The 57,671-nt window shown below is 28.7% G+C and carries 54 protein-coding genes and 2 tRNA genes (2 of these 56 cut by a window edge); 5 read left to right on the top strand and 51 right to left on the bottom strand.

Features of this window, described 5'->3' with window-relative positions; all coding sequences use genetic code 11:
* The 36 genes from GOQ27_RS01770 to GOQ27_RS01945 all read right to left on the bottom strand — a co-directional run.
* Window positions 1–656, bottom strand: partial view of a site-2 protease family protein gene (locus GOQ27_RS01770; RefSeq protein WP_203365099.1) — the 5' portion only. The gene continues 163 nt to the left of window position 1, outside the view; only the first 656 of its 819 coding nucleotides appear in the window; it begins with the start codon at window positions 654–656; its stop codon lies off the left edge, out of view.
* Window positions 657–737: 81 nt separating this feature from the next.
* Window positions 738–1,421 carry a murein hydrolase activator EnvC family protein gene (locus GOQ27_RS17410; RefSeq protein WP_203365100.1) on the bottom strand — a complete coding sequence of 228 codons (684 nt, stop codon included), beginning with the start codon at window positions 1,419–1,421 and terminating at the stop codon, window positions 738–740.
* 104 nt (window positions 1,422–1,525) lie between these two features.
* A complete protein-coding gene (gene mgsA / locus GOQ27_RS01780; protein WP_203365101.1) occupies window positions 1,526–1,930 on the bottom strand; it encodes a methylglyoxal synthase in 405 nt (134 codons plus the stop codon).
* Between the two features lie 11 nt (window positions 1,931–1,941).
* Window positions 1,942–2,226: a cell division topological specificity factor MinE gene (gene minE / locus GOQ27_RS01785; RefSeq protein WP_203365102.1), complete on the bottom strand. Its 285-nt coding sequence runs from the start codon at window positions 2,224–2,226 to the stop codon at window positions 1,942–1,944.
* Between the two features lie 18 nt (window positions 2,227–2,244).
* On the bottom strand, window positions 2,245–3,039 hold the full coding sequence (minD, locus tag GOQ27_RS01790; protein WP_203365103.1) for a septum site-determining protein MinD: 795 nt from the start codon (window positions 3,037–3,039) through the stop codon (window positions 2,245–2,247).
* A gap of 22 nt (window positions 3,040–3,061) precedes the next feature.
* Window positions 3,062–3,688, bottom strand: a complete 627-nt coding sequence (minC, locus tag GOQ27_RS01795) for a septum site-determining protein MinC (RefSeq protein ID WP_203365104.1) — start codon at window positions 3,686–3,688, stop codon at window positions 3,062–3,064.
* A gap of 100 nt (window positions 3,689–3,788) precedes the next feature.
* Window positions 3,789–7,259, bottom strand: coding sequence for a penicillin-binding transpeptidase domain-containing protein (locus GOQ27_RS01800; protein WP_203365105.1), 3,471 nt, complete (start codon window positions 7,257–7,259; stop codon window positions 3,789–3,791).
* A gap of 5 nt (window positions 7,260–7,264) precedes the next feature.
* On the bottom strand, window positions 7,265–7,768 hold the full coding sequence (mreD, locus tag GOQ27_RS01805; protein WP_203365106.1) for a rod shape-determining protein MreD: 504 nt from the start codon (window positions 7,766–7,768) through the stop codon (window positions 7,265–7,267).
* 19 nt (window positions 7,769–7,787) lie between these two features.
* Entirely contained in the window at window positions 7,788–8,624 is an 837-nt protein-coding gene (mreC, locus tag GOQ27_RS01810; protein ID WP_203365107.1) for a rod shape-determining protein MreC, read from the bottom strand.
* Window positions 8,625–8,637: 13 nt separating this feature from the next.
* Entirely contained in the window at window positions 8,638–9,690 is a 1,053-nt protein-coding gene (locus tag GOQ27_RS01815; protein ID WP_203365108.1) for a rod shape-determining protein, read from the bottom strand.
* A gap of 26 nt (window positions 9,691–9,716) precedes the next feature.
* The gene (radC, locus tag GOQ27_RS01820; protein ID WP_203365109.1) at window positions 9,717–10,412 is read right to left on the bottom strand and encodes a RadC family protein; all 696 of its coding nucleotides are present in this window, start codon (window positions 10,410–10,412) and stop codon (window positions 9,717–9,719) included.
* Between the two features lie 11 nt (window positions 10,413–10,423).
* On the bottom strand, window positions 10,424–11,005 hold the full coding sequence (locus GOQ27_RS01825) for a nucleoside triphosphate pyrophosphatase (protein WP_203365110.1): 582 nt from the start codon (window positions 11,003–11,005) through the stop codon (window positions 10,424–10,426).
* Window positions 11,006–11,014: 9 nt separating this feature from the next.
* Window positions 11,015–11,266, bottom strand: coding sequence for a DUF4321 domain-containing protein (locus GOQ27_RS01830; protein ID WP_203365111.1), 252 nt, complete (start codon window positions 11,264–11,266; stop codon window positions 11,015–11,017).
* Window positions 11,267–11,407: 141 nt separating this feature from the next.
* Window positions 11,408–12,385, bottom strand: coding sequence for an RnfABCDGE type electron transport complex subunit B (rnfB, locus tag GOQ27_RS01835; RefSeq protein ID WP_203365112.1), 978 nt, complete (start codon window positions 12,383–12,385; stop codon window positions 11,408–11,410).
* Window positions 12,386–12,397: 12 nt separating this feature from the next.
* Window positions 12,398–12,970, bottom strand: coding sequence for an electron transport complex subunit RsxA (gene rsxA / locus GOQ27_RS01840; protein ID WP_203365113.1), 573 nt, complete (start codon window positions 12,968–12,970; stop codon window positions 12,398–12,400).
* Window positions 12,971–12,982: 12 nt separating this feature from the next.
* Window positions 12,983–13,615, bottom strand: a complete 633-nt coding sequence (gene rsxE / locus GOQ27_RS01845; RefSeq protein ID WP_203365114.1) for an electron transport complex subunit RsxE — start codon at window positions 13,613–13,615, stop codon at window positions 12,983–12,985.
* 18 nt (window positions 13,616–13,633) lie between these two features.
* Entirely contained in the window at window positions 13,634–14,212 is a 579-nt protein-coding gene (locus GOQ27_RS01850; RefSeq protein WP_203365115.1) for an RnfABCDGE type electron transport complex subunit G, read from the bottom strand.
* Window positions 14,205–15,209, bottom strand: a complete 1,005-nt coding sequence (locus GOQ27_RS01855; protein ID WP_203365116.1) for an RnfABCDGE type electron transport complex subunit D — start codon at window positions 15,207–15,209, stop codon at window positions 14,205–14,207. The genes GOQ27_RS01850 and GOQ27_RS01855 overlap by 8 nt, the downstream gene beginning before the upstream one ends.
* Window positions 15,210–15,228: 19 nt before the next feature.
* Window positions 15,229–16,554, bottom strand: coding sequence for an electron transport complex subunit RsxC (gene rsxC / locus GOQ27_RS01860; RefSeq protein WP_203365117.1), 1,326 nt, complete (start codon window positions 16,552–16,554; stop codon window positions 15,229–15,231).
* A 314-nt stretch (window positions 16,555–16,868) separates the two neighbouring features.
* A complete protein-coding gene (locus GOQ27_RS01865) occupies window positions 16,869–17,411 on the bottom strand; it encodes an ATP-binding protein (RefSeq protein ID WP_203365118.1) in 543 nt (180 codons plus the stop codon).
* Window positions 17,408–18,112, bottom strand: a complete 705-nt coding sequence (locus tag GOQ27_RS01870) for a PHP domain-containing protein (protein WP_203365119.1) — start codon at window positions 18,110–18,112, stop codon at window positions 17,408–17,410. Before GOQ27_RS01870 ends, GOQ27_RS01865 begins: the two co-directional genes overlap by 4 nt.
* A 2-nt stretch (window positions 18,113–18,114) precedes the next feature.
* Window positions 18,115–18,450, bottom strand: a complete 336-nt coding sequence (locus tag GOQ27_RS01875) for a DRTGG domain-containing protein (protein WP_203365120.1) — start codon at window positions 18,448–18,450, stop codon at window positions 18,115–18,117.
* Between the two features lie 50 nt (window positions 18,451–18,500).
* Window positions 18,501–19,748 carry a [Fe-Fe] hydrogenase large subunit C-terminal domain-containing protein gene (locus GOQ27_RS01880; RefSeq protein WP_203365121.1) on the bottom strand — a complete coding sequence of 416 codons (1,248 nt, stop codon included), beginning with the start codon at window positions 19,746–19,748 and terminating at the stop codon, window positions 18,501–18,503.
* A gap of 63 nt (window positions 19,749–19,811) precedes the next feature.
* Entirely contained in the window at window positions 19,812–20,246 is a 435-nt protein-coding gene (locus tag GOQ27_RS01885) for an ATP-binding protein (RefSeq protein ID WP_203365122.1), read from the bottom strand.
* A complete protein-coding gene (locus GOQ27_RS01890) occupies window positions 20,239–20,592 on the bottom strand; it encodes a DRTGG domain-containing protein (protein WP_203365123.1) in 354 nt (117 codons plus the stop codon). The genes GOQ27_RS01885 and GOQ27_RS01890 overlap by 8 nt, the downstream gene beginning before the upstream one ends.
* A gap of 1 nt (window position 20,593) precedes the next feature.
* Window positions 20,594–21,415 (bottom strand): SPOR domain-containing protein, encoded by an 822-nt coding sequence (locus GOQ27_RS01895; protein WP_203365124.1) that lies wholly within the window; start codon window positions 21,413–21,415, stop codon window positions 20,594–20,596.
* A gap of 14 nt (window positions 21,416–21,429) precedes the next feature.
* Entirely contained in the window at window positions 21,430–22,488 is a 1,059-nt protein-coding gene (gene dinB, locus GOQ27_RS01900; RefSeq protein ID WP_252187712.1) for a DNA polymerase IV, read from the bottom strand.
* A gap of 97 nt (window positions 22,489–22,585) precedes the next feature.
* Window positions 22,586–24,298 (bottom strand): sensor domain-containing diguanylate cyclase, encoded by a 1,713-nt coding sequence (locus tag GOQ27_RS01905; RefSeq protein ID WP_203365125.1) that lies wholly within the window; start codon window positions 24,296–24,298, stop codon window positions 22,586–22,588.
* Window positions 24,299–24,376: 78 nt separating this feature from the next.
* Window positions 24,377–25,315, bottom strand: coding sequence for an aminoglycoside phosphotransferase family protein (locus GOQ27_RS01910; protein ID WP_203365126.1), 939 nt, complete (start codon window positions 25,313–25,315; stop codon window positions 24,377–24,379).
* Window positions 25,316–25,408: 93 nt separating this feature from the next.
* A tRNA-Leu gene (locus GOQ27_RS01915) sits at window positions 25,409–25,495 on the bottom strand.
* Between the two features lie 56 nt (window positions 25,496–25,551).
* Window positions 25,552–27,321 carry a peptide ABC transporter substrate-binding protein gene (locus tag GOQ27_RS01920; RefSeq protein WP_203365127.1) on the bottom strand — a complete coding sequence of 590 codons (1,770 nt, stop codon included), beginning with the start codon at window positions 27,319–27,321 and terminating at the stop codon, window positions 25,552–25,554.
* 87 nt (window positions 27,322–27,408) lie between these two features.
* Window positions 27,409–27,966, bottom strand: coding sequence for a lytic transglycosylase domain-containing protein (locus GOQ27_RS01925; RefSeq protein ID WP_203365128.1), 558 nt, complete (start codon window positions 27,964–27,966; stop codon window positions 27,409–27,411).
* A 19-nt stretch (window positions 27,967–27,985) separates the two neighbouring features.
* Entirely contained in the window at window positions 27,986–28,603 is a 618-nt protein-coding gene (gene coaE / locus GOQ27_RS01930) for a dephospho-CoA kinase (protein WP_203365129.1), read from the bottom strand.
* On the bottom strand, window positions 28,590–31,268 hold the full coding sequence (gene polA / locus GOQ27_RS01935; RefSeq protein ID WP_203365130.1) for a DNA polymerase I: 2,679 nt from the start codon (window positions 31,266–31,268) through the stop codon (window positions 28,590–28,592). The genes coaE and polA overlap by 14 nt, the downstream gene beginning before the upstream one ends.
* A 150-nt stretch (window positions 31,269–31,418) precedes the next feature.
* A complete protein-coding gene (locus tag GOQ27_RS01940) occupies window positions 31,419–32,600 on the bottom strand; it encodes a DUF4349 domain-containing protein (RefSeq protein WP_203365172.1) in 1,182 nt (393 codons plus the stop codon).
* A gap of 22 nt (window positions 32,601–32,622) precedes the next feature.
* The gene (locus GOQ27_RS01945; RefSeq protein ID WP_203365131.1) at window positions 32,623–33,216 is read right to left on the bottom strand and encodes an RNA polymerase sigma factor; all 594 of its coding nucleotides are present in this window, start codon (window positions 33,214–33,216) and stop codon (window positions 32,623–32,625) included.
* Between the two features lie 166 nt (window positions 33,217–33,382).
* Between GOQ27_RS01945 and GOQ27_RS01950 the strand changes: the two genes are divergently transcribed.
* A tRNA-Leu gene (locus tag GOQ27_RS01950) sits at window positions 33,383–33,469 on the top strand.
* Window positions 33,470–33,504: 35 nt separating this feature from the next.
* Here the strand turns inward: GOQ27_RS01950 and GOQ27_RS01955 are convergent.
* Window positions 33,505–34,920, bottom strand: a complete 1,416-nt coding sequence (locus tag GOQ27_RS01955) for a hypothetical protein (RefSeq protein WP_203365132.1) — start codon at window positions 34,918–34,920, stop codon at window positions 33,505–33,507.
* Between the two features lie 179 nt (window positions 34,921–35,099).
* Here GOQ27_RS01955 and GOQ27_RS01960 point away from each other — a divergent pair, with 179 nt between their 5' ends.
* Window positions 35,100–36,044 (top strand): selenium metabolism-associated LysR family transcriptional regulator, encoded by a 945-nt coding sequence (locus GOQ27_RS01960; RefSeq protein WP_252187713.1) that lies wholly within the window; start codon window positions 35,100–35,102, stop codon window positions 36,042–36,044.
* A 19-nt stretch (window positions 36,045–36,063) separates the two neighbouring features.
* Here the strand turns inward: GOQ27_RS01960 and GOQ27_RS01965 are convergent, their stop codons facing one another.
* From GOQ27_RS01965 to GOQ27_RS02025, 13 genes are all read right to left on the bottom strand, one after another.
* Window positions 36,064–37,491 (bottom strand): aminopeptidase, encoded by a 1,428-nt coding sequence (locus tag GOQ27_RS01965; protein WP_203365133.1) that lies wholly within the window; start codon window positions 37,489–37,491, stop codon window positions 36,064–36,066.
* A gap of 126 nt (window positions 37,492–37,617) precedes the next feature.
* Window positions 37,618–38,268: a response regulator gene (locus GOQ27_RS01970; RefSeq protein WP_203365134.1), complete on the bottom strand. Its 651-nt coding sequence runs from the start codon at window positions 38,266–38,268 to the stop codon at window positions 37,618–37,620.
* A complete protein-coding gene (locus GOQ27_RS01975) occupies window positions 38,261–39,460 on the bottom strand; it encodes a sensor histidine kinase (RefSeq protein ID WP_203365174.1) in 1,200 nt (399 codons plus the stop codon). The genes GOQ27_RS01970 and GOQ27_RS01975 overlap by 8 nt, the downstream gene beginning before the upstream one ends.
* 140 nt (window positions 39,461–39,600) lie before the next feature.
* Window positions 39,601–40,068, bottom strand: a complete 468-nt coding sequence (locus GOQ27_RS01980) for a chemotaxis protein CheW (RefSeq protein ID WP_203365135.1) — start codon at window positions 40,066–40,068, stop codon at window positions 39,601–39,603.
* A 119-nt stretch (window positions 40,069–40,187) separates the two neighbouring features.
* Window positions 40,188–40,358, bottom strand: coding sequence for a DUF896 domain-containing protein (locus GOQ27_RS01985; protein ID WP_203365136.1), 171 nt, complete (start codon window positions 40,356–40,358; stop codon window positions 40,188–40,190).
* Window positions 40,359–40,430: 72 nt separating this feature from the next.
* Window positions 40,431–41,957 carry a histidine ammonia-lyase gene (hutH, locus tag GOQ27_RS01990; RefSeq protein WP_203365137.1) on the bottom strand — a complete coding sequence of 509 codons (1,527 nt, stop codon included), beginning with the start codon at window positions 41,955–41,957 and terminating at the stop codon, window positions 40,431–40,433.
* 123 nt (window positions 41,958–42,080) lie between these two features.
* Window positions 42,081–42,641: an RNA 2',3'-cyclic phosphodiesterase gene (gene thpR / locus GOQ27_RS01995; protein WP_203365138.1), complete on the bottom strand. Its 561-nt coding sequence runs from the start codon at window positions 42,639–42,641 to the stop codon at window positions 42,081–42,083.
* 16 nt (window positions 42,642–42,657) lie between these two features.
* A complete protein-coding gene (locus tag GOQ27_RS02000; RefSeq protein WP_203365139.1) occupies window positions 42,658–43,656 on the bottom strand; it encodes a LacI family DNA-binding transcriptional regulator in 999 nt (332 codons plus the stop codon).
* A gap of 17 nt (window positions 43,657–43,673) precedes the next feature.
* Window positions 43,674–49,043, bottom strand: coding sequence for a diguanylate cyclase (locus GOQ27_RS02005; protein ID WP_203365140.1), 5,370 nt, complete (start codon window positions 49,041–49,043; stop codon window positions 43,674–43,676).
* Between the two features lie 152 nt (window positions 49,044–49,195).
* Window positions 49,196–49,618 (bottom strand): MarR family winged helix-turn-helix transcriptional regulator, encoded by a 423-nt coding sequence (locus GOQ27_RS02010; protein ID WP_252187714.1) that lies wholly within the window; start codon window positions 49,616–49,618, stop codon window positions 49,196–49,198.
* A gap of 94 nt (window positions 49,619–49,712) precedes the next feature.
* Window positions 49,713–50,618, bottom strand: a complete 906-nt coding sequence (locus GOQ27_RS02015) for a diacylglycerol/lipid kinase family protein (protein ID WP_203365142.1) — start codon at window positions 50,616–50,618, stop codon at window positions 49,713–49,715.
* Window positions 50,619–50,708: 90 nt separating this feature from the next.
* Window positions 50,709–52,352, bottom strand: a complete 1,644-nt coding sequence (locus tag GOQ27_RS02020) for a hypothetical protein (RefSeq protein WP_203365143.1) — start codon at window positions 52,350–52,352, stop codon at window positions 50,709–50,711.
* Between the two features lie 112 nt (window positions 52,353–52,464).
* A complete protein-coding gene (locus GOQ27_RS02025) occupies window positions 52,465–52,659 on the bottom strand; it encodes a hypothetical protein (protein WP_203365144.1) in 195 nt (64 codons plus the stop codon).
* 241 nt (window positions 52,660–52,900) lie between these two features.
* Here GOQ27_RS02025 and GOQ27_RS02030 point away from each other — a divergent pair, with 241 nt between their 5' ends.
* Together GOQ27_RS02030 and GOQ27_RS02035 are read left to right on the top strand one after the other, a co-directional pair.
* Complete coding sequence (locus GOQ27_RS02030) at window positions 52,901–54,655, top strand: ABC transporter ATP-binding protein (RefSeq protein WP_203365145.1); 1,755 nt, start codon at window positions 52,901–52,903, stop codon at window positions 54,653–54,655.
* 11 nt (window positions 54,656–54,666) lie between these two features.
* Window positions 54,667–56,772 (top strand): ABC transporter ATP-binding protein, encoded by a 2,106-nt coding sequence (locus GOQ27_RS02035; protein ID WP_203365146.1) that lies wholly within the window; start codon window positions 54,667–54,669, stop codon window positions 56,770–56,772.
* 16 nt (window positions 56,773–56,788) lie between these two features.
* On the opposite strand, the gene GOQ27_RS02040 is transcribed toward GOQ27_RS02035, so the two are convergent.
* A complete protein-coding gene (locus GOQ27_RS02040) occupies window positions 56,789–57,031 on the bottom strand; it encodes a hypothetical protein (RefSeq protein WP_203365147.1) in 243 nt (80 codons plus the stop codon).
* 149 nt (window positions 57,032–57,180) lie between these two features.
* Between GOQ27_RS02040 and GOQ27_RS02045 the strand changes: the two genes are divergently transcribed.
* Window positions 57,181–57,671, top strand: the 5' portion of a protein-coding gene (locus GOQ27_RS02045; protein ID WP_203365148.1) for a putative polysaccharide biosynthesis protein. Its footprint extends 1,066 nt past the window's final position; only the first 491 of its 1,557 coding nucleotides appear in the window; it begins with the start codon at window positions 57,181–57,183; its stop codon lies beyond the right edge, outside the window.

The raw sequence follows: 57,671 nt of genomic DNA on the forward strand, positions 1-57,671 counted from the left end.
ATTGATTTTAATTTTGCATTCTCGAGTGCTATTAAAAAATGAGCTTTCATCATCCTATTATTTTCTAAGTTAGTCTTTTTCCTTGTAATACTTTGGGTTAAAATAAAGGCCGCCATTTCTCTTTCAACTTTGGCAGCCTTTAATAAATAAAATACCAGTAATACTAGAACTATTACTTCAAAGATATCTTTAGTAAAAAATAACCCTATACAAAACAATAGGGTTAGAGTAAATTTACCAATGATACTTGTATACTTAATGGAAAACTTAAAGCCTCCTTGCATGTATAATATACCTCTAACAACTCTACCCCCATCTAGAGGTAAAATAGGTAAGATATTAATAGCAAATAACAATATATTAATCTCAATAAACAAGTTAATCAGTTCACTGTCTGGAAATACAACAACTAATAAATACGAAAAGAATAGCAAAACAACATTACACATAGGTCCAGCTAAACTTATCATTATTTCTTTTACTGGATCTATACCTAGAGGATATTCGAATTTTATAATTGCTCCTAAGGGAAAAATATTAAATTCCCTAATCTTTACTTTATTTATTAATGCAGTTACAAAGTGTCCTGTTTCATGAATCAAAAGAATAAAAAATAAAATAGTAAACTCATAAATATATCCATTAAAATATATCATAATTAATAAGGGGATTAAGGTAAGGTTCAAATTAATTTTAATATTTTTTATTGATGAAATATTCATTTTTCACCTTCCAAATCAAATTAGTAATATATCTTCATCACCATACTCTATATCATCTATTGGATCTATTGATTTATTATCTTTGTAAATCTCTATTCTAAAATTAAGTTTTTCATTAGTATTTTTGATTTCACCTATTATTTCACCTTTCTTTACATTATCATTTATTTCTTTATTAATTACACCCAGTCCATAATATTTAGCCAAATACTCCCCATGCCTTATAACCATGTAATTTCCATAGATATTATCTTTACCTACTTCTAAAACAGTTCCTTCTGATATTGACTTCACAGCCTCATTATCTGCTATTATATCTACTCCTTTATTAAACACTTGTATATCATTAGATTTTTTGTATTCTCCGTAATCTTTATATAAAACACCAGCAACAGGAAATACATATTTATCATCAGTATCTTCATTATGAAACATGGTACTTATCACTTCTTTTTCTTTTATCTTATTATAAACTAATATTACATCAGATTTTATACTTCTATCTTCTTCTATACTACTTTTTATAACTTTAATAGCTTTATCTGAGCTAGCTGTACTAAATAATTTAATAATAATGATAACTATGACAATTAATATACATAAGAATGTGTTAATAAACATCCTTCTATAAAATTGTTTATTTGTTTTACCTGTAGTATAGTATTTGGGCCTATGTTTATATATTTTTCGTCTCTTCACATTTATCCCCTGCCTTATATTCTTTATCATTATTATAATTATTTAATTAATAGGTTATTTATTACAATAAATTAGACAATAAATAAAGAAAGACAGTCTGACTCTTAGTCAGACTGTCTAATTACTTTTCTCCAAGATAAATCTCCTCTTTCCAATCCTTTAAGAAGCAGTTCTGCTCCTCCAATATTGGTAGCTAAAGGTATGTTGTGAACATCACATAACCTCATTAATGCAAGTATATCTGGCTCATGGGGTTGAGCAGTTAAAGGATCTCTTAAAAATATAACAATATCCATCTTATTTTCTGCAATCATTGCCCCTATTTGTTGATCTCCACCTAAAGGGCCAGAGTTAAATCTATGAATAGTTAAATTAGTTGCTTCTTGAATTCTAGTCCCTGTGGTTCCTGTAGCAAAGAGATTATGTTTTTCAAAAATTCTTTCATAGGCAATTGAAAAGTTAACAATGTCTTTCTTTTTCTTATCGTGGGCAACTAAAGCTATGTTCATAAGACATCTCCTTATTTCATTCCTTTGTCTTTCATTTTCAGAATAGGTATATTAGCTACTAATGCAGGTATAGGTGTATTATCGGATTCTCTTCTTGTTCTAGTAAATTGTATATCTAAACCTTCTTCATCAATTTCCATATAATCTGAAATCACATTAATAATATCACCTTTCACCATTTCTAAAAACTTTGGTGATACATTAGTCCTATCATGAATTAGTACCAGTTTAAGTCTTTCTTTGGCAACACTCTTGCTTTTATTATCACTTTTATTAAAGATTTTAAACAGATCCAATTTTTCTCCCCCTTCCTATTATTTCCCAAAAAATATTTTTTTCAACTTAGAGAATACATTTTCATCTACATCTAGATTTAATAGTGGGACCTCTTCACCTTGTATACGTTTTGTTATGTTTCTATAGGCTTGTCCAGCTAATGCCTTGTCGTCTGTTACAACTGGTTCACCTTTATTAGTAGATATAACAATAGATTCATCATCAGGAACAATTCCTAATAAATCTATAGCTAAAATATCTATCATATCATCTATATTCATCATGTCTCCTCTTTTAACCATATCGTTTCTGATTCTATTAATGATTAATTTTGGATCATAAATACCTTTAGCTTCTAATAAACCTATAATTCTATCAGCATCTCTAACAGCAGAGATTTCTGGTGTAGTTACAACAATAGCTTTATCGGCTCCTGCTATAGCATTTTGAAATCCTTGCTCAATTCCAGCAGGACAATCTATTATTACATAATCAAAAATTTTCTTCAATTCTTCAGTTAAATCCTGCATTTGTTTTGGAGATACAGCTGTTTTATCTTTTGTTTGCGCAGCAGGTAAAAGACATAACCCATCATACCTTTTGTCTTTTATTAATCCTTGTTTTAGTCTACATACTCCTTCAACTATATCTACTATGTCATAAACAATTCTATTTTCTAGACCCATAACAACATCTAAATTTCTAAGTCCTATATCTGCATCTACAACTACTACTTTATTTCCATCCATAGCCAATCCAGTTGCAATATTTGCAGAGCTTGTTGTTTTACCAACCCCGCCTTTACCTGATGTAATTACAATAACTTCACTCATTTATCTGCCTCCATTCAATACTTTATTTTTTTTGTAAGTAAGGTTCTATCATTACTGTATTATCTTTTATCTTTGCTATTTCTGGCCACTGAGGAGACAGTATCTCATTGTCAGGGCTTCTTGCAATAATATCTGCTATCCTCAATTGATTAGGCTTCATCTGAAATGCAGCTACTATTGCCTCTTTATTTCCATCACTACCTGCATGGGCAATGCCTCTTAAGGCACCCATAATTATAATATTACCCTTAGCCACTATAACTGAACCAGGGTTTGTATCCCCTAAGACTACTATATTTCCATCAAATTCCACTCTTTGGCCCGAACGCAAAGTATGACGCAAGAATTTTGTATTACCAATATCTATGCCATCAAAAGGTAGTATTTCTTCTATATCTTCTTCTATTAACTCTTTTTCCACTATTTCTACCTCTATTCCAAACTCTTCTATCAAACTAACCAAAATATTAAATTCCTCTTCTAAAAGGTGACCTCCTTTAATATCAACCACCTTTGCACCTTGAAAAAATTCTTTAGTTGTCTCTAGTTTATTTATTAATTGATTCTTTATAAGATTAAAATCTCCTTCTTTTATTTGTATATAAATACCGTCTTTATTTCCTTTAAAGCTTATCATATTTTGATCCATGTCTTTACCTCCAAAAAATTGCTGCTCTTTATTTATTATTCTATGTTTTTATCATAAATCCTTCAAAATTTTATAAAAAAAATAAATTGATGAGATAGTACTATCTCATCAATTTATTTTCTATATTCATTTCTTTAATTTCTTTATTCACTCCAAGGTATTTAGCTATAATATCTCTAGTCACAGGAGCAGAGTTACCACCGCTACCTCCTTGTACTATAACTGTTGCCACAGCTATTTCAGGATTATCATAGGGTGCAAAACCAACAAACCAAGCAAAATTATCATAAGACCCCCAGGCTTGGGCAGTACCAGTTTTTCCTCCTACTTTGACTGGTAAGTCTTTAAAAATCCCTCTAACAGAGCCATCTTCTACTACTTGTAGCATACCTTTTTTAATATCATCTAGATACTTATAATCTTTAATATCGATTCTTTCAACTTTTTTATCTTTTTCATATCCTACATCTTTTCCATCGTAACTTGTTATATCATCAATTATACTTACTTCATGCTTATATCCACCATTAACTAATGTGGCTACATAGTTAGCTATTTGAATAGTTGTATAATTGTTCTCTCCTTGACCTATCGAAATACTCAAAGCATCGCCAAGTCCAAATTCAGCTGAACGAAAGTAAGTATAATATAGATAATCTTTTAATACATATACTTGAGTTTCTTCTTCAATATCAAGATCTTTTAAACCTTCTATCACTTCTTTAACTGACATTTTATCTTCTCTACTGGCCCATTCACTGAAAATATTTACCAGTTCATCTATTTCTTTATCATTCAAATTCTTTCCTTCTATCAACTCATCTTTCCTATTTAAAAGAAAAGATCTTAATGCCCTATTAGCTACTGCTAATTTATCTTCTTCATTAGGTATACTACCAGATATCTCCTCTGGAATTTCTATTCCGGTCTTTTCATCGAATCCAAATTCTTTTGACATGTTCTGCATATCTTCTATACTAACATTTAAACCTAAACCTTGACCGGTTCTTAAGTTCCTACCAGCTGCTAAAGTATAAAAATAATAGTTACAAGAGTCCCGTAATGCTTCATACATATTAGTCGGTCCATGGGTACCACGATAATCATTCCATATCCAACAGGCTTGAGTCGTATTACCTATTTTAACATAGCCTAATGAATTAACCTTTGTATAAGGATTGAGTCCATTTTCTAACCCCGCCAATGCTGTTAACATCTTAAAGGTTGATCCTGGTGGCATCTTACCTCTTATTGCTAAATTATTAAGGGGTCTTGCCGCCAAATAATCCTTTTCATTCTCTGGTTTTAACTTCTCATAATCATTTGCAGATATACCTGTTGCAAATAAATTTGGATCATAGGAAGGATAGTTAGCTATTGCTAATACTTCTCCAGTTTTTACGTCTATTGCTACCGTAGATCCAGAGGTTGCATTCCTATAAGGCTTTCCATATTTATGGTTTCCCCATTCACTTTCATAAGTCCCTCCTACTTGAATCTTTTCTATAGCTTCCTTTAAAGAATCTTCTGCTATTTTTTGCAGGTCAGAATCTATCGTCAGTTGAATATTATTCCCAGGTATAGGTGCCTCCCCTTCTATGGTCCTATGGGTATTTCCAAAGGCATCTACTTCTACTGTTCTATATCCATCTTCACCTTTTAGAAACTGTTCAAATTCTTTTTCTATACCAGTCTTGCCTATTATATCATTTCTAGAATAGTCTAATTTATTAATATATTTTTCAATTTCTGGCCCTTGAGATATTTTTCCTAGATAACCTAAGGCATGGGCTGCACTTTCTCCCATTGGATAATATCGCATTGGCTCAATAGCAGTTTTAATTCCTGGCAGATCTCTACTTTGCTCTTTTATCATCGCTATAGTTTCATCTTTTACATTATAAGCTATATTTATAGGTTCATATGCTCTATATCCTTGTTTTCCTAGCATATCTGCTATTAATAATATAAATCTCTTTTCATATATACTAAGTGATTCTGATAAGTCCACATCATATTTAATTACGAGCTTATCAAAAACTTCCTTTGCATCATTATATTCATCTATCTTTTTACCTTTAATCCATGTCTTTTTATTTATAATAGAAGTATATTCCCATTTCGATGTAGAAATTTTAGGATTTATATAATTTAATAGAAAGCTTTGGGAGTAAAATTTTATGTCATCAGAAGTAATGAATTTGCCAAATATAGTATTGGTTACTGATTTACCTTCTGCACTTTTCACTTTGTTGTTGTCGATAATATGAGTTTTTACAAAATTATCTAATGCACCATCTGCTGATATATCTGTTTGGAGATTATATTTAGAAAGAAATTCATCTTTTTTCTCTGTATCAGTATACTTAAAGACTTTTCCCTCTTCTGGAGAATATACAATGGGTATAACAACTCCACTATTTTGTATATATTTAAGTAATTCTTCACCCAAGGCTACTGTATTTTCTTCATCGATAGTAGTACTCATAAAGCTTTTAAATCCTTTATAGGATAAAAGGGTAATAAAATCTTCCTTTGCTGAAGTCTTCAAATCTATTTTGGGATATAATAAAGGGTAATCTTTTGGAATTTGTTTAGATAAATTTAACTTATCTTTTTCACTTAATCCTTTTTTTGTCTCGCCAAATATATCTAATTTTGCTTCATCTGTCAGCCCATCATCTAATAATGTCATCAAATCCATTTCTATTTCAGTAATAAGATTTTTTTTCACTTCTTTATATTCTATATCAAATAAAAATTGATAGTCTACTAGTTTAAAGTTGTTTACTAAACCTTTTTCATTTAATAACTCATATGCATATTTAGCAACAATAGGATGATTAATAAGGGTATTTATTCTATTTGTATCTTTTAATAATAACCTTAAAACATCTCCCTTAGGATTATCTCCTTTCGGTAGACCTTGACTATTTTTCCATTCATCTATTTTCTTTCCTTCTTTGTATTGGTAGCTAATACCATCCTTTGTATATTCAACCTTAATAGGTACTTCTATTATTTCTTTACTATCTGAAAGTATTGATAATGCACGACTTGCCACAGAGAATTTATAGTCATTGTAACTAGTTCTATGCTCATAGGTTTTATCTAATAGATTATCTAATAAATTATTTTCTATTATTAAATTTGTTATTTCATCTTTTAGACTAACTGCACTATTTAAAAAGTCTTCATCACTTTTATAGTCTATTGAATTTAATATTATAGGAAATTCATCGTTGTAAGTTTCCCCTTGCTTTTCAAGTAATGATAGTATTTTAAGACTTGTTAAATTTCTATCATTTTCTATTAATTCATCTTTCATTATTTGAACAGAAAAACTAGTTATATTTTCAGCTAATACTCTACCATAGGTATCTGTAATTAACCCTCTAGGTGCAGCGGTAGGTAACTTTTTAACTTTGGTAGTATCTGCATTTAATCTATGATACTCCCCTTGAATAATTGTAATTTCTGCTAGTTTAAAAAGCATAAGTGAAAAAACAAGAGTAATGACGATCATTAATATGCTATATCTGCTTTTTAATTTTTCTAAAAGTTTTTTCACTATCATCAACCCCTTCTACTGAATCTTAAATTAGGAGATATAAATAATTTTTTCATTACTTTATATAATAAAATGGATAAAACTCCATTGTAAATAGCTTCTATTATTGCTATTTCCCTTATCATTTCTACAAATGTTATATTCACTGATGAAAAATAATATATGAAAAAAAACATAATATTTGAGATTATTGTAAATAAAAAAGTTAATATAAACGAAGATATAGCATTATCTTTTGATACAGTAGGATTAATTACTCCAATGAAATATCCAATACTAAAGTATATAAGCCCATGAACTCCTATAGCATTTCCAAACAATATATCTTGCAATAATCCAATGATAAGTCCAGCTGTTCCTCCAACTTTCTTATTCTTAAAGAGGGCTACTAATATAATAAGTATCAAATTAGTATTAGGAATCACATCAAATATAGCTATATATTGAAATACTGTAGATTGTAAAATGAAGCTTAATAAAAATAACGCAATTATACTAAATATCCTCAATTTCTTATCTCCTTTTTTATTACTTATTTATAATAAACAGATTATTTATTTTATGAAAATCTACTGCTGGCTTTACTGTTATCTCTTTTTTCAATTCTTCTTCTTTCATTCTAACATCAGTTACTTCTCCTAAATAAAGTCCAGGAATAAATACCTCTCCCATCCCAGAAGAAATTATCTTATCTCCTTTAACAACCTCTGCATCTATATCAAATAAAAATCCATTCATTGTCTGATCTATACTTCCACTTACTACTCCAAAATCCTGTGTTCTTATTACCTTATAGCTAACATTACTTCCAGTGTCTATTATAGGTAGAACCTTTGACCAATTATCTCCAACTTCAATAACTATACCGACTAAACCTTCTTCAATAACTCCCTCATCTGTCTCAATTGCTTGAATTATTGGACTATTTTTTGATACTCCATCTTTAGAGCCTTTATTAACTACAAAATTGTTAAACCAATTTTCCGGATCTCTAGATATAATTCTAGTAGATATCATATCATACTCAGTACTTTCTTTTAACATCATCTCATTTTTAAGATATTCTTCTTTGGAAACAACTTCAAGGATTTTTCTGTTTTCTTCTCTAAGTATTTTTACTTCTTTTTCTAGTTTAGCATTCTTTTCTTTAAGATTGATATACTCTTTAACAGATGAAAATTTGTCTCCTATAACATCTCCGACACGATAAAACACCCCTTGTACAGGAGTTATTATTTTTCCTATTTTATTTTCGATATTACTAATTCTTTCACGATCATTTGCAGTTATCCCTATAGTTATAAGCAGAATGATAGTAACAATTGTTACTATCATTCTGCTTCCATATTTTTTAAATATAGACATTTATATCACCAACTTATCTCCTTTTTGAACTAGTTGAAACTCTTCTTAACATATCAATATCTTCAACAGCTTTTCCAGTTCCAAGTACTACACAATCTAATGGATCTTCTGCTATATTGACAGGCATTCCTGTTTCTTCTTTAACTAGTCTATCTAAACCATCAAGTAAGGCTCCTCCTCCAGTCAACATGATACCTTTGTCCATGATATCTGCTGCTAGTTCTGGTGGAGTTTTTTCTAGTGTATATTTTATTGCTTCTATTATATTTGCTACTGGCTCTTTTAAAGCTTCTTGTATTTCTTTTGCTGTTATTTCAACTACTTTTGGAAGACCTGAAACTAAGTCTCTACCACGAATTTTCATTTTTGAATCTATAGATAAACTTCCTTTACCAACATTTCTTAATAGGGCAGAACCAATTTGAATCTTAATATCTTCAGCTGTTCTCTCCCCTATCATTAAGTTATACTGCTTCTTTATGAATTGTACTATTGATTCATCTAGCTCATCTCCACCTACTCTAATGGATTTGCTGGTTACAATACCACCTAATGATATAATAGCAACTTCAGTGGTACCACCACCTATATCTACAACCATACTTCCAGTTGGTTCTTGAACTGGTAAGTTAGCACCTATAGCTGCTGCCATTGGTTCTTCTATAAGATATGCCTCTCTAGCACCGGCTTGTTCCGCAGCTTCCTCTACTGCTTTTCTTTCAACCTCAGTTACACCTGAAGGCACACATACTACAACTCTAGGTTGAGAAAGTGGGTTCTTTCTTTGATATGCTTTCTTTAAAAAATACTCAATCATACTCTTTGTTACATTAAAATCTGCAATTACCCCATCTTTCATTGGTCTAATTGCTACTATATTTCCAGGTGTTCTACCTATCATTCTTTTTGCTTCAGATCCAACAGCTAAAACCTCATTTGATTTAGTCTGTATAGCAACTACTGATGGTTCTCTCACCACTATACCCTTTCCTTTTACAAAAACTAATGTATTAGCTGTTCCTAAATCAATACCCATATCTTTTGAGAATACTCCAAAAAATCCCATTATCTTTTGCTCCTTCCTCGTCTCATCTAAATAATATCTTCTTCTTTTAAACTAATATATTTTTTGTTTCCAACTATAATATGATCCAATACCCTTATTCCTATAATTTGTCCAGCTTCAATTAATCTTCTAGTAATATTAATATCTTCTTTACTAGGTGTGGGATCTCCACTAGGGTGATTGTGAACTAATATTATAGATGCACTGCTTCTTTTAATTGCTCTGTTAAAAACCTCTCTAGGGTGTACAATTGAAGAGTTCAGACTCCCTACAGATATATCTTCGTAACAAATTATATTATTTTTAGTGTCAAGCATAATTGTTTTAAAAAACTCTTTTTTATAATCTTTCATTTCTTCCATCATATAATCACTTACATCTTGAGGTGAAGTGATCTTTCTAGGCTTGATAATATCTTTAGAGGATATTCTTTTACCTAGTTCTACAGCAGCTAATATTTGAGCTGCTTTACATTTCCCTATACCTTGGAGTTTAGTTAGTTCTTCCATAGTTGCATTTCTCAAAAATTGAAGAGCATCACCTTCTAAATGAAGAACACCTCTTGCCAAGTCTATAGCAGATTGTTTTCTATTTCCTGTTCTAATTATTATAGCTAGCAATTCTGTATTTGACAGTTCTTTTGGACCTTTATCATAAAGTTTCTCTCTAGGTCTTTCATCTAATGGTAACTGCTTGATAGTATAGCCTGTTCTTTCTTCCATTTTTCCTCCATTTACATTAAAGTAATTTTAAAATACTTTTTTAGAAGAGTATCTAATTTAACTATCGGTAACCCTACAACATTAGAATATGATCCTTCGATACTTTCAACAAATAGTGCTCCTTTACCCTGTATTGCATAACTTCCTGCTTTATCTACATATTCTGAACCAGAAATATATTTTTCAATATCCTCATCTTCAAGTCTTCTAAATTTAACTTTTGTTTCACAATAATCGACAATTTTTTTATTTGTATTGGCTTTTATAATTGCTATACCGGTATAAACAGAATGAGTCTGTTCACTTAGCTTTCTCAAAATCTCTCTTGCTTCATCTTTATTCTTAGGTTTACCAAGAACCTCTCCTTTAAAATATACAATAGTATCCGCTGCAATAACTATACTTTCACTATCGATTTTCTTACATACATCAATTGCTTTTTGAAATGCCAAAGACATAACACTTATTGATGGTAAATCATTATTATCGATATTCTCTATTATATCACTAGTAATAATATCAAAAGTTATATTATATTTTTGTAAGATATCCTTTCTTCTAGGAGATGATGAAGCTAAAACTATTTTTTCCAAACTAATCACCTACATTTTTCTAAAAATTAATATAGCTATTAAAATCCCTAATACACTTGCTACATTAACATCAATTAAAAATCCAAATGTCAATTGCATAACATTTAAATCAAGAGTAAAGGGAGGCTTTAAGCCTATTTGATAGCCTTTATTTAAAAAGCTCAGTTCTTGTCCTAAAACTTCTCCTAAAATACCACCAACTACAATACCTACTAGTATTAGCAATAAGAATATCCAGGTGCTTCTATAAGATGTTTTCATTTTCTCCTCCCTAATGTTAAAATAACATAATTATACATATAAAGTTTACCATTTAGATGATATATTTACAAGTAACAATTTATGTATTTTATTGTTATTTAAGCAAAAAAATAAAATGCGACATATGTCGCATTTTATTTTTTATTTCATTATTATTGCATCTTTTGGACATTTTTCTTCACATACTCCACATCCAATACATTTATCTGGATCTACTTCATGAACCTTTTTTAATTCTCCATCTATTGCATCAACTGGACATTTCTTCGCACATATAGTACATCCAATACATTTATCTTCTATTACTTCTGCAGTTTTTCTTTCACTAAAGTCTGCCCAAATAGCATTAGTTGGACACTTCTCTGCACATACCATACAATTGGTACATTTGTCATAGTTGATTTTAGCAAGTTTGTCTTCAAATTCCATTGCATCAAAAGGACATGCTTTTACACATATTTGACAACCTATACACCCTGTTGTACATTTTACCTTTACATCCTTACCAAACTCCTTGCTATTACAATCTACTACAACTTTTTGCTCATATGGAGCCCATTCTATTACATTCTTCGGACATGCATCTAGGCAATTCCCACAAGCAGTACATTTATCTGGATCTACATGAGCTATACCATCTTCAATTGTTATAGCATCAAAAGGACATACATCATAACAAGTACCTAAACCTAAGCAACCGTACTGACAAGATTTACTTCCTCCTTGTACCAGTGCTGCAGCTTTACAATCTTTTATTCCGTTATATTCAAATTTTTCTGTTGCATTACATGTAGTACCATTACATATAACCCTTGCAACCTTTCGTTCTACAGCACCTACTTCCGAACCCATAATCTCGCCAATTCTTTCTGCTGTATCTGCTCCTCCAACAGGGCATCCATTTGCTGGAGCTTCACCTAACACAACCCCATTTGCAAATGCATCACATCCTGGATATCCACATGCACCACAGTTAGCTCCTGGCAAAGCTGATCTTATTTTCTCTACCTTTGGGTCAACTTCCACTGCAAAAACTCTAGATGCAACTGCTAAACCACTTCCAAATATTAAACCCAGTCCTCCTAAACTGACAACTGGTAAAAGTATACTTTCTATCATCAACTTCACCTCCTATACTAATCCTGCGAAACCTAAAAATGCTATGGACATTAATCCTGCTGTAATCAAAGCAATAGGGAACCCCTCTAATGATTCAGGTACATCAGCTAATGCCAATCTTTCTCTAATACCTGCAAATAGAATAATTGCTAAACCAAAACCTATAGCAGCAAAAACTCCATGAACTATTGTTTCTAATAAATTGAATTTTTCTTGAATGTTTAATAATGTTAATCCTAATACAGCACAGTTTGTTGTTATAAGTGGAAGATATACTCCTAAGGCTTCATATAGCGTGGGACTCGCCTTTTTGATAAACATCTCTACAAATTGTACTAATGATGCTATTATTAAAATAAATGCTATTGTCTGCAAGAATTCAAGTCCCAAAGGTTCTAATACTGCAACCTGTATAAAATATGTCATAATAGATGCTAGAGTCATAACGAATGCCACTGCCATTGTCATACCTGTAGCAGTTTCAACTTTTTTTGAAACTCCAAGGAATGGACATATTCCTAAGAATTTAGACAATATAAAGTTATTCACTAGCATTGCACTAATTGCTATTGTAAGTAATTCCATTCATTATCCCTCCTAAGCTACACTTTTATTTGCTTCTTGATTGTCAGCTTTATTTTTTCTTAATTTATTCACATAATTTAATAATCCTATTAATAATCCTAGGGCTAAGAATGCTCCAGGAGGTAATATCATTATTATTGCAGGTTTGAATGATTCTCCTAATAATTGAATTCCAAATATACTTCCTGCCCCTAATATTTCTCTCACTATTCCTAATACAGTTAATGCAATTGTAAATCCAAATCCCATACCTAGACCATCAACTATTGACCCCACAGGTTTATTTTTTGAAGCAAAGGATTCCGCTCTACCTAATATTAAACAGTTAACAACAATAAGAGGTATAAATAATCCTAATGATTTATATAAACTCATGGCATACGCATGCATGAACATACCGATTAAAGTAACAAATGTTGCAATGATAACTATAAAAGAAGGTATACGTATTTTATCTGGTATAACCTTTCTAAATAATGATATAACAAGGTTTGATGCTAATAAAACTGTTGTCGTTGCAAGACCCATAGCCATACCATCTGTGGCCGAAGTAGTTACAGCTAAGGTTGGACACATACCTAGCAACTGAACAAACACTGGATTTTCATTAAGTAATCCATTTTTAAATGTTTTCATTAAATTCATTTCTTCACCCCCAAGAATTTATTTTAAATTATTATTATAAAGTTCTCTTGCCATGTTTACACCTTTAACAACAGCATCAGAAGTTATTGTAGCTCCTGTTAATGATTGGATTTCACTATCATTTTGAGGTGTTGACTTTGTTACTACTATTTCATTATCTGCTGGCTTCTCTTTAAATTGACTTTGGAAATCTGAAGTTGTAGCATTTGCACCTAGTCCTGGTGTTTCTTGATGGCTAACAACATTCATTCCTGTAATCTTTCCATCTATAGAAAGACCAGTAATAACTTCTACGTTACCACCATATCCAGGAGAAGCAGTTTTTATTGCATATCCTACTACTTCTTCATTATCTGATAGTCCTCTATATACTTCTAAAATATTTTCGTTATCTTTTACTATTTGAGTTATTTCATCCGTATCTTCTTCTTCAAATTTACTAGCATCTGGTAATACAGCCATTCTTGCTTCTTCACTTACTAGAGCTTCAGCTTCAGCTATTTCACCTTTTGTTATATCATTTGTTAAACCTAATACCACTGCTGAAATAGATGTAATTAATAATAAAATAAGTCCTAATTTAATGATCTCACGCATTTTGCTTCACCTCCCCAAATACTTTCGGAGCTGTATATTTATCAATTAGCGGTGCTGCAACATTCATTAATAATATTGAATAAGAAACACCTTCAGGATATCCACCATACAATCTTATAATTGATGTCAACAGTCCACAACCAATACCAAATATAATATGTCCCCTTGGTGTTACTGGTGATGATGAATAATCAGTAGCCATATAGAATGCACCTAACATTAATCCACCAGATAGAGTATGATATATCATATTTGTTATTCCACCATCTAATAATATGGTCATTACCATTACTGTAGCAATATAACTTCCAGGAATTCTCCAGTTTATAACTCCTCTATATAGTAAATATAATCCACCTAAGATAAGCAATAAAGCAGATGTTTCTCCTAAAGATCCTCCTATATTACCTACTAAAACCTTTGTAATAGATGGTAATGTTCCTTCAGCTTCTCCTTTTAATATTGCTAGGGGAGTTGCTGTACTTATTGCATCAGCTCCTGGTGTTACCCAGTTTGTCATAATAACTGGCCATGATGCAAGTAACATTGCTCTTGCTGCTAATGCTGGATTTATAAAGTTATTTCCTAATCCTCCAAAGGCTTGTTTAGCTATTGCTATAGCAAATGCTGAACCTACCACAGGTATCCACCATGGTGCAGAAGCGGGTATATTAAAGGCCAATAATAGTCCTGTAACAACAGCACTAAAATCTTTAATTGATGCAGGTCTTTTCATTATTTTTTGTAGTCCCCATTCTGTAACTACTGCAGTTATTACCGCTAGTCCAATCAGTTTGATTGCATTAAATCTAAAGAAATAAATACTTGCTAAAGCTGCAGGTAATAACGCAATTAATACGTCAATCATAACTCTTGATACGGTTTCTTCTGACCTTAAATGAGGCGAAGAAGAACCATATAATATATTTCTCTTACTAGAAGTGGTTTCTTCTGACCCTGAACGGGCTGAAGATGAACCCTTTGATATCTTTTCCATACTAGTCCCCTCCTATATATTAGTTCTTTCTCCTCTTAGAAATTATCTCTTTTTTAGCTACTCTTATTGATTGAAGCAATGGTCTTTTCGATGGACATATAAATGAACAAGAACCACATTCAATACAACTTAAAGGATTATAACTTTCTGCTTCGTCATACATCTTTTTAAGAGATAATTTACTTATGAATAATGGTTGTAGATTAACAGGACAAATATCTACACACTTAGCACATCTTATGCATGGATCTGGATCTGGAATTTTTGCATCTTTTTCATCTAAAACTAAAATTCCTGATGTACCTTTTATTGCAGGAACCTCTGTTGAGAACTGGGCTAGTCCCATCATTGGTCCGCCCATGATAATTTTTCCAGGGTTGTCCTTAAATCCTCCACATTGATCTATTATTTCATTAAATGGAGTTCCCACTTTTATTAATAAATTTTTAGGATTTTTAATACCACTACCTGTAATCGTTGCAATTCTCTCTACTAATGGCATTCCTGTTTCTATAGCATTTGCTATTGCATGAGCTGTACCTACATTATTTACTACTACCCCAACATCCATTGGTAGTCCTCCTGCTGGAACTTCTCTATTAGTTGCAGCATATATAAGTCTTTTTTCGTCTCCTTGAGGATATTTAGTTTCTAAAGGTACTATTTCAATCTCTGGCTCTTTATAAGCTGCTTTTATCATGATTTCAATAGCATCAGGCTTATTATTTTCAATACCAATATAACCTTTTTTAACATCTACTGCTTTCATAATAGCCTTTAGACCCTTAATTATCATATCTGGCTGTTCTAACATAAGTCTATGGTCAGCAGTTAGATAAGGTTCACACTCTGCTCCGTTTAAGATTACAGTATCAATCTTCTTCTCTGGAGGAGGGGATAACTTCACATGAGTAGGGAACCCTGCTCCTCCCATTCCTGTTATACCTGCCTCTTTGATTATGGATACAATTTCTTCTTTACTTAAGTTCTTGATATCACCTTTAGGTGCAACGCTTTCATGAATCTCGTTTAGACCATCAGATTCTATTACTATAGTAACTGCTTTTCCTGTAGGTGTATCTAATTGTTGAATTTTTTTCACAGTACCAGAAACACTAGAATGAATTGGAGCTGAAACAAAAGCTTTAGCTTCTCCTATTTTCTGACCAATTTTAACCTTATCCCCAACCTTTACAACTGGATCACATGGGGCACCTATATGCTGGTGCATTGGTATGAAAACAATTTTAGGTTCTTGTGCCTTTTCGACTGCTAATTTCTCAGTAGCTTTTTTAAAATGTGGAGGATGAATTCCACCTTTAAAAGTATGAGCCTTTAAATTCATATACTTCACCTCTTTTAAAAATTTTATAATACAAATAAATTAATAAATTTGTGTATACAAAGTACTTTAATCACAAAAAAAATATTATATGCCTAATGAGTGTTAACCAAGGCTAATATTTATGCATTATTAAACTACTAGACTTGTTATACCTCTATAGATTGTTACAATTTCTACAAAGTTTATTGTATACAATATCAATAATCACTGAGTCAATTATATCATTTTTTTGTCGAAATTTACAAGAAGATTAGACTCAATAGTTAATTATTTTTTTAATTTATATTAATAATTAACTATTTTCATACTTATATCTAATATAATTCCCTTATATTTTCTTTAATGTAATCTTTTAACCATAATATAATCTCAGGAGATGTGATTTCCACACCATCAATCATTTTTTTTATTTCTACTGTATCAAAAGTGAATATATTACCATTTACATTATGTGTATATTCAATATCAATTTCATTACCTTCACCACTTAATATAGATATCAGAGTATCCTCAATAGAGCCAAGTGGTGGTCTATCAATATTGTTATATTCCATTTCAACATAAATTTCTGTCCCCACATTTTCCTTTGAGTTTAATATTAATTTTCCTCTACACCTTTCAGCAGTAGCTTTAAATAATGATAGTCCTAGTCCAACTTTCCTTGTTTTCCTTGTGGTAACAAAGGGATTTAATACATCATTTAATATATTTTTTTTTATACCTATGCCATTATCTTTTATACCTATTGAAAATTTATTGTTTTTTATATCTTCACTAATATCAACATTTATCATAGTGGCCTTTGCTACAATAGAATTTTGTATAATATCTAATATGTGTAATGAAAGTTCCTTCAATATTTATCCCTCATTTTTAAATATTTTAGCACTTCTCCTATACTCTTTTCTTTTATGTCAAGTTGATTTGTTGCTTCATTAATATCACCTAAATAATGAGCATCAGAATTATAAATATATCTATAACTTTCTATCAATTTATTACAATATGATTTGTTTTTAATTTCTACAAATTTTACATTAAATTGTTCTGGTATAAATCCTAGAACAGATAATATGCTATAACTTTTCTTGTCTACATGGGCAGGAATAACAACTCCATTTTTCTCTTCTACCATTGTATAGATTCTATCTATTGAAAATTCACTTCCATTTATCAGTAATTTTTGTATTTCACCAATTACATTATCCTCTTTATCTAAAATTAGCTGATTTCCAAATAACTCTTTGTTATTATCAATACTAGGTAGGCTGTTAAATATTTTTTCTCCAAACTCTTTTAATGAGTTAATGCTATCAAAATAACACAATAAATGAATATCCTCAAGAGTTGTAACTTCCATCCCAGGTATTACTAATATATCCTTTGATTTTCCTAGTTCAATTAAAGTTTCTACATTGTAGTATGAATTATGATCTGTAATGGCTAATATATCTAAACCTTTAAGATATGCCATATTAACAATATTATTAGGTGTCATACTGTCATCCCCACAAGGTGATAGGGCTGAGTGGATGTGCAGGTCATAATATAACTTCATTATTAATCTATACCTAGTTTATATAGTTCTACAGCTATTTCATAGGATGTCTTATTAGTTTTTAAAATTGGTATTCCTAAAGCATTTGATTTTTTTATAGTTTCTTCTTCTACATCCATATTCTCCACAACTATAATTGCAGCTATATCTATCAAGGCTGCAATTGCTACTACATTAATATGAGTTTGAACAGTTAACCATACCTGTTGTTCTTTTGCATTAGCCATTACTACACTTAGTAAATCTCCGGAATAAACTCCCTTTATTTCTCTTTCCATTCCTTTATCACCGGATAATAACTCTAAATTTAAATTTTCTATTATTTGGGTAATTTTCATTAACTTCACCTCTATTATTAATTTTTTTATATCAATAAAGTTATTTAGTATTATTTGATCATAAAAATACAATTTTCTATACTAGTTCCTCTACATACTATGTCCTCTGCTAAGGATCTACAGCTAGGTGCTCCACATGAACCGCAATCTAGCCCGGGTAGAGATTGAGTGATTTTATTTATTTCTTCTATTTTGGTAAATGCTTTAAATATATCATCATCTATTTTCAATGCACCTCTTGGTGCTATCTCCTCTGTCCATGATAAATATCCAGAATTAAATAATTTTTTCAATTCTTTTATCTCTTCTGGAGTTCGCTCTATCACATACTTATCATCTTCATATATCTGTCTTATTCTACTTTTGGCTATAAAAGGATTTTCTACATTTAAAGGTCCTCCTACACATCCTCCTACACAAGCATAACCTTCAAAAAACTCAATATCATTTAGATTTCCATTTTCAATTTCTTCTAAAACTTTTATTACATTGCCAATTCCATCAACTGCAACATATTTTTTTATGCCCATGGTCATACTTTGTCCCCCAACTCTTGACCATCCAATACCTTTTGAACTTCCTTTACTAAATTTTTCTTCCTCTCGAATCTTCTTTTCATTTCTAATTAAGTCACCATATACCTTTTTTATGGCAATAGCTCCATCCATATATGACTTTTTTATTCCTAAGGGTTCTTTAATACTAGTATATTTAGCAGGACATGGAGTTAAATAGAATGCTCCAATTTCATCTAAAGGTATATCATATTTATTCATAACCTCTTTTTTTGCCATTCTTGCCGCTATCTCCATAGGAGATTCAACTCTCATAATATTCTCAATTAGCGAAGGAAATCTTATTTGAATTAACCGAATAACTGCAGGACATAAAGAAGAAATTAAGGGAAGGTTTTTTGTTCTATTTTCTAAAATATCATCAAATGTTATTGCTATAATATCTGCAGCTCTACCTTCATCATAAACATAATTAAATCCCAAGTCCTTAACCCCTTGATATATTCTATCAATGTTTATCTCTAGTGGAAATTGACCATATAACGTGGTAGATGGTATAGCTATATTAAATTTAAACTTATTTAAATCCCTTATATCATCTGTAATACTATCTTGGGCATGATATGGACATACTACAATACATTCACCGCAATCAATACATCTTTCTTTTAATATATCTGCTTTCTTATCCTTTATTCTAATAGCCTCCGTAGGACACCTTTTCAAACAATTTGTACACCCTTTACAGTACTCATCATCAAGAACTACAGAATGAAATACCATTACTATAATCCCCACCTTCTAATTCGTTTTAATATTTAAAATTTTATAACTATTTTAATAATATCAAAAATTTATTGTTATTAATAGTCTTGTTCCTTCAGGAGTCGATTTAATTTTAAAATCATCTGCACATTTATTAATATTAGGTAGTCCCATTCCAGCTCCAAATCCTAATTCCCTAACTTCATTTGTAGCAGTAGAATATCCCTCTTTCATGGCTAGAGGGATATTCTCTATTCCTGGACCTCTGTCATAGGCTTCTATTATTATATTATTAGATTTTATTGTTACTTTTATATTTCCACCATAAGAATGTATAACAATATTCATCTCCGCCTCATAAGTAACAATTGCTACTTTTCTTACTACTTTACTATCTATACCAATTTTTTTTAGAATAGATTTAATGTCACTAGATGCTTCACCAGCTCTTTTAAAATCATTTCTTATAATATCATATTCAAGATTTATCTTGCTATCATCTTGATGTTTATCCATTAATATCTACCCCTTTTAAACCTTCTCCATATAATAAGCCAGAGGCGGTATACAAAATATGGTTAGTTGTCATTAAGGTTATATTTTTATCCTTTGCTAATCCCACTAAGTCTTCCCCGGGAGTTTTACCTCTAACTAAAATAATTGCAAATAAATCTATCATTTCTGCTGTTCGTATAATTTGAGGATTGTTTAGTCCCGTCAACAAAACAGCACTTTCATCTACATAAGCTAAAACATCACTCATTAGATCAGATCCAAAGGCTGAATACACCTCTTTATCTAAATATTCTTCTCCTGTTACTACCTTTGCATCTAATAACTTTTGTATCTCTTTTAATTTCATATTAATCCCCCTCATCTTTTCTGATAATATTAATATATTCGATTAATGTTTTGTTATAATCAGAGTAATAGGCTATCAAATTTTCTTTATTAAGTTCTTCTTGAATTTTCATTCTAGAATCTAAAATTATATTTAAGTTAGATATTAATTCATTTTTTGATTCTATTTCCTTATGGATATCAGCTAATAATTTATTATTCTTCGAAATCATTTCTTTAACTTTTGATTGATCCTTAGATATTAAAGCTTCTTTCCATAAGGTAGTTTCATTAATATAAGATTTACTATATGCATCTATCAACTCTGATATTTTTTTAACAGCCTCTTTTTCTACTTCTTCATTAATGAGGGATTTTCCTTCTATAATATTTTCATTTATAAATATTTCTTCTATATTTTGATTTAGAAATTGCTTGTATTCTTCTGCATCTATTTGGTTCAAAAATGTTCCTGAAAGAACTTTATAATTATCAAGTTTTACAATATATCCCGGGATATTCTTGTTATTTAGTGATTTTACTAATGACTTTGCATTATCTAAATCGCTAAAACTACCAGTCTGAACACTAAATATATTGAGATTATTTATATTGACTTGATTATTTGATGAATTAGTATCCTCTGTGCCTTCCTGTTCTAATACACTATTATTAGTAACTGAGTTATTATTATCAGAAATAAACTTAGGATATATCATATATTTAACTAAGAAAAACCCTAAAATTATAGAAACTATAGGTGATATTATGCCAAAAAGCACGATAAAAACCAGCTTGTCCTTACTAGTCTGTCTTTTCCTGTATTTTCTTTTATATCTACCCATAATCATTCTCCCCTTTAAAAATAACTATCTAAGTTAATTTTTATCTGTATAGGATCATTAGGATATATAAAATTTGATACTCCTAATCCTAGTAATCTTATTTTCTTAGTTATGGTAAATTTATTATTAATTATAAAATGAGATGTATTTTTCAAAGTATCTAAATCATCAGTAGCATTTTCTAAGGAATAGCTCCTAGTTTCAATCGAAAAATCATCATACTTTAACTTTATAGTTATTGTTTTATATTTGTATCCCTTCTTAATAATTCTATTATGAATATCTACGGAATATTCGTCTATTTTTTCATGTATATATTGTAAGTTTTCTATATCATAAGAAAAGGTGTTTTCTTCACTTATAGATTGAGGTAAAGATTGCCCTTCTACTTTCCTATTATCTATTCCCTTTGCAAACATCATTAATTCCTTTCCTTTTTTCCCTAACCTGTCAACTAGAACTTTTTCATCATAATCTTGTATATCAGATATTTTATAAATCCCCATTCTGTTTAGAGCTTTTTCAGTTTTAGGTCCTACTCCCCATAATTTTCTTATGGGTAAAGGTTTTAAGATATTTAATGAATCCTCTTTATTAATAATAGTCATTCCATTAGGCTTATCCATGTCCGAAGCTAATTTTGCTAAAAACTTATTATATGAAACTCCAACTGAACAAGATAAGTTAAGTTCTTTTTTTATATCATTTTTTATACTATTAGCAATTTTTATTGGATTGTTATCATTAATCTCTAAGTATGCTTCATCTAAAGATAAAGGTTCTATATTTGAAGAATAGCGCTTAAATATATTTCTTATATGATTCGAAGCTGTTTGATATTTATATTTATTAGTTGGTACAAATACTAGATGCTTACACAAAGCTTTAGCTCGCCTAGAGGACATAGCTGACTTTACTCCATATTTTCTAGCTTCATAGGATGCCGCACAGACCACTCCTCTTTTGTCTGGATGTCCTCCCACTGCTATGGGTTTTCCTATTAGTTTTGGATTATCTCTCTGCTCTATTGAAGCAAAGAATGCATCCATATCTATATGAATTATATATTTCAAAATGATACCTCCATACTCTAAAAATATTAATTTAGGATATTAAAGTATTATATACTAAAAATAATTTTTACAAAAATATTAAAGGCGCATATGCGCCTTAATTTACATAAATACCTACTTTATTTTTATTATTTCTTTTTGCTTCCATATACATTGCTCTATCAGCAAAGGCTAATAGAGTTGCCCCATTTTCAGCTGAAGTAGGATATTCGGATACTCCACCACTTACAGTTACTGAAATTAAATCTTTGTTTAAAGAATAAAATGGAGTTTCCGAAATAACTCTTCTAATTCGCTCAGCAATAATATATGCATTTTTTTGATCAGCATTTGGCAGCAGCACGGTAAACTCATCACCACCATATCTAGATACAATATCATTTCCGCGTACATTATAGGCTATAATATTTGAAATTTCACATAGAATCTTATCTCCAGTTTGATGTCCATATGTATCATTAATTTTCTTGAAATTATCAATATCAAACACGGCCAAACTAGTAGTGTTACAATTATCACATTTGATTTTATTGCATCCATTACAACTTAGTGTTAAAGAATCTAACACATTAAAAAAATGGCCCTGATTATATAAACCAGTTAAGCTATCTGTCACAGCTTTTGTTTTAATACTCTTATACAGTTTAGCATTTTCAATTGCTATAACCCCTTGATTTGATAAGGTACTAAAAATTTGCAGATGTTCTTTTTGGAAGAAATCATACTTTCTACTACCTACAATAATAACACCACTTAACTTTTTATCAATTATTAAAGGTTGATATAATATACTCTTTAGTTTCTTGGGTATATTGTATCGTTCAACACCTATTTTTATTAGTTCATTTATATTCATTATTTTACTACTCATATAATTAAATTTTTCCTTATTTTCTATCAATGAATTTACAATTTTCTTTATATCGTTATTTAGTATTTCATCATGAAACTCAGTTTTATAATCTATTATATCCATATATAAATTTGAGTCTTCTTTATATAATAAAGCACAATAGTCAGGATTAATAAGTTTAACTATTCCATTTAAAATACTCTTTGAGACACCATTTTCATCTAGTCTAGAACTTATAGATATGGCAACCTCTTGAATTACTTTTAATTCATTATTCAAAAACATTTGACTTCTTAATAGTCTAAACATAATATTAGCACTAATTAATATCAAAGTAAATAATCCTATACCTAAATATCCATAATCTCTATAGGACATCACAAGCATAATTGAAAGAGGAATTACAATAATATTTATAGACAAATCCCACTTAAAGGATTCTTTAATACCTCTAGGTATATCTTCTTTTTCTGATAAAAATATTTCTGAATACAGTATAGTCCAATTAAATATGAATACAGCTATACCAAACAATATATAATTAACTATCAATAAAATTTCATTTTGAGTATTAAAGTCTATACCTACCACCATTAGAGTATAATGAGACAAGATAAAAACTAAATTAAACATCCCAATTTCTTTCAACACTTTAAATTTAGATATATTTAGAATCATCAAATTAGATACTAATATTAAAATACTAATTAAATATAAAGAAGGTATTAAACCCATTAAAAAGTAGGAGCCTAACATAATACTTGAATCTAAAGTAATTTTAAAATCTTCTATTTTTATATAGATTTTTTCTAAAATAAATCCTACTAAAAGTAATGATCCAAATAGTAAGATATCTATACTCGAGAATCCATTAGTGGCTATATTAAGATAAGCAAAAATCCCTATCCCCAATATCATAATCATAAACTTAAATATATTTGATTTATTATGATGCATTTGCCTTCCTCCCAAATTATATTGTCACTTACATAATTCTACTTTTTTTGGAAAATACCTTTTTTATTTGTGGTAATTTTAAGAAAATTGCAAATTGTTTTTTATTATTTTTAATCCTCTTAAATAATACTTTTTATCAATTTCATAGGACCAACTACATATTTCAATCCCTTTATATAATAAATACATTCTAGCTTTTTCACTAATTTTAAAATTATAATCAAAAATGCTTTTATATCCATCAATAAAGGATTTAAGATATTCTACTCCTTCATCTTTAAGTCTATAGTGTATATATGATAACTCATAATCAATATCCCATGGAATTGATTGTTCAAAATCAATTACACCAGTTATTATCCAATTATCATTTTTTTTCGCTACTAATATGTTTCTTCCATCATAATCATTGTGGCAAAGTCTAGAAGTCCTAACATCGCTAAATATATAATAACTATTTCTTAAAGTACTTATTGCAGCATTGAAAGTTTTAATATGAGGTAAATCTTGAGATAATAGATTTTCAATTGTTATTTCTACTCGTTTCTTAAAAACTGATTTAAAGTCTTTTCTTATCTCTGTACTATCTCCAAACCTATTCCAATTCCCAAAAAAATCAAATGTATTATTATTATGTATTTTTCCTAATTCTTCTCCCATAGAATATAAAATATCTATTTTCTCACTTTCATCTAATAAGTTGTACAAACTATGTAGACTTTTACCTTCTAAGTAATTTATAATTATCCATTCAGTTCCTTCCTTTAATGTTCCTTGGTACAATAACTTAGGAACTTTAATAGTACTATTTGCTAATAATTTTAGAGAGGATATTTCTCTATTTATTCTATTATCTTTACAAAAGAGCTTAAGTACTACAGGATAAGAAAATAGGTTATTAACTTTATATACTAAGTGTCTACCTAATTCATGGTTTCCGATTGGTTGAATAACTAGTTTTTTTCCAAATTCCTCTTCTAATATTTGTTTTATTTCATACTCTGTATAATTAAGCATTTTAATCCCCTTATTGTAATTTTATAGTTATATAAAACATATTTATATATTGTAAAAAGACAGAGAATCTTCTCTGTCTTTTTTGGTATAAGTTGGTGCCGAGGGCGGGACTCGAACCCGCACGATCTTTTGATCACTACCCCCTCAAGATAGCGTGTCTGCCAATTCCACCACCACGGCCAGTATTTTAGATTGTCTTTATATTTTAACTCTAAATACTGGCCTTGTCAAGAGTATTACTCTTGTTCCTCTGTTCCATCATTTTCATTCGATGGATCATTTTGTAATTCTTTAGGAATAAACCATTTATATACATCTGTATATAAATCATATTCTCTAGGGTTAATATCCCCTTTTACTCTATTGTCTATCAATAAGGCATCATTCCTGAACAATAGCCCTACATAAGGTAAATCTTCTAATAATATATTTTGTATCTCAGAATATTTTTCTTTCTTAGCTTCTCTATCTTCCGCATTAAAAGCACTAACTAATAATTCATCCATTTTAGGATTGTTGTATGCGATAAAATTAGTTCCATCATTTATTTTTTGAGAATGGAATGCAAAGGATAAATCAGGAATTTCTGAGAGCCCCCATCCTATTAGCACCATATCAAATTTACCACTTCTAGTCTTAGAAATTACGGTTTCCCAATCACTTTCAATCTGCTCATTGGAAGCTTTATCTTCATCCTTATTACTATAATCTGGAATAACTGAAATTCCTATTTTCTTTAAATCTTCTATTATCATATCTGCTGTATCTGTTCTTAATGAGTTATATGAATTAGTTAATAGATTAAATTCTAATTTTTCACCACTAGGAGTCTCTAATATACCATCTTTATCAGAGTCTACAAAACCAGCTTTTTTTAATAAATCCTTAGATTTATCTGGATTATATTGATATTTAGTTTCATCCTCATTTCTTAACCATGATTCGTGTAGCAATGGTAAATCAGATTCAGTAGCATGACCCATATAGTTTTTTTCAATAATATTTTTAGTATTAATTCCATAGGCAATAGCCTTTCTTAAAGTCTTACCCTCTTTTTCTTGAAATATTTTATTTCTAAAGTTAAAACCTAAGAACTCATAATTATTTGTTACATACTCATAAATTTTCGTATTCTTATTATCAGCATATTTCTCCCAATCTCTACCTGACACTCTAGCTAAATCAACATTTCTAGCATTAAATGAAGTCAATTCAACGTCCTCTTCTAGTATTTTTCCTATCACAGTATCAATATAAGGTTTCTCTCTCCACCAATTATCATTAGATTCTAATTCAATAAATTTTTGTTTTTCATATTTTACAAATTTGTATGGTCCTGTACCAATTGGAGTATAGTCATCCTTTTGATCTAATATTTCCTTATAAGAACTTTCACCTGCATCATTGGTAAATTGATGCTCTGGTAATATAGGAAAAGTTAAACTCTCCAGTGCATTACTATAACTCCTATCAAAATCTATTGTGATATTCTTCTCATCAACTATCTTTAAACTCAAAATATGTTCAATATTTTCTGGTCTAATTGAATTATAGTATTGATTTAATATATCCCTATATAGTGAATTTCTAGCAGCATATTTTAACACGTCTATAGTAAATTTCACATCGGAGGCAGTCAAATTTTCCCCGTCATGCCATTTAACATTATCTTTCAATTTAATATTTATTGTCCGGCCTTCATTTTCAATCTTATAACTATCTACCAATACATTTTCCACATCATGACTTTCATTAAATGTAAATAAACCCTCATATACTAAATTATAGAAGTTATATAAACTTTCATTCTTATTTAATAATGGATTTATAGTATCTATTGGAGAGATAGGTATTGCTATTTCTCCTCCATATTCTGGTTCATAGTTCTTTTCTTCTTCATTCGTCTTTCCGTTATTATCACCACTGAGGTTACTATCTACACACCCAATAGTTGCTATGCTCATAATCAACAAAATAATTAATGCTTTTATCCTTAGTCCTCTCAATTATACTCCTCCTCAACTGTTAGGTTTTACTGATAATATTATATCAAATTCTTACTATCAAAAAGTTACAATTCTATTACTATTGAATTATAAGTCATATAGAAACTTATAAATTTTCTTTTTAAATTTAACTTTTTTAACATAATCTTTAGTTTCTTTAAATGGTATATCTTTTAATTCTTTACCATCTTCACTATATTTTTTATCTTGAAGCCATTTTGTAACATTTCCACTACCCCCATTGTAAGCGGCTAATGCTAGATCTAAGTCCTTAAATTGCATTAGCAAATTATCAACATACCAAACACCCATTTTAATATTAATGTCTGGTTTATATAGCATCCAATCTTCATACTCTTTCATATCATTTTGTTCTGCTATCCATTTTGCAGTTTCAGGTAATATTTGCATTAAACCTATAGCACCTTTTGGGGATACTGCTTCTTCATTAAAATTACTTTCTACATCTATTATAGAAGCTATTAGATTAGGATCTATATTGTACTTATCAGAATATATCAGTATATAATCTTTATAGTTCAAAGGATATATTATACGTCCTATATTTTTTATATTAAATCCTACAATCACTATTGTTAATAGTATTATAAAAATAATTAATCTCCTTGATTTTCTTTTATTCAAATATACCCCCCCAACTTTTTTAAACTCTCCTTATTTCATTTTCTACTTGTTTTATTGTATCTTTAATGTCATTTGTATTATCTATTATTGTATCACAGTATTTTCTTTTCTCATCAATAGGTATTTGGGAATTAATTCTAATAGTAGCTTCTTCTCGATCAAATTTGTCTCTTTCAATTAACCTCTTTAATTGAGTTTCTTCATCAGCATATATTAGCCATATCTCATCGAAATATATACCTTCCTTTTTAATCTTGTCTTTTACTTCTATTAGCAAGGGAATATCAATAAATATTAATTCGTAGCCTTTATTTTCAAATTCATTAATATATTCTTTAATCCGTTGATAAACTCTTGGATGAACTATACTATTTAGCTTAGATCTATATTCTTGATCTTTAAATATTATATCACCTAACATTTCCCTATCTATACTCTTATCTTCTTTAAGCACCTCAGTACCAAAGGTTTCAACGATATCTTTATAAGCAGGCTTATTTATTTCTACTACTTCTCTAGCTACTGAATCCGCATCAATAACAGGATATCCTTTTTCTCTTATTATTTTCGAAACAGTACTTTTACCAGTAGCTATCCCACCTGTTAACCCAATCAATTTAAACTTATTTCGTTTCATACCAACTGTCTCCCTCTTGCATATCTACAGTTAAAGGTACTTTCAGTTCTACGGCATTTTCCATCAAATCTTTGAGTAATGATTTAACTTCTTCTAACTCATCTTTATATGTTTCTATTATCAATTCATCATGAACTTGTAATATAAGCTTAGATTTCAAGTTTCTATTTTTCAATTCTCTATATACATTTAACATAGCAATCTTTATGATGTCTGCTGCGCTTCCTTGGATAGGAGTATTCATTGCAGTTCTCTCACCGAAAGATCTTACATTAAAGTTCCTAGATTGTAATTCAGGAATAAATCTCCTTCTATTTAAAAGAGTCTTTACATACCCATTACCTTTAGCCTCTTTTACAATATCATCCATATATTCTTTTACCTTATTATAATTTTTAAGGTAATTATCAATATATTTCTTAGCTTCTTTTCTGCTAATGTTTAAGTCTCTAGATAAACCATAATCACTTATTCCATAAACTATACCGAAATTTACAGCTTTTGCTCTACTTCTCATTATAGAAGTTACATCATCTTTCTCAACTTCAAATACTTCTGATGCAGTTTTTGTATGGATATCCTCTTTATTTTCAAAGGCATCAATAAGTTTTGACTCATTTGAAATATGAGCTAATACTCTTAATTCTATTTGTGAATAATCTGCATCTACTAATTTATGTTCTTCATTATCAGCTACAAATACTTTTCTTATCTTTCTACCTTCTTCAGTCTTTATTGGTATATTTTGAAGATTAGGATTTGTGCTACTTATTCTTCCTGTGGTAGTTATTGTCTGATTAAAACTAGAATGAACTTTGTTTGTTTTTTTATTTATCAGTGGTATAAGTCCATCTACATAAGTTGATTTTAATTTTACTATTTGTCTATACTCTAATATTTTTTCTATAATAGGGTGTTTACCATGTAATTTATCTAATACTTCAGCATTTGTAGAATATCCTGTCTTAGTCTTCTTGATAACTGGAAGTTCCAATTTTTCAAATAGTATGTATCCCATCTGTTTAGGAGAATTTATATTAAATTCTTCTCCACTATAATCATATATTGTCTCTGTTAGATTATTTATTTTATCATCAAATTCATTTCCTAACTCTTTTAATTGATTAATATCAACTTTAAACCCTTGAAACTGCATATCTGCTAAAACTTTTACTAAGGGCATTTCTATGTTTTCATATAGTTCTTTCATATCATACTCTATTATTTTATCCATCAATATCTTTTTGGCTTTATATATAATATTCAATTTAGATGCCATGAATTCTGATAGATCATTTTCTGATATATCGATTAATGATTTTTTCTTTCTTCCAGTACCTAATAAATCATCAGAATTTTTAATATGTATATTTAAATATTCACTAGCTAGATTTTTTAAAGAATAATCCTTTTGTGAAGCTTCTATTAAATACTGAGCAATGACAGTATCAAATGAGATATTATAGATATCAATTCCATATCTAAATAATATTAATATATCTTCCTTAATATCATGACTAGACTTAGAGATATTTGGATTTATAAAAATATCCTTTAATAAAGGTAACTTATCTCTTAAGTCTTCCTCGTTTTTAAAAGAAATATAGAACGAGTCTTTTTCTCTGTATTTAAATGCTAATCCTAGAATATCATCTGTCAAACTATCTGTTCCACCTATTACAAACTTAAAAATAAAGTCATTACCTTCATTAATGTTATTCACTTCTTTTTGTAAGTTCTCTTTATAGGCTAATATATTAATATCCATTTGAAGACTTTCTTTTGCTTCCTCAATAACTTTCTCATCAATTTTTCCTATAAAACTTTTAAACTCTAATTCACTATATAGTTTTAGTAAGTCTGCTTCATTTGGCTTTTCTTTCTTTAACTCTTCTAAATTTATTTCTAATGGAACATTTATAACAATCTCACCTAATCTCCTGCTCATAAATGCTTGACTTTTATTTTCTATAAGTCTTTCTTTTAATTTTTTGCCGGACACATTTTCTATGTTATTATATATTCCTTCAATTGAGTCATACTCTTTCAAAAGCTTTATTCCAGTTTTCTCTCCAACTCCAGGAACTCCTGGGATATTATCTGATTTATCTCCCATAAGTCCTTTTAAATCTATAAATTGAGCAGCAGTTAGTTCATATCTATCTAACATAGCCTTTTCATCATAAGTCTCAAGATTGGTCATACCTTTTTTAGTAATTAATACTTTAATATTTTCATCAACTAATTGAAGGTAATCCTTATCTCCTGTAACTACAATAACATCCATATTCTCATTACTACAATGCTTTGCTAATGTACCTACTATATCGTCGGCTTCATATCCATCTATTTCTACTCTATGAATATTCATTTTATCTAACACATCTTTTAAAATTGGAAATTGCATACCTAGATCATCAGGAGTCTTTTTTCTTCCTGCTTTATAGTCTGTATATTCCTTATGTCTAAATGTTGGTCCTTTCCTATCAAAGGCAACAGATATATAACCTGGTTCATAATCATCTAATATTTTATATATCATAGTCATAAATCCATATACTCCGTTAGTATATAACCCATCTTTATTCTTTAATGGTGGTAATGCATGGTATGCTCTATGTAATAAACTATTACCATCTATCAAAACTACTCTTTTATTATCCATCCTTACAGCTCCTTTAAATCCAATATTCTTAGTATAGTTCTAATTCTAATAGAAATACCCTATACTAAAGTATATCTTAAAAAACATTCCCAGTAAATAAAGGAGATCTATTTAAATAGATCTCCTTTATATTGTTACCCAAATATATAATTATTTAATATTATTCTTTCTTCTCCACCATAAAAATACTGCGATTACTATTATTATTAAAAATAATATTGGAGAAAAAGTTATAATAAATATAAATATAGTTTGTAAAGCTTTTATTATATTATTTATAGTAGAAATAAATCCTTTTTTGGCCTCTGATAATATGTTATCATCTACAGGTTTAATTTCATTATCAATTGTATCAACTTCAATCAATTGTAAGTTGATAGTGGATAATGATACAAGATTATCCCAGTTTTTTAAAGTTGATTGTAACTGTTCAATTTCTGTTCTTATTCTTCTAAGTTCATTTTCTATATTTAAAATATCTTCTATTTTTTCTGCTTTAACTATTAGCTCTCTTAATCTATTTTCTTGAACTTCTAGATTTTTCAATCTAGCTTCTGTATCCATATATGCCTTAGTAACATCATCAGAATTAATTGAAAGATTATTCACCTTACCCTTTGCAGATATATCATCTATAACTTCTTCTAGATAATTTTGAGGAATTCTTAAAGTCATATATCCTTCTTTATATTCTTTTCTGCCCCTATTAATTGTTTGAATATCAGAGTTTTGAATGTATCCTTCTTTTAAATTTATATTGTCGGTTATTTCTTTTAATGTCTTATTAAATTCTATTACTTCTATTCTTATATGAGCATTTTTAATTATTTTTCTATTATCTATTTGTGCTTCTTCTCTAGCCCTGTCTTGAGTCTCATCATCTGCCATTTCTATACTATCCATTTCCCCATAATTACCTAAGTTCTGCTTCATGGGTTCGTTAGCATTACTACTATCCATATCTTTACTTTCCTCTACTGCTGAGTCCATGTTTAAACTGTCATTAGAAAAATAATATATACTTGGCATAATAATCACAAAAAATATTAATACAGCAGCAACTCCTAATCCTATCCACTTTTTATAATTTTTTGGATTCTTTGTGTATTCTTTTTCATCCTCTAATTTACTTCTTAATGTTATTTTATAATCATCAGGTAAGGGTTCATATTCAATTTCTCTTATACTATTCATTACCTTTAATGTTTCATTATATATTTTCTCGCATTCTTTACATTCTTTAAGATGTTTCTCAAATTCTACTTTTTCTCCTTGAATTAGCTCGTCATCAATATAAGGAGATATATTCTCTATACATTTATTACAATCCATTTTCCTCCTCCTTTCTTATATATTAGACCGAATTCCATGGATTTTGTTCCATTTCTTCTTTCAGGATTACTCTCAAATTATCCCGTCCTCTTTTTATTCTTGATTTAACTGTACCAATTGAAATTTCTAGTATTTCTGATATCTCTTTATAAGAAAAATCTTCAATATCTCTTAATATTATAATACTTCTATGTATATCATCTAACTTATTTATTGCATTATGTACTATTTGCTTTGTTTCCTTTTTTTCAACAATGTCTTCTGGAAGATCTGTATTGTCTTTTACTTCTCTATTTATTTCCCCAGTATCAGTTTTGATTGGATTATCTAATGAATAAGTATTGTTAATTTTATTTTTATTAATATAATCAATACATAGATTAACTATGATTCTGTACATCCAAGTTGTAAAAGATGATTTGAAGTTAAAGGTATCAATATATTTAAATATTTTAACAAAAGCTTGTTGCGATACATCTTTTGCATCTTCTGGATTCTTCAACATCCTAAGTGCTATATTATAAGCACTTTTTTGATGGGCTTCTATTAATTTTTCAAATGCATCTATATCACCTTTCATAGATCTTTTTATTAACTTCCTTTCATTTAAGGTCATTTTTTCACCCCTTTCACCTTATATTCTTAAACCTACAATAACTAAAAAAAGTTCCATCATTTATTATAATTATATCACTTTATATAGATAACTAGTCTACTATAATCTAAACAACCTCTTGACTTTTTACTTAGATTTATGTTATTATAGATTTTGTCATAAATATGCCGAAGTGGTGGAATTGGCAGACGCGCCGGACTCAAAATCCGGTGGGGTAACACTCGTATGGGTTCGAGTCCCATCTTCGGCACCAAAAAAATCCTAGGTCAATGACCTAGGATTTTTAAATTATATTAAGAACATAGCAACTATAGTTGTAACAGTTAAGCCTATTATTACAGGCACTAGATTTCTTCTTGCTAATTCAAAGGGGTTAACCCCACATATTGCAGCTGCTGGAATTAAGGCCCATGGTACTAATGTTCCACCGCCAACCCATATAGCAGCTATTTGACCTAAAGCTGTTAATGTTGCAGCTCCCCTTCCTATTGCTGTTGCAAATAGTTTAGCTACTGATCCTGCTAAGGATATTCCTGAGAATCCAGATCCATCTAATCCCGTAATAGTTCCTACAGCAGTTAAAGTCACAGAACCTATCCCGGCATTTAGAGGTACAGTTTGAGCTAATGCTACACCTAAATCATTTACTAATCCAGTTGAGCCATTAGGTAATACTTCTCCAAATACTGAAACAAATCCCATGTCTCCCATATAGAAAAACGCTGCTATTGGTATGACTGGACCAAAAATTTTAAATCCAAATTGAAAACCCCTTATTAAAAATTCAGTAATTTGTTCCATTCCTTTACTTTTATAAGTACACATAGAAATAAGTGTTAATATAAATACTGCAGTACCACCTACTAAAGCAGTAGCATCTCCCCCTTGTAAATTTGCTGTAATCATTATGATTACATCTAACATGAATAACATAGGGATTAATATTGCAAATACTCTTTTAGTTTTTTTAGAAAGTATTTGTTTTACAACTTGACCTTCAGTTCCATCTTCATTTGAGTATAATGTTATATCTACATCTTTTTTATCCACTTTTATTTTCCCTGAATTCATATCTCTTTTCAAGAAAATAAAAGCAGCTATTGTAGTAACTATACCCATAGTAGCCACTAAAGGTATACTAGCACTTATTACTTCCCCCACAGGTAAACCTGCTGCATCAGCTGTTAATTTCGGCGCTCCTTGGATTACAAAGTCACTAGATAAGGCAATTCCGTGTCCAAAAAGATTCATTGCCATTGCAACCCCTATAGCTGGCAATCCTACTTTCAAAGCTACAGGTAATAATACTGCTCCCATTAATGCTACAGCAGGAGATGGCCAGAAAAACCATGATATTACCATCATTAATAATCCTATTATCCAATAGGCTAATGTTGGTGTTTTAATAAATTTAGAAAAAGGTGATACCATAACTTCATTTATTCCAGTTGCTTCTAGAACCTTACTCATTCCATATATAATTGAAATAATAAGTATAGTTCCTAATAGTTCTGATATTGCATATATCATACTATTAAATACTCCAGAAACTGCTTGAGATATAGATGATGTGGCTAATAAACCTAGAATGAAAATTCCTAGTATACATACTAATGTAGTGTCCCTTTTTCGTACCATAACCCCCACTATAAGTAAAATAAAAATTAAGTAAATCCAATGAAGTGAGCTTAGAGTTACTGACATAAACTTCCCTCCTTAAAAATAAATAAGTTTATACCAGTCTATGCTCATTATTTTACTTTGTGAGTGCTTATATGATAACCAAATACAGATTAGAGATATAGTTTTAATACTTATAAAACCAATATACATTAATCATATTTCACTTCTATTGACAAAGAAATATAAGTAAAATATGATTAATGTATATATATTTAGAAAGTGGTGATTTTTTGGATTTTAGACAATTAGAAACCTTTGTAGAGGTAATTAATTCTAAGAGTTTTTCTAAAGCAGCAAATAAACTTTTTCTAACTCAACCTACTGTAACAAGCCATATACAAAACTTAGAAAAAGAACTAGGTACCCCTTTGTTAAATAGATCTAACAAAAGTATTTCTCCTACTACTTCTGGTACTATCCTATATGATTATGCTCAGGATATTATTAATATGAGAGACATGGCCCGTTTCAAACTTGGAAAGTATAAAGGTAAAATAGAAGGAAACCTTGAAATAGCATCTAGCTCTATCCCAAAACAGTATATTCTCCCTTATATTTTAAAAGAGTTTTTTTCAATATATCCTAGTGTAACTGTAGATATAGTACATAATAATTCAAAGGGTGTTATTAATAGTATAATGGATAATACAATTGATTTTGGAATTGTTGGAGCTAAATATAATAATAGATATCTAGAATATATTGAACTGACTAAAGATGATTTAGTTCTAATAGCACCTAAGGATAATCAATTTCCTGAATCTAATGAATTAAGTTTGGATATGGTAAAAAAACAAAATATTATACTAAGGCAACCAGGATCCGGATCCCGGTTATTATTAGAAAAATCTTTAATTGAAATAAATGAATCTATAAAATCATTTAATATAGTGGTAACCACTGAAAGCAATGAAACAATAAAGAAATTCATTGAATTAGGAATAGGTGTTAGCTTCATTTCAAAATTAGCTGTAAAAGAAGAATTAGAAAAAGGAATATTCAAAGCTTATGATATTAAAGAATTAAATCTTGGCAGAAAATTCTTTTTTGTATATCATAAAAATAGAAATTTATCACCCCTAGCTGAAACCTTTAAAGACTTCGTTGTAAAATGGATTAAAAACAATAATAAAGTCGAGCTGTAAAACAGCTCGACTTTATTATTTATGCTTTATAAAAAGCTCTATAGCCTTTATATGTCATATATACATCAGCTTTACTTACTATCTCATATGGTGCATGCATGCTTAATACAGGTACTCCACAGTCTACTACTTCCATACCATATTTAGCTAACATATATGCGATAGTACCACCACCACCTTGATCTACTTTACCTAGTTCACCCATTTGCCAAATTATATCATTTTCATTGAATATTCTTCTAACATCACTTATATACTCAGAGTTTGCATCGTTACTTCCACCCTTGCCTCGTGCACCAGTATATTTAACTAATGTTATTCCTTTATTTATGAAAGGAGCATTTCTCTTATCTAATACTTCTGGATAGTTTGGATCAAATCCAGCAGATACATCAGCTGATAACACCCTAGAATTTAATAATGCTCTTTTTAATAATAACTCATTGTAATTATCTGAATTTAATGCTACTATTTCAGCAGTAATATTTTCAAAGAAGTAAGAGTCCATTCCTGTATTACCCATGCTTCCTATTTCCTCTTTATCTGCAAATAAAGCTACTGAAGTTCTTCTTGGAGTTTCTATATCTAATATGGCTCTAAGACTTGTATATGCACAAACTCTATCATCATGACCATATGCAGCTATAAGACTTCTATCTAATCCTACATCTCTAGATTTCCCAGCTGGAACTGCCTGGAATTCAGCTGTTGTGAAATCTTCTTCCGTAATATCATATCTTTCATTTAATACATTCAGGATATTTAACTTTATCTTATCGCTTAAATCCTTCTCTTGATACGGGATACTACCTATTATGATATTTAACCCTTCACCAGTTATACCTTCACTTAATTTTTTCCCCATTTGGTCTTTTGCTAAGTGAGGTAATAAGTCAGTTATCATAAATACTGGATCATTATCATCTTCTCCTATAGAAATATTTACTTTATCACCATTATTTTTAACTACTACTCCATGTAATGCTAATGGTAGTGAAACCCATTGATATTTTTTAATTCCACCATAGTAATGAGTCTTTAATAATGCTAATTCTGAATCCTCATATAATGGAAATTGTTTTAAATCTATTCTTGGAGCATCTATATGAGATCCAACTATATTCATTCCTTTAGTTATATCCTCTTCTCCTATTATATACATAACTACTGACTTATCTTTATTATTAGCATAAACTTTAGTTCCTGGAGTTAACTTTTCTCCTTTTTCTATAAGTTTATTTAATTCTATGTATCCATTTTCTTCTGCAACTCTAATAATTTCATCAGCAGCTAACCTTTCTGTTTTACCAATATCTAAAAACTTTTTGTAGTCATCTCCAAAACTAAATACTTCTTTACCTTCTTCTGATCCAATTTTGTCCCAAACGTTTTCCCACTTATGAGTTAATTTTTCTTGTAATTCTTTTCCTTTTGATTTATCAGTCACATTCATCCCTCCATTTAATTCTATAAGTAATATGATATAAGCTATTTGAGATAGTGTCAATATTCTAAACATTTTCATTCAAATATTTTATATCATATACTTATTATATATACCCAATATTAATTATTATATCTTTTTTATGTTGTTCTTATATGCAAATATAGCAGCTTGTATTCTATCATTTACTTCTATTTTTTTAAATATATTTGATACATGGTTTTTAACTGTCTTTTCACTTATAAATAATTTTTCTGCAATCTCTCTATTGTTTAATCCTTCTGCAATCAATGTTATCACTTCATATTCTCTTCTAGTGAGAGAATCTTTCTTTGATTTTTCTTCTGGTACATTATTACCGTATTCTTTTACTAACAGGGTTGCCAAACTTGGTTGTATGTATGTTTTGCCTTGATTAACATCCTTTATAGCTTTAATTAATGTATCAGAGTCAGAATCTTTAAGTACATATCCATCTGCGCCCATATTAACTGTTTGAAATAAATATTCTCTATCATCATGAATTGTTAATATAATTATTTTCGATTCACTACCTACATCTTTTAACCTTCTTAAAGCTTCTATTCCGTTAACTGTAGGCATATTAATATCTAATAAAATTACGTTTGGTCTTTTTTCAATAGCTTTTAATATAGCCTCTTCTCCATCGGCTGCTTCCGCTATGACTTGTAACCCTTCTTCTAATTCTAATATTTTCTTTAACCCTTGTCTCATTAATGAATGATCATCTGCAATCATTATTGAAATATTGTTATCCATTGAAGTCATCCTTTCTATTAGTTGGTAATATTAATATTAATTTTGTCCCTTCTCCAGGCGAAGATTTAATCTCTAGCATACCATCTAATAAGATAGCTCTCTCTCTTATTCCTAACAATCCATATCCACTATTCAAATCATCGTTGCTACTCGTAAGGGAGTCAACTTCAAAACCTTTACCATTATCCTTTATAATTAAATTTAATCTTTCTTCATTTACTTCTATTAATATTAATACTCTAGTGGCACATGAGTGCTTTCTAACATTATTTAATGCTTCTTGAATTATTCTAAATACTGCTAGTTGTACATATGAATTTAGCTCCGATTCCATCTCTAGTAAATTGACTTTAACTTCTATTCCTGTTTCTTCAAAGAATATTTGACCATATCTTTGAATAGTAGGGATTAATCCTAAATCATCTAAAGACATAGGCCTGAGATCATAAATAATTTTCCTAACATCCTTAAGACTGCCTCTTACTATATCCTTTAATTCTTTTAGTTCAGTTATAGCTTTGTCTTTATCTATAGATAGCATTTTTTCACAAATCTCAGTTTTGAGGATAACATTCGCTAAGGATTGGGCAGGTCCATCATGTATATCTCTTGCCACTCTTTGACGTTCTTCTTCTTGTGCTTTTATTATCTTAATACCTAGAAGTTGTTTTTTACTTAAATCATCTACGGTTTCTACAACTTTATCAAGGTCACTGCTTAAATATTCTAATGCTACTCCCACTTGAGATACAAGTTTTTCAGCTCGTGATAAGGTATCAAGATTAGTTTTCAATCTTCTTTCTAGTTCATTACGCTTTAATATTATATCTTTTTCTTCTTTCCTTTTTATCATAAGTTGAATTCTGAAGTTATTTGCTACTTCATAGGCACTTCTAATGTCTTCTTCTGTGTACTTCTCAAAATTCCCACTAACTTCTGCTAACTTATTTCTGCTTTTTCTCTCTTTAATTTCTAGTTCATCAACTGCTTTAATCAATTCTTTAGTTTCATTAATTATTTCATCTAATTGATTATTTAATTGTTCACATTCAGATCTCGTATTTTCAGCTATTTCAAAGATTTCTTGTTTACCACACTCAATTGCTGATATTGTTTTATCTAATATTTCATTTATTTTTTGTCCTGTTAATGTTCCATTCAGAATAACCACCCCATATTCCCTTCCTAACATTGTTGACAAAAAGATAGTAAGAATTGACTCTTGCTAAAATTTTCCCTAAGGTCTATTATATCAAATTTTACAATAATATTATTAGTAATATTTAACTATTTCCTGCACCTTATTAGTCTAATGGTTATACATGAATTCTATTAATCTTCTTTAACTAAATCCATACTTACAATTTTTTTCTTTTCTGATTCTGTTAATACCTTTTCTAAGTCAATAAGTAAAATTAATCTCTCATCTTTTTTACCAACTCCAGCAATATACTCACTATCAACATCTGTTATTATATCTGGTGCCTTTTCAATATCTCCCTCTTCAAATCTCACTGTTTGGGATGCTTCATCTACAATAAACCCTACTTGTTTTCCGTCAATGTTAATAACTATAACTCTAGTATTCTTATTAACTATTAGCTCATTTAGATTAAATCTTTTCTTTAAATTTACTATGGGTATTACTTCTCCCCTATAATTTACTATTCCTTCTATGAATGCTGGAGAATTAGGAACTTTTACTGGTTCCTGATAAGGGCCTATCTCTTTAACGTTCATTATATCTATCCCATACTCTTCTTTATCTAGTTTAAATACCACAAATTGTCTTTCTATCATTTTATTTCCTCCTGTTCAAAACTAATATATATCACTTTATTTTTACTAATTCTACAAAGTTCTTATTAATCCTTTTTATTTCGTAAAAAAAGGAATGAAAAAAGACTAAGAATAATATCTTAGTCTACTATTTCTATTGAATCTAACTGGCCTTTAAAGCTCTTTCTAAAATTTTTCAGATATTCTTCACGCAACTTTTTCTGTTCCGTTTTTTCTTCTGATGAAAGACCTTGACTCTTTGATTTCTTTGCTAATTCATTTATTCTATTTATTTTTTCTTTAGATAGCATATATACACTCCCTTTATACTCACTATCATTATTGTAAATTATGTTTAGAAATTTTTCAAGTCTACTAATATCTTATAATTTATTATTTAGTTTGATTTCGATCTCATTTAATATCTCTTCAGACATTAATATTCTATGAACTTTATCTATATCTTTATACATAATCCTATCATCTTCAACCTTACTAATATTCTTTCTTACTTCTTCATAAAGAATACTACTGCCTATTCCGAGCCCTTTATTTTTTCTTAGATCAATAGCTTGACATGCGGTTAATAGTTCCATTGCTAGAATATTTCTAGTATTTTTCAAAACTTCTCTTGCCTTTCTAGCTCCTATAGTACCCATTGAAACATGATCTTCTTGATTAGCAGAAGATGGAATAGAATCCACACTAGAAGGATGACAAAGGACTTTATTCTCTGATACTAATGAAGCAGCAGAATACTGTACAATCATGAAGCCAGAATTAAGTCCTCCTTTCTCTACTAAGAATGCAGGTAAATTACTTAAAGCTGGATTTACTAACCTCTCAATTCTTCTTTCAGAAACATTTCCTAGTTCACTTATAGCTATAGCTAAAAAATCAAAACTTAATGCCATTGGTTGACCATGAAAATTACCCCCTGATATTACAGTGCCATCCTCCGGGAAGATTAGAGGATTATCAGTAGCTGAGTTTATCTCTATATCTATTTTGTCTTTTACATACTCAAAGGCATCCTTACTAGCCCCATGAATTTGAGGTATACATCTCAATGTATATGCATCTTGGACTCTAAGTTCTCCTTGTTCTGTTGTCATCTTGCTATTCTTAAGAATACTTAGTAAATTTCTTGCAGTTTTAACCTGTCCTTTATGAGGCCTAACTAAGTGGACATTTTTATCAAATGCTGTAACAATGCCATTTAATCCCTCAATACTTAGTGATGCTATTACATCAGATATTTTTGATAAATTAATTGCATCATATACTGTCAATGCACCTATTGCCGTCATCACCTGTGTCCCATTAATAAGGGCTAAACCTTCCTTTGAAGTCAATTCAATTATATCTATACCAGCCTTTTTCATTCCGTCCTTTGCTGGTAATTTCTCTCCATCATAAAAAACTTCTCCTTCCCCTATCATAGGTAGGACCATATGTGATAAAGGTGCTAGATCACCACTTGCTCCCAAGGATCCTTTTTCTGGTATAACTGGATGTACTCCTTTATTTAACATTTGAATTAAAGTTTCTACAGTTGAATATCTAATACCAGAGTATCCCTTAGCAAGGGCATTAGCTCTTAATAGCATTATAGCTCTTACAATCTCCTCCTCCAATGGATTACCTACTCCACAAGAGTGACTTATAATTAAATTTTTTTGCAAATCTTTTGCTTTATCCTTAGATATGAATACATCACTAAATTTTCCAAATCCAGTTGTTATCCCATACACAATTTTCTCTTTATCTACAAAATTATCTACTATTTTTCTTGAGATATTGATTTTTTCAATTGCTTCCTCAGATAATTGAACAATATGATTTTCTCTTGCTACTTTTACTAAATCATCAATAGTTAAACTATTGCCATCTATTATTATACTCTTCAAAGGTCCCCACTCCTTACATATTTAATAACTATATATTCAATAATTTATTAGAATTATCCTTTAATATTTCAAAAAATTAAAAATTATCAAATAATTTTATTTGCTCTAATTAAAAGACTATGATTAATCATAGTCTTTTAATGGAAAGACTTCTAAGGGCGTATATATCCTTTTATTTTCTACCTGTTCAGTTTTAAATAAAACTAATTTATTTAATTTAATATTTTTATTTAAATCTTTCTTAATATTCTCATGTATCATATGGATTCTATTTTCAAATACAATCCTTCTCCCTAAAGTTATATGAGGTATATATTTTCTTTTTTCTTTGGCATAGCCTAAGGGTTTGAGATTCTCGTCAATATTAGATTTTATATTATATATTTTATCAATTTCTCCTTCTAAATCTAAATATAACACCCTGAGCATATCTTTGCCTCTAAAATAACCTAAATCAGTATATTTTAATTTTATACTTGTACTCTTATTTGCAATCTTTTTCAAATTATTTTTAACTTCTTCTAAATTACTATTTGAAATTATTCCTAAGTATTTTAAAGTCAAGTGTAAATTATCTATATATACCCAACTTCCTTTTGAAGAATTTGCTTTCAACTTTGTTTGTATATTGCCTAGTTTTATCTTTGTACTTTCGTCAAAATCTAAAGCTATAAAAGTTTTCAATTATTACACCCCGTGTTTATATTTTTATACAACTATTTCTTTGTTGTATCTGATATGGTAATTTAATATGTTTTTCTCCCACATCTTCTTTTCTTAATTCCTTGATTACTCTTCTTATTGCTACAGCTCCTATATCATAAAAAGGTTCTTTAACAGTTGTAAGCTTTGGTCTTATTAAAGAAGCAATAGAGATATCACCAAACCCTACAACTGAAATATCTTCAGGTGTATTAATCTGGTTATCATAACAGTAATTTAATGCTCCTATAGCTATTTCATCATTACTACAAAATAGTGCAGTCAATTCATTTTTTATAATTGATTGATCTAAAGCTTCATAACCATGACCTATACTTATACCTTGAGTTTCAAATATAAATGAAGGGTCTAACTCCATTTCTTCCATGGCTTTACTATAACCCTCATATTTTTCTATCTGTGTTGAATTTTCATCTTCTAAATATCCTACAAAACCAATATTCTTATGTCCTAATTTAATTAGATACTTAGTTATCTCATATGCTGCAAAATGATAATCTATACTTACTGTAGGATACTTATCAAATTTAGAATACCTACTTAAATAAACAAAAGGAATACTATACTCACTTATTTTTTCATCAATTTCATCATTTATAGTATCAGAAATTAATATCATTCCCTCAACTTGTTTTCTGTTGAGAAGTTGAATATATTTTAATTCTGCTTCTTTATCTCCGTAGGTACTACATAACAGTATGTCATAATTATACATTTTACCTACCTCTTCTATACCTCTTACCATATCTGCTACATAGGAATCAGCTAAATCAGTGACAATTACGCCTATAAGATACGATTTTTTAGTAACTAAAGTTCTAGCTATTTCATTGGGCTTATATCCTATTTCTTCTATAACCTCTAATACTTTTCTCTTTACTTCTGGGCTTACAGGTTTTGAATCATTTATAACTCTAGAAACAGTAGATATTGATACCCCCGATAGTTTTGCTACATCTTTTATTGTTACTGCCATTTTTACACCTCCAAAATTTAAACAAGAATTGAAGCAACATCAGAGATTACATTAGCAAAGTTGAAAATATTATAATCAAATTCTTTTTCTTTAATAGGAACGGATAATTGTATTATACCTTTTATGGAACCACTAGATATTATAGGTACTATTACAACTGACTGCCAATCAGGGTTGCCAGTTAAGTTGTCTATCTCATTTATCTGTTCCCAATCTATTAAGTATTCTCCTGTTTTCTTCTCAATTACTTTATTAATAAGACTTTGATTTATTTTATGCTTATCAATCCAATCTTCTATAAATCGTTCTCTAGTATATATTTGTTTGATGCTTTTGTCATTATTCAAAAGTATCAAGGTTCCTTCTTTTGCTTCAGTTATCTCTATCAATCTTCCAAGCATCAAGAAATACTTGCTAGTTTTTGAAATATCTTCCTTTATTAATTCTATTATTTCTACCATTGCAGATACTATTCTATGATCCTGTACAGTATTGCCTGTTACTATACCAGCTAATTTATCAATTCTTTTTGTTGGTTTTGTTAATGATTTTTCCCAAATTATAGTTTTGTTTCTACCGGTATTTTTAGAATTATATAATGCTTGATCAGCTTTTTCAATTATTTCATCTTTAAACTGTCCATGGATAGGGTATTGGGATACTCCTATACTAATTGTTATATTACCTGGTTCATCTAATAACTTCTCATTATTTATTCTTTTTCTTATTTTTTCCGCCACTATATAAGCTTCATCTTTATTAGTTAATGGTAGTATTATAATGAATTCCTCTCCACCATATCTAGCCACAATATCACTACTTCTAATACTCTCTCTTAGTATCTCTCCTACTTTTTTTAGTATTAAATCTCCTTTTTGGTGTCCATAGGTATCATTAACGTCTTTAAACTTATCTATATCAGCCATAAGTAATGAGTAAATTGTATCTTCTTTTCTACACTTATTATACAATTCACCATAGGCAATCTCCATATACTTTCTAGTATAAACATTGGTTAATTTATCTATTGAGGATAGTATTTTGAAATTATAATTATCAATATTTAATAGTATTAACTTAGTTAACTTTTTTAATTTTAAATAGATTTTATTATTAAATTTATTAAATAATTTATCAGTATCTAAATAGATATAACCTACAATCTTTTGGTCATCTAACTTTTTACTTCTTCTATCTTTATCCATGTTATTATGGGAACTATTAGGACTTTCAATAGATAAGAATATCATGGATGTAATTGTTTCCGAGAAATTTTTACCTATATGTTTATCATATCCACTATCTACAGAAGATTTTATATATCCATTATATCTAGAAATTAAAAGTTTCTCTATTATCTTCTGCGCTTCATCAAATTCATTCATCCCTTTAGATATTAATATTTCATATTTATCATTTTCTTCATTATATATTCCTACTATAGCTCTCTCTGCCAAGGTTTCTTTCATTGCATATTTGACTATTAATTCAATATTCCCTAATGAATTCGTATCAAGATTGTCCAAAAGATCATCAATACCATTTATATTATCTAATAATGAATCACTATATTGTTTTGAAACTGTTTTAAGGAACTTTTCATTATTAAATAATTCCTCATATTCCTTAAAGTCAAAGTATTCATTTGTAGAAATTGTTCTATTATAATCCAATAATTTTTCTCCATTTTTTATTATATGTTTGATTTGTCTTAATTTATAAATGGTCTCATTTATACCAAAGCTTTGAGCAAAATTATTTTTTATATTTTCTTCTTGAAGTTTAGAAACAAGTTTATACATACTCTCAATAAATAACAAATAATAATTTGCTGCGAAAAAATAACTATTATTTGCGAAGTATTTTTCTCCCAATATTCGACTTATAATTAATTCCATAATAGGAATATTTAATTTTTTTGCTTGCTTATATAATACTTTCAAGTCATCAAACTCATCGTGATTTAAAGCATTAACTAATACCAATCTCATCAAGCTTAAATATTCTGTATCAAATTCTTTTGAAAGATTATAATCATTTTCAACTATGTCCTTTACAATTTTAATATCCTTCTTCAGTAAAGCAATTATACCCCATATTAATAAATAGTATCTACTATCCCATATTAACTCTGTTCCATTGTAAAAATCTATTAAATGATATAGTTCATTTACATCAAAATTTTCATTTTTCATATACTTTATCAATAATTTTACACTTAATGAGTTCAAGTAAAAAGAGTTTTTCTCATCGCTGTGTCTATTGAAAATCTCATCACATATCTCGTTACACTTCGACCATTGAGCTGTTATAAGATGAAACTTTAATGCTATTTCAAAGTATTTATCTATATCTTCTATTGTTATTAATCCACTATTGTATTGATCTCTAAGCTCGTCAATATATATTTTTGCTTTATCAAACTCACCAGTATCTATATATATATTAGCTAAATTTATATATGCTGATGAAACCATATACTTCTCATCAATATCAATAGCTATATTTAACATTTTATGAGTATATTCTTTAGCTAAATCATATTTGTTTTTTCTTATATATATTGAGCCTATATTTATAAAGAAAATCGCCATATTATGCAGAGAATTATAACTTTTTGATATATCTAAACCCTGCTCATAGTACTCCATTGCTTTATCTATATTTCCATAGTATTCTCCATATATTAATCCGAGGTTGTTTATAGGTTTAGTTATTTCTAAGATGTTGTTAGTTTTCTCATAATAAAATACACTCTTCTCATAATATTTTAATGCATCTTTTAGATTTCCCATCAACATACTGATCACACCTAACTGATTGTATAACTCAGCAATGCAATAGTTATTCCCCTGTTCTAAAGCAACTTTTAAGTATCTTAAACTCATAGCAAAAATTTCTTCGTTTTTTCCCCTAGAAAAATTAATTCTATTAATTGCTATTATTGACGTCAATAAACCATCAGTATAATTAATTCTTTTAGCTACTTTTTTTGATTCTATTGCTAAGTCTAATGCAATGTCGTATTCGGCTAATCTACTATTGATATCACTTAATAAATTATTAATATCAACTATTTTTATAAAATCATTTTGCTCATAAGAAATTTCTAGGGCTTTTTTATAGTATTTCATAGCTTTATTCTTTGAACCTTGCTCATTAGTAAGATTTCCTAAATTCATGTAAATTTCAATGCTATATTCACAATCATCAATATAATTTAATATTCCCATAGCCATCTCCCATATCTCTAATGATTGACTATTAATATTTAATTTTCGCATTGCTTTTGCAAAATTAATAGCATAAAAAATTGCTTTTCTATATTGATGGGACATTTTTAAATGATATATTAATTCTTCTATATTGTTCCTATCTTCTTCTTTATATAATTTCTCAAGAATATTTGAAGCCTTTTTATGTAAGCTAACCCTTTTGTCATCTGTTAAATTATAATATATATAGTTTTTAGCCTGGGTATTATATAAGTCATAAGTGTATCCCCAATCCTCTAACTTTTGTTCTAATAATTTCATTGTAACTAATTTATCTATAATTTGATCAAGTTCCTCATTTTCTGTTTTGTCTAAAATTTTATTAATTATATTTTTAGAAATAGATGTATTAAATACAGATATTTTTTCTATGACATTATATACTTTCTTGGGAAGTAATTTTAATTGATTTTCAATAGCTTCATTTATATTATTAGGAATATACATTTTAGAGTAACTCTCAGATTTATAGTCCCACAGGCCATCTTCATTTATATAAAGTTCTTCTCTTGCAAAAAGATTTTTCATTACTTCTTCTATATACCTTGGGTTGCCATCAGTCTCTTTATATATATGTGTAGCAAAATTTATAGGTTTTATATTCATTCCCATAATATTTTTCATTGCTATAGATGTTTCATCTAAATTAAATCTAGATAACCGTATCTTCAAACTTTGTTTATTATACATCCAATTTTTCAGATACCTATTATATACAATATTATTTTCAATTAAGTCAGAATTATAAGTGAGTATTATTGTTATAGGGTAATCTTTTACATAATTAATCATATAGTTTACAAGATTATATGTATCCTTATCTGCAAGATGAAAATCATCAAAGATTATATATGTTGTCTTTTCAGATACATCTGATATATAGTTAGCAATCCTATCATATAACCTTAACTTTTCTTTTTCTCCACTTAAGGTTTCAGATGGATGGATATCATATTTTCCCTTCAGTTCTGGTATTAATTTAACTATTTCTGTACCATATTTATTTAGTAGTTTATCATCATATCTTTTAATTATCGTTCTTAAAATACTTTTTACAGATTTAAAGCTTGTACTATTTTCTGAAGTTATTTTACTCCTATATACTTCTCTAGATTTTAACTCCAATCTATATTCTATTTCAGACAATAACCTAGTTTTTCCAGAACCTTCTTCCCCATCAATCATTATAAGTGTTTTGGAAGTTGAAGAGTCATTTATTCTTTCATCGTTTTTAAAAATCAAAGATAGTTCTTCATCTCTACCTATTATTTTTGTATTAAAATTTAAAGATTCTCTATTGTCCTTTACAAGTTCTTCATAATTAAAGTTATGAATATTGTTGAGATCCTTGATTATACCTTTGAAATTATCGTATCTAATTTTAATATCATGACTTAACAGCTTATTTATTATCTTTAATAGTTCTTGATGAATTCTCCTCATATCAAAATGATACTTAGATGAAAATATTAAATCCTTATTATAATTATCACTTGTCATCATATATTCTAATAGCTTACCTGCTCCATATATATATTCATAAATATTCATAACTCCTGATGACTTTATAAAATCTGGAGTTTTTATAAAGTCAAAGTATGTATTATACTCATTTGTTAAGATCTCACCCTTTATAGAAGCAATATCTTTAACTTTTAAAATTAATTCAGAACCTTCGTTATTTATTAGTATATTTTCTGGATGTAAATAACTTGTATTAATTCCCCTAAAAGATAAATAATCACAGGCTGAACATAATTGAGAAAATAAACTCAAAACTTCAAGTGAATTAAGTTTATGTTTATAATTTATAAGACTCTCACCAGTAAAATACTCACTAGTATAAAAATATCGAGCTACATTCACAGGTTTATTATCAACTGAGTTAATAATAGAAAAATTATAATTTTTTAAAATATATTTGTTTTTTAAACTTGAAAAGTCAGTAAAATCTTTAGTGAAATATTTTATTAGATCAGTATTATTATAATTAAAAATTTTTAAATATATATATGTATTTGAATTTAAAAAGTCTATAGCTTTATAAACTGTGTATGTCTTGCTTTCACAATGAATATCAATAATTTTATATCTATTATTTATTATTTCCATTCTAATAATTTCCCCCTAAATGGATTTTCATTCTATGTTTTACCTTAAATTATATCACATTTTATTAACAATTTTATTAATAATAAACAATAAATAATATTCTATAAAGTTATCTTTTCTAAATAGCAAAAAAGTACATTAAGATGTACTTTTTATTCTTCCATAACTTCATAAAGTCTTATTAGATTTTTAGATAATATCTTCTTTTCATCATCACTAAAGTTTCTTAGTTTCTCTCCTAGGTAGGCTTGTCGTCTATATAATACATCCTTAACTAATTTATGTCCTTTTTCTTCTACCTTAACTCTTACTATCCTTCTATCTTTCTCATCTTTAAATCTGCTTACCAAGTTATTTTTTTCCATTCTATCAATTAAATCAGTTATAGTGCTGCATGCTAAGGACATTTTATTGCTTAATTCACCAATGGTTAATTCTCCTTCAGATATTAACCACTGTAATGCTATAAACTGAGGAGGAGTAATACTAAAGTCTTTTAATATCTCTCTACCCTTTTTTCTAATTATATTATCAATTTTTCTCAAACTTTTTTCAATACTTACAACTTCATCCATAATAAACCTCCAAATCATTAGCTATACTAAAGATTTTAGCTCTAAATTTAATATAAGTCAATATTCTTTAAAAAAACAAAGACAGAAGATAATATTAGTCTTCTGTCTTTGCTACAAATATAGGTAAAATGTTTGGTAGTATTTTAATATTCACAGGTAATTCTCCCGCGAATTCTCCATCTATATCTACCTGTACTTCATCCTGAGATAGATTTTCAATAGTTATATCACTAGTTTTAAAATACTCAACTTTTGAATTATTTATATGCTCTCCAGAATATATTTTTAAAAATATTGAAACAATATCTTGAAGCTCAGCTTTTTTTATTATCATACAATCTAATAATCCATCTTGAACTTCAGCGGTTGGTGATAGTTTTTTAAATCCTCCAACTGATTTACCATTTGATATTACAAATAATAATATATCTTCTTCTGAAGAATACTCTTCACTAGTTATTTTAACCTTTATTGGCTTAAATTTTTGTTTTGGTATTTCTTTTATACCTTCAAGGTAGTATGCCATTCTCCCTAAAACCGTTTTGCTTTCTGATGGAACCGTATGAGCTACATTAGTTAGTAATCCCCCAGTGGCAACATTAACAAAATATTTATTATTACATGAACCCATATCTACATGCTTAATATTCCAATTTTCAATCATTTTCACAAAATCATAAGTGGTTCTAGGAATCTCCATGTAAGTAGCAAAATCATTAACTGTTCCTCCAGCTAATATAGCTACTGGTAATTTTTTATTAGAAATAGCTACTCCAAATGCAACTTCATTAACTGTTCCATCTCCTCCACAGACGATAATCCCATCCCAAGGACCTTTACATGTTTCTATAGCTTCATTGAAGGCATCATCCTTTTTTTTAGTAGCATATTTACTAATTATATAACCCTTATCTAATAGTTTCATTATAATGTCATCCATTCTTTTTTGAATCATTTGTCTACCAGATGAAGGATTATATATAACCTTTATTCTCTTCATTTCTTTATTTCCTCCCGTAACATATTCTCAGATTATTAATATGTTTAATTAAATAATTGTATGCCCTAAGGTAGAATAAGAAATATATAATTACATTGAGATTAATTTTCCTACCATCACAAAAGGTGCATATAATAAATTACTTAAGTAAATGTCTATACATATAAAGAATACTGCAAAAACAGCATAATTAAATTCATGATTTTTTTTCTTAGATTCTTTAAAAAATACAAATAAAGCAATACCTGATAATAAATTTATTATAACAGGTGCAATGTATGAATACAATGGATGATGAAAAAGCTCTGGGTAGTAAAAAGTACTCCCTACTTTATAATATATAAATTTATAGGCTATTATATTTGCTATAATATATAAACCTATCATAATTGCAGTCTTTATACCATCTTTATCATTATTCTTACTTAAATATGCCACATAAGCAAACGCTAAAGGTACAATTAACATAACTAGTAATATAAATCCTCTTAAAATAGTGTATGCTAAAGCAATAAAAGGAGAGGGTATACTCTTAAGTAAAGCATCTATATAATCATCCTTAGTGATATCTTTTCTTTCCATGAAATCATCAGAAGTTCCAATCAAATTAACATTATAACCTCCTGATACAATATCTTTGAATGATAAATATATTTCATTATCTAAAGTAACTACATTAATTTCATTTGAATACTCTTGAGTAGTAGATATGAATTCTAAATCATTAATTTCACCATTCTCACCAATTATAAAATCAAATATATCATTAACCTGAGTATATTTATTATTATAATTCACTCCAGAGGCTACAATATGTAGTTGATCATCCTTTATATATGTCTCTATGTCAGATTCTAATTCACCGATTTTATACTGAGATTGTTCTAATTTACCTTTTTTGACCTCTAATGTATTTGAGTCTACGCTACTGTATTCTATATTATAAGATTGGAATCCCTTGCTACTTAAATTTAATACATATGTAATTATAACCTTTTCATTTAAATAGTCAACATTTAAATCTCTAATAGTATATCCGGAATATGTATCTACTTCTGAAATTTCTATTGCTTCTCTATTTTTTTCATTAACAGGCATCATTATTAACCTTACAGACCCAAGGTCATCTTCTATCAGAGTTACTATATACTTATTATCTCCATGCTCTTGATATACAGCCTCTTTCATATTTAGAACGTTATCTTCTTCATATATATTTTTAACCTCATCATTATGTAATTCATATACTCTAACTTTTTCTGTGTTTACAGTTGTTATGAGAATATTATCTTTATTAGATTCCACCCTCATATTCTCAACATTATTAATTATTTTTTTAGATTTGCTAAATTTATTATTTTCAAATTTTGCTACATAAAGATCATTTTCATATATATATATAAGATTATTTTCTATAAATTGTATATTAGGAACTTTAATATTCTCATAATTAATTAATTTGCTAGATCCATCCCTTTTCAATTTTCCTTTAGTATCTAATATTTTAAAGTTTATAGTATTGCTGTTTTCAATATTAATATTAATTATTTCATCACCTATTGTTGATATCAATGATTTATCCTTTTGACTAATTTTTTCTAACTTTAGTGCATCTCCCCATTTTTCTGTGTATTCTATTTCTTGGATGAACATATGATTAGCATAATGTACTGATGATATTAATATTGTCAACAAAATTACTGTAATAATTGTATATTTAAAATATTTTTTCATCTTTATGCCTCCCCCCTTAACCTTATTTCATACATTATATCATTTTTCGTAATTGTTTTAATATTTAAATAAACTACATTTTTGAAACAAATAAATAAGAGGGATATCCCTCTTATTTATTTGTTTCAATTTTATCTAATATAGCTTGTAATCTCCTTGCTTGCATTCCAGATTCTTCTGCAAACATCTTAAAAGTCTCTCCTATCTCTGTATCACGAATATTTTTAGAAAATGATTCATAATCTCTTACCATTTCTTGGGCATCTAATAACTTCTTTTTAATAATATCTTTTTCATTCATTTTCATAATATCACCTCCAACTAAATATATTTTCTTCTATTTCTCTACTTATTATGTAAAAAGAGATTATTTTATATAATTTATAATTAATAGTATTTTTAAATCTATAAAGTTGTTTTAAATTGTAATTTATGATGAAATATCTAAGGAAGGAATTTTTCTTTTCAATTTAATATTTTTTATTCTTCACCAAAAGGGTATAATGTTTAGAGAAGCGAAATTAATTGTTAAGATTTGGAGGTATTCTATGGAGCATTTTAAAACATTAAGAGAATTTTTTATAGAACATAAGAAGAGATACATATTAGGGATTATATGGCTAATTATTGTAGATATTTTACAATTAATTTTTCCCCAAATACTTAGGAGAATCACTGATTTATTAGAATCTAATAATTTATCCTTAAACGGTTTACTTAAATACTCACTATTAATTGTATTAACTGGACTAGGAATAGCTTTAGGTAGATATTTTTGGAGAATATATATTCAAACCACAGCTAGAAAACTAGAGTATTATCTTCGAAATAGACTCTTTTCTCATTTACAATCATTATCTACTAATTATTTTAATACTCATAAAACTGGGGACCTTATGGCTCATGCCACTAATGATATAAATGCTGTGAGAATGGCTTTAGGCATTGGGGTTGTAATGGTGACAGATTCAATTTTCATCACAATATCAGCTCTTATAATGATGGTTAAAACAACCAATCTAACTCTATCTATTATTGCTCTTTTTCCCCTTCCCTTTTTAGCCTATGGAGTACAAAAAATGGGTAAAACAATCCATAATAGATTCAAAGATGTTCAAGAATCTTTTTCTGATTTATCAGATAGGGCCCAAGAAAATTTTGCAGGTATAAGAGTAGTTAAATCTTTTGTTCAAGAGAATGAAGAAATAAAAAAATTCACTGAAGTAAACGACAGAAATTTTAACAAAAATATGAAACTTATCAAAATTTCTGGAATGTTACGACCTTTAATCCAATTCATCTCAGCATTGAGCTTTTTAATAGTTATATGGTATGGAGGACTATTAGTAATACAGAATGAAATTTCCTTAGGTGACTTTGTAGCCTTTAATAGCTATCTCTCACTTCTAGTATGGCCCATGATGGCAATAGGGTGGGTAATCAATATCCTTCAAAGAGGAGCAGCTTCTATGTCCCGTATCAATGATATCTTATTTGAAACTCCAGAAGTCACGGACTGTAAAGACTGTATAATCGAAAAAAAAGACATAAATGGCAGTATTGAATTTAAAGATGTATCCTTTAAATATCCAAACTCAGATGAATATGCTTTGAAAAATATTAATATTCAAGTACCTAAGGGAACAACTTTAGGTATAGTTGGTAGAACAGGTAGTGGTAAAACCACTTTAGTGAATTTACTTTTAAGACTATATGATATAGATAAAGGACAAATATTAATTGATAATTTACCTTTAAAAAAATTACCTTTAAAAACCATCAGAGAAAATGTTGGATATGTAGCCCAAGATAATTTTTTATTTTCCAATACAGTAGCTGAGAATATAGCCTTTTCCTTCGAGAATAAAATCGATGAAAGTAAAATATATGAATCAGCCAAGATAGCTGAAGTTTATGATAACATAATAGAGTTTCCAGATGGTTTTAATACATCCTTAGGTGAAAGAGGAGTTACTATGTCAGGGGGCCAAAGACAAAGAACCGCATTAGCCCGAGCAATTATAAAAAAACCTAACATCCTAATCCTAGATGATAGTTTATCTGCCGTAGATACTCAAACTGAAGAGAAAATACTGAAAAATTTAAAAGATTTTATTATAGATCGAACAAATATCATCATTGCCCATAGAATTTCTACCATCAAAAATGCTGATCATATAGTGGTCTTAGATAAAGGGAAAATTGTTGAAAGTGGTACTCATAATGAATTGGTTAAAAATAACGGATTATATAACAATATATATCAAAAACAACTATTAGAAGAAAAAATTCAAAGCATATAAGGAGGAATATCATGGGGAATATACACGAGGAAGAAAAACTTGCAAAATCATATGATTCTGATCTTATGAAAAGATTATTATCCTATGCAAAGCCCTATTGGAAATATCTTTTAATTTCAGTACTTCTATTAATGTTTGTTACACTAACAGAACTTGCTAGACCCTACATAATCAAAATTGCAATTGATAATAATATCTCTTCAATAAACCAACCAATGCAAGTATATGATATAAATGAATCTCCAATAGATGGTATAGAATTTCAAGATAAAGAGTATGTTAGAGTTTCAAGGCTAGAAGATAAACAATTACCTGTAAATGAAAGTAATATTTATACTTTATTAAAGAATAATGATAATTATTATTTAGTCAAAGGCAATATTACAGAAGATGCAAATGATCTGGAGATTATAGGTGATGAAGAAGGTAATGGTGGATTAAGAATTCTATCAGGAGAAATTCCTTATAATGCTACCCTGCTTTCGGATTCTCAATATAATGAATTTAGAGAGGATGATATAAAGGATTTAAATATACTAGCTTTAATATATTTCATAATCATTGTACTTGGATTTATATTTAACTATGTTCAAGTATATCTTCTTAATTATACTAGCAAAAAAATAATATATAACATTCGTCAAGAAATATTTTCTCATATTCAAGATATGTCTTTAAGCTTTTTTGACAAAAATCCAGTGGGACGTTTGGTGACTAGAGTAGCTAATGATACTGAAAAATTAAGTGAAATGTACACTGAAGTATTGGTTAATTTTTTTAAAGACATTTTTATGTTAATTGGTATAGTAATAATTATGATGCAAATGAATATAAAACTAGCACTTATGAGTTTTACTGTAATTCCTTTCATTTTAATTGCATCAGCAATTTTTAGAAGAAAAATCAGAAATGTATATAGATTAGTTAGAATCAGACTTGCTAAAATAAATTCAACATTAAACGAGAATATTACAGGCATGAAAACAATCCATATATTTTCTAAAGAAGATAAAAAATTCAAGGAATTTGATAATATTAACAGAGACTATTTTGACGCATCAAAACAAGAAGTTAAAATCTTTGCACTATTTCGACCTTCAATAGAAATTATTAGATCCTTAGGTATAGCTTTAATAGTATATTATGGTGGTGGTAATACAATTTCTGGTGTAATAGAATTTGGTGTTTTATTTGCATTTATTAATTATCTTCAAAAGTTTTTCCAACCAATAATGGAACTTACTCAAAAATTTAATATATTACAATCTGCAATGGCATCTTCTGAGAGAATATTTCAGATTCTTGATAAAAAAGAAGATATTAAGAATACCCATTCTCCTAAGGCTTTAGAAAAGTTCAATGGAAAAATTGAATTTAAAAATGTCTGGTTTGCTTATGAAAAAGATAATTGGGTGCTAAAAAATGTAAGTTTCATAATTAACCCAGGAGAAGCAATTGCATTTGTAGGAGCTACTGGAGCTGGTAAATCTTCAATTATTAGTTTAATCAATAGATTTTATGATATTCAAAAAGGTGAAATTTTAATAGATGATATTAATATAAAACATATCGATAAATATTCCTTAAGAAGAAGAATAGGTATAGTTTTACAGGATGTCTTTTTATTTACTGGGGACATTAAAGAAAATATTAGATTAAATAAAGAAGATATAACAATGGATCAAATAAAAAAAGTATCAAAATATGTAAATGCCCATAGCTTTATATCAAATCTACCACAAGATTATGATGAACCAGTAATGGAAAGGGGATCAACTCTTTCATCAGGACAAAAACAGTTATTAGCCTTCGCAAGAGCATTAGCCTATGACCCTGATATACTAGTGCTAGATGAGGCAACTTCTAATATTGATACAGAAACTGAAGCACTTATACAAGATGCCCTATTAAAATTAATAAAAGGTAGAACTTCAATTGCTGTTGCCCATAGACTTTCTACTATACAACATTCAAATAAAATAATAGTTCTTCATAAAGGAGAAGTTAAAGAAATTGGTAATCATAATGAACTTCTTGATCAAGGTGGTATGTATTATGATTTATATAGATTACAATACAAAGATGATTTTAGTATAGATGATAATAATTTACTATAAATACAAAGGGTGAGGATCAAATCCTCACCCTTTGTATTTCTATCCTTTTATCCTTTTCACATCTCTCACATTTAAATAAATGCATACACTTATCATGGGGAGCCCCATCTACTAGCTGAGTTATATCATTCGATAAATAGGGACTGTAATCATCTAAATAATTAACCAAAGGACCTTCGTCTATCATTTTACTTCCACAAATATTACATTGATCTATTATTTCTTGTATCCCATTGCATAAGGGACAAACCATATCCATAGCACCATCACCTTTTTAAATAACTTAATATTATAATCTCAATACTAAAAGATTATTATTCATAAATTTTATATTTTAATGATTATACATTTTTTTAGCCAATATAGAATAATTATTATTAAGTATTAAATTTAAACAGAGGTGATATCTTGAATAAATTGAAATTTATATATGGTTCTATCATATTAGCTACAGTAAATTTTCTAGTTCGTATGATGGGATTTGGATATAAAATTATATTATCTAAATTAATAGGACCTAGTGGCATTGGATTATTCCAATTAGTTATGCCTGTACTTATGCTATTTATTACTATAACTACAGCAGGCATACCAATTGCAGTGACTAAATTAGTTGCTAAAGAGGAAGCTAAAAAAAACTACTCTGGTAGTTTTAGAATATTAAAAATTGCCCTTTATATTACAACAGTAATTTCATTATTTTTAAGTATAATATTATTTTTATCAGCAAAATATATAAGTCAAAATATATTAAAGAATAATGATATTTTATACTCTTTATATTTTTTAGTTCCTGCTATAGGTATTATTTCTATTTCTTCAGTTATTAGGGGTTATTTTTATGGATTAAAAAAAATGGCTATTTCGGGTATAGCCCAAGTAATAGAACAAATATCAAG

Source organism: Anaeromonas frigoriresistens (assembly GCF_016820655.1).
GTDB lineage: Bacteria > Bacillota > Clostridia > Tissierellales > SIT17 > Anaeromonas > Anaeromonas frigoriresistens.

Excerpts from the sequence above, each read along its gene's own strand:
- rsxC (WP_203365117.1), bottom strand. The coding sequence starts at position 16,554 with ATGAATTTAAAGGCTCATACTTTTAAAGGTGGAATTCATCCTCCACAT.
- GOQ27_RS02010 (WP_252187714.1), bottom strand. The coding sequence starts at position 49,618 with ATGGATGAAGTTGTAAGTATTGAAAAAAGTTTGAGAAAAATTGATAAT.
- radC (WP_203365109.1), bottom strand. The coding sequence starts at position 10,412 with ATGGAAGAAAGAACAGGCTATACTATCAAGCAGTTACCATTAGATGAA.
- minD (WP_203365103.1), bottom strand. The coding sequence starts at position 3,039 with ATGAGTGAAGTTATTGTAATTACATCAGGTAAAGGCGGGGTTGGTAAA.
- GOQ27_RS01985 (WP_203365136.1), bottom strand. The coding sequence starts at position 40,358 with ATGCTATCTAAAGAAAAAATAAATAGAATAAATGAATTAGCAAAGAAA.
- GOQ27_RS01975 (WP_203365174.1), bottom strand. The coding sequence starts at position 39,460 with ATGTTAGGAAGGGAATATGGGGTGGTTATTCTGAATGGAACATTAACA.
- GOQ27_RS02015 (WP_203365142.1), bottom strand. The coding sequence starts at position 50,618 with ATGAAGAGAATAAAGGTTATATATAATCCTTCATCTGGTAGACAAATG.
- GOQ27_RS02035 (WP_203365146.1), top strand. The coding sequence starts at position 54,667 with ATGGGGAATATACACGAGGAAGAAAAACTTGCAAAATCATATGATTCT.
- rsxA (WP_203365113.1), bottom strand. The coding sequence starts at position 12,970 with ATGGAATTACTTACAATAGCAATTAGTGCAATGCTAGTGAATAACTTT.
- GOQ27_RS01850 (WP_203365115.1), bottom strand. The coding sequence starts at position 14,212 with ATGCGTGAGATCATTAAATTAGGACTTATTTTATTATTAATTACATCT.
- GOQ27_RS02030 (WP_203365145.1), top strand. The coding sequence starts at position 52,901 with ATGGAGCATTTTAAAACATTAAGAGAATTTTTTATAGAACATAAGAAG.
- GOQ27_RS01905 (WP_203365125.1), bottom strand. The coding sequence starts at position 24,298 with ATGCATCATAATAAATCAAATATATTTAAGTTTATGATTATGATATTG.
- GOQ27_RS02005 (WP_203365140.1), bottom strand. The coding sequence starts at position 49,043 with ATGGAAATAATAAATAATAGATATAAAATTATTGATATTCATTGTGAA.
- GOQ27_RS01940 (WP_203365172.1), bottom strand. The coding sequence starts at position 32,600 with ATGGATTGTAATAAATGTATAGAGAATATATCTCCTTATATTGATGAC.
- GOQ27_RS01815 (WP_203365108.1), bottom strand. The coding sequence starts at position 9,690 with ATGGGATTTTTTGGAGTATTCTCAAAAGATATGGGTATTGATTTAGGA.
- GOQ27_RS02020 (WP_203365143.1), bottom strand. The coding sequence starts at position 52,352 with ATGAAAAAATATTTTAAATATACAATTATTACAGTAATTTTGTTGACA.
- rsxE (WP_203365114.1), bottom strand. The coding sequence starts at position 13,615 with ATGAATTTAATGAAAACATTTAAAAATGGATTACTTAATGAAAATCCA.
- mreC (WP_203365107.1), bottom strand. The coding sequence starts at position 8,624 with ATGTCTATATTTAAAAAATATGGAAGCAGAATGATAGTAACAATTGTT.
- polA (WP_203365130.1), bottom strand. The coding sequence starts at position 31,268 with ATGGATAATAAAAGAGTAGTTTTGATAGATGGTAATAGTTTATTACAT.
- GOQ27_RS01955 (WP_203365132.1), bottom strand. The coding sequence starts at position 34,920 with ATGTCAGTAACTCTAAGCTCACTTCATTGGATTTACTTAATTTTTATT.
- minC (WP_203365104.1), bottom strand. The coding sequence starts at position 3,688 with ATGGATCAAAATATGATAAGCTTTAAAGGAAATAAAGACGGTATTTAT.
- rnfB (WP_203365112.1), bottom strand. The coding sequence starts at position 12,385 with ATGATAGAAAGTATACTTTTACCAGTTGTCAGTTTAGGAGGACTGGGT.
- GOQ27_RS01910 (WP_203365126.1), bottom strand. The coding sequence starts at position 25,315 with ATGCTTAATTATACAGAGTATGAAATAAAACAAATATTAGAAGAGGAA.
- GOQ27_RS01970 (WP_203365134.1), bottom strand. The coding sequence starts at position 38,268 with ATGGATAACAATATTTCAATAATGATTGCAGATGATCATTCATTAATG.
- coaE (WP_203365129.1), bottom strand. The coding sequence starts at position 28,603 with ATGAAACGAAATAAGTTTAAATTGATTGGGTTAACAGGTGGGATAGCT.
- GOQ27_RS01960 (WP_252187713.1), top strand. The coding sequence starts at position 35,100 with ATGTATATATATTTAGAAAGTGGTGATTTTTTGGATTTTAGACAATTA.
- GOQ27_RS02040 (WP_203365147.1), bottom strand. The coding sequence starts at position 57,031 with ATGGATATGGTTTGTCCCTTATGCAATGGGATACAAGAAATAATAGAT.
- GOQ27_RS02000 (WP_203365139.1), bottom strand. The coding sequence starts at position 43,656 with ATGGCAGTAACAATAAAAGATGTAGCAAAACTATCGGGGGTATCAATA.
- GOQ27_RS01880 (WP_203365121.1), bottom strand. The coding sequence starts at position 19,748 with ATGGTATTTCATTCTGTAGTTCTTGATGATGAGTACTGTAAAGGGTGT.
- GOQ27_RS01830 (WP_203365111.1), bottom strand. The coding sequence starts at position 11,266 with ATGAAAACATCTTATAGAAGCACCTGGATATTCTTATTGCTAATACTA.
- GOQ27_RS01890 (WP_203365123.1), bottom strand. The coding sequence starts at position 20,592 with ATGAAATTAAAAGAGATACAAAAGTTATTAGATGCAAAGGTAGTAACA.
- GOQ27_RS02025 (WP_203365144.1), bottom strand. The coding sequence starts at position 52,659 with ATGAAAATGAATGAAAAAGATATTATTAAAAAGAAGTTATTAGATGCC.
- GOQ27_RS01855 (WP_203365116.1), bottom strand. The coding sequence starts at position 15,209 with ATGGAAAAGATATCAAAGGGTTCATCTTCAGCCCGTTCAGGGTCAGAA.
- mgsA (WP_203365101.1), bottom strand. The coding sequence starts at position 1,930 with ATGAACATAGCTTTAGTTGCCCACGATAAGAAAAAGAAAGACATTGTT.
- GOQ27_RS01875 (WP_203365120.1), bottom strand. The coding sequence starts at position 18,450 with ATGAAAATTACCCAAATAATAGAAAATTTAAATTTAGAGTTATTATCC.
- GOQ27_RS01885 (WP_203365122.1), bottom strand. The coding sequence starts at position 20,246 with ATGGATAAACATCAAGATGATAGCAAGATAAATCTTGAATATGATATT.
- GOQ27_RS01980 (WP_203365135.1), bottom strand. The coding sequence starts at position 40,068 with ATGATAGAAAGACAATTTGTGGTATTTAAACTAGATAAAGAAGAGTAT.
- GOQ27_RS01895 (WP_203365124.1), bottom strand. The coding sequence starts at position 21,415 with ATGGGTAGATATAAAAGAAAATACAGGAAAAGACAGACTAGTAAGGAC.
- GOQ27_RS01870 (WP_203365119.1), bottom strand. The coding sequence starts at position 18,112 with ATGAAGTTATATTATGACCTGCACATCCACTCAGCCCTATCACCTTGT.
- GOQ27_RS01945 (WP_203365131.1), bottom strand. The coding sequence starts at position 33,216 with ATGACCTTAAATGAAAGGAAGTTAATAAAAAGATCTATGAAAGGTGAT.